At 52.6% G+C, this 57671-nt stretch carries 56 protein-coding genes (2 of these 56 cut by a window edge); all 56 read left to right on the top strand.

All coding sequences use genetic code 11. The annotated features are described in order from the left end of the window. Nucleotides 1-177, top strand: the 3' portion of a protein-coding gene (locus D3P08_RS15430; RefSeq protein WP_119600590.1) for a MinD/ParA family protein. It extends 693 nt beyond the left edge of the window; the window shows 177 of its 870 coding nt (coding positions 694-870); the start codon falls outside the window, past its left edge; the stop codon is at nt 175-177. A 26-nt stretch (nt 178-203) separates the two neighbouring features. After that, complete coding sequence (locus D3P08_RS15425; protein WP_119600589.1) at nt 204-1553, top strand: chemotaxis-specific protein-glutamate methyltransferase CheB; 1350 nt, start codon at nt 204-206, stop codon at nt 1551-1553. Nucleotides 1554-1599: 46 nt separating this feature from the next. Continuing rightward, nucleotides 1600-3660, top strand: a complete 2061-nt coding sequence (locus D3P08_RS15420) for a chemotaxis protein CheA (RefSeq protein ID WP_119600588.1) — start codon at nt 1600-1602, stop codon at nt 3658-3660. A gap of 13 nt (nt 3661-3673) precedes the next feature. Continuing rightward, entirely contained in the window at nt 3674-4135 is a 462-nt protein-coding gene (locus D3P08_RS15415) for a chemotaxis protein CheW (protein WP_119600587.1), read from the top strand. 3 nt (nt 4136-4138) lie between these two features. After that, nucleotides 4139-4759, top strand: a complete 621-nt coding sequence (locus tag D3P08_RS15410) for a chemotaxis protein CheC (RefSeq protein WP_119600586.1) — start codon at nt 4139-4141, stop codon at nt 4757-4759. Beyond that, nucleotides 4756-5247, top strand: a complete 492-nt coding sequence (locus D3P08_RS15405; RefSeq protein ID WP_119600585.1) for a chemotaxis protein CheD — start codon at nt 4756-4758, stop codon at nt 5245-5247. The genes D3P08_RS15410 and D3P08_RS15405 overlap by 4 nt, the downstream gene beginning before the upstream one ends. 1 nt (nt 5248) lies before the next feature. Then, the gene (locus tag D3P08_RS15400; protein WP_119600584.1) at nt 5249-5692 is read left to right on the top strand and encodes a hypothetical protein; all 444 of its coding nucleotides are present in this window, start codon (nt 5249-5251) and stop codon (nt 5690-5692) included. Between the two features lie 4 nt (nt 5693-5696). Continuing rightward, complete coding sequence (locus D3P08_RS15395) at nt 5697-6482, top strand: FliA/WhiG family RNA polymerase sigma factor (protein WP_119600583.1); 786 nt, start codon at nt 5697-5699, stop codon at nt 6480-6482. A 15-nt stretch (nt 6483-6497) separates the two neighbouring features. After that, complete coding sequence (locus tag D3P08_RS15390; RefSeq protein WP_119600582.1) at nt 6498-7904, top strand: DUF342 domain-containing protein; 1407 nt, start codon at nt 6498-6500, stop codon at nt 7902-7904. Nucleotides 7905-7934: 30 nt separating this feature from the next. Then, complete coding sequence (locus tag D3P08_RS15385; RefSeq protein ID WP_119600581.1) at nt 7935-8264, top strand: hypothetical protein; 330 nt, start codon at nt 7935-7937, stop codon at nt 8262-8264. A 43-nt stretch (nt 8265-8307) separates the two neighbouring features. Next, nucleotides 8308-8901, top strand: coding sequence for a DUF6115 domain-containing protein (locus D3P08_RS15380; RefSeq protein ID WP_119600580.1), 594 nt, complete (start codon nt 8308-8310; stop codon nt 8899-8901). Beyond that, nucleotides 8894-9493 carry a hypothetical protein gene (locus tag D3P08_RS15375; RefSeq protein WP_119600579.1) on the top strand — a complete coding sequence of 200 codons (600 nt, stop codon included), beginning with the start codon at nt 8894-8896 and terminating at the stop codon, nt 9491-9493. The genes D3P08_RS15380 and D3P08_RS15375 overlap by 8 nt, the downstream gene beginning before the upstream one ends. A 192-nt stretch (nt 9494-9685) precedes the next feature. Beyond that, a complete protein-coding gene (gene rpsB / locus D3P08_RS15370; protein WP_119600578.1) occupies nt 9686-10384 on the top strand; it encodes a 30S ribosomal protein S2 in 699 nt (232 codons plus the stop codon). A gap of 115 nt (nt 10385-10499) precedes the next feature. Beyond that, nucleotides 10500-11150 (top strand): translation elongation factor Ts, encoded by a 651-nt coding sequence (tsf, locus tag D3P08_RS15365; RefSeq protein ID WP_119600577.1) that lies wholly within the window; start codon nt 10500-10502, stop codon nt 11148-11150. Nucleotides 11151-11282: 132 nt separating this feature from the next. Further along, nucleotides 11283-12011, top strand: a complete 729-nt coding sequence (gene pyrH, locus D3P08_RS15360) for a UMP kinase (protein WP_119600670.1) — start codon at nt 11283-11285, stop codon at nt 12009-12011. Further along, the gene (gene frr, locus D3P08_RS15355; protein WP_119600576.1) at nt 12011-12565 is read left to right on the top strand and encodes a ribosome recycling factor; all 555 of its coding nucleotides are present in this window, start codon (nt 12011-12013) and stop codon (nt 12563-12565) included. Before pyrH ends, frr begins: the two co-directional genes overlap by 1 nt. 191 nt (nt 12566-12756) lie before the next feature. Continuing rightward, nucleotides 12757-13521 (top strand): isoprenyl transferase, encoded by a 765-nt coding sequence (locus D3P08_RS15350; RefSeq protein WP_119600575.1) that lies wholly within the window; start codon nt 12757-12759, stop codon nt 13519-13521. 26 nt (nt 13522-13547) lie between these two features. Beyond that, nucleotides 13548-14342 (top strand): phosphatidate cytidylyltransferase, encoded by a 795-nt coding sequence (locus D3P08_RS15345; RefSeq protein WP_119600574.1) that lies wholly within the window; start codon nt 13548-13550, stop codon nt 14340-14342. Between the two features lie 86 nt (nt 14343-14428). After that, nucleotides 14429-15568 carry a 1-deoxy-D-xylulose-5-phosphate reductoisomerase gene (locus tag D3P08_RS15340; RefSeq protein ID WP_119600573.1) on the top strand — a complete coding sequence of 380 codons (1140 nt, stop codon included), beginning with the start codon at nt 14429-14431 and terminating at the stop codon, nt 15566-15568. A gap of 88 nt (nt 15569-15656) precedes the next feature. Next, the gene (gene rseP / locus D3P08_RS15335; RefSeq protein ID WP_119600572.1) at nt 15657-16931 is read left to right on the top strand and encodes an RIP metalloprotease RseP; all 1275 of its coding nucleotides are present in this window, start codon (nt 15657-15659) and stop codon (nt 16929-16931) included. Between the two features lie 12 nt (nt 16932-16943). Then, the gene (proS, locus tag D3P08_RS15330) at nt 16944-18392 is read left to right on the top strand and encodes a proline--tRNA ligase (protein WP_119600571.1); all 1449 of its coding nucleotides are present in this window, start codon (nt 16944-16946) and stop codon (nt 18390-18392) included. A 47-nt stretch (nt 18393-18439) separates the two neighbouring features. Further along, nucleotides 18440-22756, top strand: coding sequence for a PolC-type DNA polymerase III (locus tag D3P08_RS15325; protein ID WP_119600570.1), 4317 nt, complete (start codon nt 18440-18442; stop codon nt 22754-22756). A gap of 295 nt (nt 22757-23051) precedes the next feature. Beyond that, entirely contained in the window at nt 23052-23513 is a 462-nt protein-coding gene (rimP, locus tag D3P08_RS15320; RefSeq protein ID WP_119600569.1) for a ribosome maturation factor RimP, read from the top strand. A gap of 37 nt (nt 23514-23550) precedes the next feature. Next, nucleotides 23551-24648 carry a transcription termination factor NusA gene (nusA, locus tag D3P08_RS15315; protein WP_119600568.1) on the top strand — a complete coding sequence of 366 codons (1098 nt, stop codon included), beginning with the start codon at nt 23551-23553 and terminating at the stop codon, nt 24646-24648. A 41-nt stretch (nt 24649-24689) separates the two neighbouring features. Then, nucleotides 24690-25010 carry an RNase P modulator RnpM gene (gene rnpM / locus D3P08_RS15310; RefSeq protein ID WP_119600567.1) on the top strand — a complete coding sequence of 107 codons (321 nt, stop codon included), beginning with the start codon at nt 24690-24692 and terminating at the stop codon, nt 25008-25010. Then, complete coding sequence (locus tag D3P08_RS15305) at nt 24997-25350, top strand: L7Ae/L30e/S12e/Gadd45 family ribosomal protein (RefSeq protein ID WP_119600669.1); 354 nt, start codon at nt 24997-24999, stop codon at nt 25348-25350. Before rnpM ends, D3P08_RS15305 begins: the two co-directional genes overlap by 14 nt. Next, nucleotides 25319-28039 (top strand): translation initiation factor IF-2, encoded by a 2721-nt coding sequence (gene infB, locus D3P08_RS15300; protein ID WP_119600566.1) that lies wholly within the window; start codon nt 25319-25321, stop codon nt 28037-28039. The genes D3P08_RS15305 and infB overlap by 32 nt, the downstream gene beginning before the upstream one ends. A 6-nt stretch (nt 28040-28045) precedes the next feature. Further along, complete coding sequence (rbfA, locus tag D3P08_RS15295; RefSeq protein WP_119600565.1) at nt 28046-28402, top strand: 30S ribosome-binding factor RbfA; 357 nt, start codon at nt 28046-28048, stop codon at nt 28400-28402. Continuing rightward, a complete protein-coding gene (locus D3P08_RS15290; RefSeq protein ID WP_119600564.1) occupies nt 28399-29388 on the top strand; it encodes a DHH family phosphoesterase in 990 nt (329 codons plus the stop codon). Before rbfA ends, D3P08_RS15290 begins: the two co-directional genes overlap by 4 nt. Nucleotides 29389-29390: 2 nt before the next feature. Next, a complete protein-coding gene (gene truB, locus D3P08_RS15285; RefSeq protein WP_119600563.1) occupies nt 29391-30311 on the top strand; it encodes a tRNA pseudouridine(55) synthase TruB in 921 nt (306 codons plus the stop codon). 66 nt (nt 30312-30377) lie between these two features. Then, the gene (locus D3P08_RS15280) at nt 30378-31328 is read left to right on the top strand and encodes a bifunctional riboflavin kinase/FAD synthetase (protein WP_119600562.1); all 951 of its coding nucleotides are present in this window, start codon (nt 30378-30380) and stop codon (nt 31326-31328) included. A 164-nt stretch (nt 31329-31492) separates the two neighbouring features. Further along, on the top strand, nt 31493-31762 hold the full coding sequence (rpsO, locus tag D3P08_RS15275) for a 30S ribosomal protein S15 (RefSeq protein ID WP_119600561.1): 270 nt from the start codon (nt 31493-31495) through the stop codon (nt 31760-31762). A 99-nt stretch (nt 31763-31861) separates the two neighbouring features. After that, nucleotides 31862-33964, top strand: coding sequence for a polyribonucleotide nucleotidyltransferase (gene pnp, locus D3P08_RS15270; RefSeq protein WP_119600560.1), 2103 nt, complete (start codon nt 31862-31864; stop codon nt 33962-33964). Nucleotides 33965-34135: 171 nt separating this feature from the next. Beyond that, a complete protein-coding gene (locus D3P08_RS15265) occupies nt 34136-35140 on the top strand; it encodes a polysaccharide deacetylase family protein (protein WP_119600559.1) in 1005 nt (334 codons plus the stop codon). Nucleotides 35141-35210: 70 nt separating this feature from the next. Next, nucleotides 35211-36476 (top strand): M16 family metallopeptidase, encoded by a 1266-nt coding sequence (locus D3P08_RS15260; protein ID WP_119600558.1) that lies wholly within the window; start codon nt 35211-35213, stop codon nt 36474-36476. Next, nucleotides 36457-36903, top strand: coding sequence for a dUTP diphosphatase (gene dut / locus D3P08_RS15255; protein ID WP_119600557.1), 447 nt, complete (start codon nt 36457-36459; stop codon nt 36901-36903). Before D3P08_RS15260 ends, dut begins: the two co-directional genes overlap by 20 nt. Nucleotides 36904-37061: 158 nt before the next feature. Next, the gene (dpsA, locus tag D3P08_RS15250; protein ID WP_119600556.1) at nt 37062-37961 is read left to right on the top strand and encodes a dipicolinate synthase subunit DpsA; all 900 of its coding nucleotides are present in this window, start codon (nt 37062-37064) and stop codon (nt 37959-37961) included. After that, nucleotides 37958-38545 (top strand): dipicolinate synthase subunit B, encoded by a 588-nt coding sequence (locus tag D3P08_RS15245; protein ID WP_119600555.1) that lies wholly within the window; start codon nt 37958-37960, stop codon nt 38543-38545. The genes dpsA and D3P08_RS15245 overlap by 4 nt, the downstream gene beginning before the upstream one ends. Before the next feature lie 119 nt (nt 38546-38664). Next, nucleotides 38665-39879: an aspartate kinase gene (gene dapG, locus D3P08_RS15240; RefSeq protein ID WP_119600554.1), complete on the top strand. Its 1215-nt coding sequence runs from the start codon at nt 38665-38667 to the stop codon at nt 39877-39879. Between the two features lie 69 nt (nt 39880-39948). Beyond that, on the top strand, nt 39949-40830 hold the full coding sequence (gene dapA / locus D3P08_RS15235; protein ID WP_119600553.1) for a 4-hydroxy-tetrahydrodipicolinate synthase: 882 nt from the start codon (nt 39949-39951) through the stop codon (nt 40828-40830). A 372-nt stretch (nt 40831-41202) separates the two neighbouring features. Continuing rightward, complete coding sequence (locus tag D3P08_RS15230; protein ID WP_119600552.1) at nt 41203-42882, top strand: ribonuclease J; 1680 nt, start codon at nt 41203-41205, stop codon at nt 42880-42882. A 185-nt stretch (nt 42883-43067) separates the two neighbouring features. Continuing rightward, entirely contained in the window at nt 43068-43826 is a 759-nt protein-coding gene (locus D3P08_RS15225; protein ID WP_119600551.1) for a ClpP family protease, read from the top strand. After that, nucleotides 43823-44047: a YlzJ-like family protein gene (locus tag D3P08_RS15220; RefSeq protein ID WP_119600550.1), complete on the top strand. Its 225-nt coding sequence runs from the start codon at nt 43823-43825 to the stop codon at nt 44045-44047. The genes D3P08_RS15225 and D3P08_RS15220 overlap by 4 nt, the downstream gene beginning before the upstream one ends. 107 nt (nt 44048-44154) lie before the next feature. Continuing rightward, nucleotides 44155-46803, top strand: a complete 2649-nt coding sequence (locus D3P08_RS15215) for a DNA translocase FtsK (protein ID WP_476703858.1) — start codon at nt 44155-44157, stop codon at nt 46801-46803. 103 nt (nt 46804-46906) lie between these two features. Beyond that, nucleotides 46907-47680: a spore cortex-lytic enzyme gene (gene sleB, locus D3P08_RS15210; RefSeq protein ID WP_119600549.1), complete on the top strand. Its 774-nt coding sequence runs from the start codon at nt 46907-46909 to the stop codon at nt 47678-47680. A gap of 127 nt (nt 47681-47807) precedes the next feature. After that, on the top strand, nt 47808-49082 hold the full coding sequence (gene yfmF / locus D3P08_RS15205; RefSeq protein ID WP_119600548.1) for an EF-P 5-aminopentanol modification-associated protein YfmF: 1275 nt from the start codon (nt 47808-47810) through the stop codon (nt 49080-49082). Between the two features lie 2 nt (nt 49083-49084). After that, the gene (gene yfmH / locus D3P08_RS15200) at nt 49085-50377 is read left to right on the top strand and encodes an EF-P 5-aminopentanol modification-associated protein YfmH (protein ID WP_119600547.1); all 1293 of its coding nucleotides are present in this window, start codon (nt 49085-49087) and stop codon (nt 50375-50377) included. Further along, nucleotides 50374-51120 (top strand): elongation factor P 5-aminopentanone reductase, encoded by a 747-nt coding sequence (ymfI, locus tag D3P08_RS15195; protein ID WP_119600546.1) that lies wholly within the window; start codon nt 50374-50376, stop codon nt 51118-51120. Before yfmH ends, ymfI begins: the two co-directional genes overlap by 4 nt. Nucleotides 51121-51224: 104 nt before the next feature. Then, a complete protein-coding gene (locus tag D3P08_RS15190) occupies nt 51225-51476 on the top strand; it encodes a DUF3243 domain-containing protein (protein WP_119600545.1) in 252 nt (83 codons plus the stop codon). A 173-nt stretch (nt 51477-51649) separates the two neighbouring features. Next, complete coding sequence (locus D3P08_RS15185; protein WP_119600544.1) at nt 51650-52417, top strand: DUF3388 domain-containing protein; 768 nt, start codon at nt 51650-51652, stop codon at nt 52415-52417. Between the two features lie 23 nt (nt 52418-52440). Continuing rightward, nucleotides 52441-53352, top strand: coding sequence for a helix-turn-helix domain-containing protein (locus D3P08_RS15180; RefSeq protein WP_119600543.1), 912 nt, complete (start codon nt 52441-52443; stop codon nt 53350-53352). 35 nt (nt 53353-53387) lie between these two features. Then, a complete protein-coding gene (locus D3P08_RS15175) occupies nt 53388-53879 on the top strand; it encodes a YajQ family cyclic di-GMP-binding protein (RefSeq protein WP_119600542.1) in 492 nt (163 codons plus the stop codon). Between the two features lie 39 nt (nt 53880-53918). Continuing rightward, the gene (rimO, locus tag D3P08_RS15170; RefSeq protein WP_119600541.1) at nt 53919-55247 is read left to right on the top strand and encodes a 30S ribosomal protein S12 methylthiotransferase RimO; all 1329 of its coding nucleotides are present in this window, start codon (nt 53919-53921) and stop codon (nt 55245-55247) included. Then, complete coding sequence (gene pgsA, locus D3P08_RS15165; RefSeq protein WP_119600540.1) at nt 55244-55819, top strand: CDP-diacylglycerol--glycerol-3-phosphate 3-phosphatidyltransferase; 576 nt, start codon at nt 55244-55246, stop codon at nt 55817-55819. Before rimO ends, pgsA begins: the two co-directional genes overlap by 4 nt. A gap of 90 nt (nt 55820-55909) precedes the next feature. Continuing rightward, complete coding sequence (locus D3P08_RS15160; RefSeq protein WP_119600539.1) at nt 55910-57157, top strand: competence/damage-inducible protein A; 1248 nt, start codon at nt 55910-55912, stop codon at nt 57155-57157. 228 nt (nt 57158-57385) lie between these two features. Then, nucleotides 57386-57671, top strand: the start of a protein-coding gene (gene recA / locus D3P08_RS15155) for a recombinase RecA (RefSeq protein ID WP_119600538.1). Its footprint extends 773 nt past the window's final position; only the first 286 of its 1059 coding nucleotides appear in the window; its start codon is at nt 57386-57388; its stop codon lies off the right edge, out of view.

The following is a 57671-nucleotide window of genomic DNA, read 5'->3' as shown; positions in this document are numbered from 1 at the left end:
CCCCATGTATCCAAAGCGGTGAAGCGGCAAGTCCCGTTCATCATTGCATTTCCGGACAGCGAAGCGGCTGTCGCGCTGACTCGGATCGCCAAACAATTTTTGGAGATTCCGCAGGCAGATGGCGAGAGCGGCGGTGTCAAAGGATTTTTAACCAAATTATTCAGACTGACAAGATAATCCTTTGGAATTGAGGTGGGATTAGGTTGGCGCCATATCGAGTACTTGTTGTGGACGACTCCGCATTTATGCGGAAAATAATAAGCGATCTTATCCTTCAAGATGAGCAATTTGTTATAGCTGCTACGGCTGTCAACGGGATCGAGGCGGTTTCGGCCGCGGCAGAGCATAAGCCGGATGTCATCACAATGGATCTGGAGATGCCGAAGATGAATGGGATCGAGGCGCTTCAGCTCATCATGAAAGCGACACCGACCCCCATTATTATGTTGTCGGGGATAAGTGAGGACAACACCCGCGATACGATCAAAGCGCTGCAATACGGCGCATTTGATTTTATCCGAAAGCCAACGAGTCCGGCTTCCGGCGATATTGTGACCGTTGGCGAGCAGTTAATCGAGAAGCTGCGTGCCGCGGTGCAGGCGCGGCGCGGCGTCAAAGCTGAGGCAGCCGCTTCCGTTCAAACAAGGGAGCCGGTCGAATATCGACCGAAGACGCCATCAAAGAATGAGCTGCCGGAGACTCAAAATGGCAAAATACTTAAACCAAGGGGAACTACATCTCCTGCGACAGCACCGGATAAACCGTCTGGGGAGCTGAAAACCAAAGCGAAAGCTCCGCTGGCTGCAAAGACGGCCGTCCCTAACACGAAACCTGTAAAGCAGGATAAGGCCGGCCTTTTGGACAAAAAAACCGAAATCAAACCGAAGGCGGCGAATCAGCAAAAGCCGCCTGAGGTTAAACAGGGTACAGTCAAGCCGCCGGCAGCCGGGGGCAAAAAGGCGGGAAGCGCGGCATCGTTTAAGCACCTCGTCGCCATCGGGACATCTACGGGAGGACCACGAGCGCTGCACGAAGTCGTATGCTCGCTGCCCGGGGATTTTCCGGCACCCGTACTTATCGTTCAGCACATGCCTCCTAAGTTTACGAAATCGCTAGCTCAACGGCTCGACAGCTTCAGCGCTTTAACAGTGGTGGAGGCGGAGCAGGGCATGCGCGTTTCGACGGGATTTGTGTACATTGCGCCTGGCGGATACCACATGGAGTTGGCAAGGGATAACGCGGGTTACGCGATCCAGCTGACAGAAGCGCCGCAGCGGAACGGTCATCGCCCTTCGGTCGATGTCATGTTCGAATCCTTGCTTCCGTTCAAGGAGCTGGAAAGACATGCGGTAATTATGACGGGAATGGGCAGTGACGGCGCAAAAGGAATGAAGTCTCTCGCCGAGCATGGTGCGGCATCGACCATCGCTGAAGCGGAAGAAACCTGTGTTGTTTACGGCATGCCACGCTCCGCTGTTGAGTGCGGCGCCGCCAAAACCGTTTTACCGCTGCAGGGCATCGCTTCCAAGCTGGTGAGCGCAGTGTTCATATAGGCAGGAATCGAAAGTAAAGGATCATACTACAGGAGGTGCCGGAACAATGGATATGAACGCGTATTTGTCCATGTTTATCGACGAATCAAACGATCATTTGCAATCATTAAATGAAAATTTACTCCAATTGGAAAACGACCCTGAGGATTTAACCATTGTGCAAGCGATCTTCCGCTCGGCTCACACGCTGAAAGGAATGTCCGCGACAATGGGCTTTGAGGACTTGGCCCATTTAACGCATGAAATGGAGAACGTGCTTGATCTGGTGCGCAACAGCAAACTGAAGATGGACAGCTTTATTTTCGATACGCTGTTCAAAGGCCTTGATGCCCTCGAGGCCATGGTACAGGATATCATAGGCGGCGGCACCGGCAAGGCTGACGTAACGTCGATCGTCGCATCGCTTCAGACGATTCTGAAAAGCGACTATAAAAACGGGGAAGGGGCAGCGCCGGCAGGCGCGGCGAAGCAGTCGGCAGCAACCTCAAGTTCGTCGTCTGCGCTGCTTGACGAATTCCAGTCCTCCATCCTGAAACAATCGATGGACAGCGGTCATGAGCCTTATTTTGTCCAGGTCACGGTCGATGAGAACTGCGTGCTGAAAGCGGCCCGCGCTTATATGGTTTTTAATCTTTTGGAGCAAAACGGCGAAATCGTGAAATCCGATCCTTCGGTTCAAGATTTGGAGCAGGAAAAGTTTGACCGTTCCTTCTCCGTGTTTACAATTTCGACAATGCCTGCGGAGACGCTGCGCGAGCAAATCTCCGGCATTTCTGAAATCGCCTCCGTACAAGTTACGCCTCTTGATCCGGAATCGCTAGCTTCGCTTACGGCCGCGCCGGCTGCCGCAGCGGTCGAAGCGCCGCCAAAGCCATCGGAAGCGGCTTCGGCAGCAAAAGAAAGCGGGGATGCGGGGCAGACAAAAAAACCTGCAGCTGCAGGACAAGGCGCTGCGGCATCGCGAACGATTCGTGTCGATATCGACCGTCTCGATATGTTGATGAATCTGTTCAGCGAGCTGTTGATCGACCGCGTTCGGCTTGAACAGCTTGCCAGCGAAGTAAAACGCACCGATTTGACGGAAACGGTAGAGCATATGGCGAGAGTCAGCTCGGATCTGCAAAACATCGTTCTGAAGCTGCGGATGGTGCCTGTTGATACCGTATTTAACCGTTTCCCTCGTATGGTTAGGGATCTCGCGAAATCGCTGGACAAAAAAATCGATCTTGTCATTTCAGGCGCGGACACGGAGCTAGACCGCACCGTCATTGATGAGATTGGCGATCCGCTTGTCCATCTGCTTCGCAACTCCGTCGACCATGGCGTCGAGTCCATTGAAAAACGGGTTGCGGCGGGAAAACCGGAGACGGGAACGATTCATCTGCGCGCCTTCCACAGCGGCAACCATGTCTTCATTGAAGTGGAGGATAACGGAGCCGGCATTAACCAAGAGAAAGTTACAAGCATAGCGATCAAAAACGGCGTAATTACGGAGGAAGAGAGCAAGAAGCTGACCCCCGACGAAATTAATATGCTGATCTTTGCTCCGGGCTTCAGTACAGCGGATAAAATCTCCGATATTTCGGGACGCGGCGTTGGCCTCGACGTTGTAAAAAATAAAATTACTTCATTAGGCGGTAACGTAGTTGTAACATCTGAATTTGGAAAAGGTACTAAGTTTTCGGTTCAGCTGCCGCTTACGCTGTCGATTATTTCGGCGATGCTCATCAAGCTGGGCTCCGAGAAATACGCGATTCCGCTTACTTCGATTGTGGAGACGGGCATCCTGCAGCGAAGCAGCATCCTGAACGTTCACGGTACGCACATGACGAAGTTCCGTGATTCGATCATTCCTGTCGTCTCCTTGAGTCAGGTGCTGGAATCCCCGGATTACAACGATGCGGCCGAGTCGGAGACCGAAATGATCGTCATCCGCAAAGGGGACAAGCTGGCTGCCGTATTAGTGGACGAGTTTATCGGCCAAAGCGAGATCGTTCTAAAAACATTAGGCAAATATTTGACCAACATCCATGCGGTTTCCGGCGCTACGATTCTGGGCGACGGTCAGGTTGCGTTAATTATTGATCCGAACGCACTTATCAAATAAGGGGGTTTTTTCGATGGGAGAAGAGTTAAAGGTTATCGTATTTGCGCTTGGCGCGGAGGAATATGGGATTGAAGTCGATAAAGTCCGCACAATCGAAAGAATGCTGCCGATAACCCGCGTTCCAAAGACTGCAGCCTTTATCAAAGGCGTCATTAATTTGCGCGGCGTAGTCGTGCCGGTAATTGATCTTAGAGGCCGTTTCAACCTGGAGCAGACGGAGCCGACCGAGCAGTCCCGCATTATCGTTGTTGCCGTTGGCGACTTGGAGGTCGGTTTTATCGTCGATTCGGCGAATGACGTTATTGATATCGACACCGACAATATCGATACTCCTCCTGAAATTGTGGGCGGCGTTAAAGCTAAGTATTTGCGAGGCATCGCTAAGCTCGGGGAAGGACGCCTGCTCATAATGCTGAATCTGTCGGAAGTGCTGAACAAAAACGAAATTATTCAGCTTGAGCAGATCGAGGTATAACGAGTGAGTCTATTCGATTCGTTTAAAGCGTTTGAGCTGGATGTGCTGAAGGAAGTAGGCAACATAGGGGCTGGCAATGCGGCAACCGCGTTGTCGAAGCTGCTGGATAAGCCGGTCGACATGGGTGTCCCGAAGGTAAGCCTGCTTCCTTTCGAAGAGGTAGCCGAAAGAGTCGGCGGCTCGGAGCAAATTGTACTGGCCGTTTTCCTTCGGGTAGAAGGCGAAGCGCCCGGCAACATGTTCTTTATTCTGGGAGAAGAAGCCGCCAAGCGCATGCTCAATCAGCTGATGTCGATGAATCATGTGGAAGATGAAGGATACTCCGAGCTGGAGCTTTCCGCTTTATGCGAGATCGGCAACATTTTGGCAGGCTCTTATCTATCGTCGCTTGCGGATTTCACTCAGCTTTCTATGGTGCCGTCTGTTCCGTCCATCGCGCTTGACATGGCTGGCGCGATTCTAAGCTACGGCCTGATGCAGTACGGAGAGATGGGCGATTCCGCCATGCTGATCGAGACGACATTTATTGAAGATTATCAATCGCTGGAGGGCCACTTCTTCCTTATTCCCGATCCAGATTCATTTAACAAAATATTTAAGGCACTGGGAGTCGATTTGGGATGAACGGGCAACTATTAGTGAAGGTGGGCATGGCGGACCTCAATATCGCTGCCGATGGCGCTGTATTGAAGACGACGGGGCTTGGCTCCTGTGTTGGACTAACGCTTTTTGACCCGATATGCAAAGTAGCAGGGATGGCTCACGTCATGCTGCCCTCCTCCAGTATTGCCCGCGAATCGCAAATGAATATCGCGAAATACGCGGATACCGCCATACCCGAGCTTCTGGAACGCATGAAGGCGGCGGGGGCGCGTGTGGAACGGATGGAGGCCAAAATGGCCGGAGGAGCTCAAATGTTTGCGCTTGGTGGATCCGACACACTCCGGATTGGCCCCCGCAATGTTGAGTCTTGCACCGAAATGCTCAATCAGTTTGGCATTCCCATCAAGGCACAGGATACGGGAGGAAATTACGGGAGAACGATTGAGTTTGACAGCGAAAAGGGTATTTTAGTTATTAGAAGCGTGCAGTATGGAGTAAAGGAGATTTAACATGCTGGGAACATGGCGATGGAATGTGGCGTTTGGCATTTTGGGATTGGCGCTTACCGCGCTTTTCTCTTTCGGCAACAATCCGTTGTCCGTTGTTATGCTCAGAGGGTTTTACGCTTTTGCATCGTTTTTTATACTGGCTTACGCCGCTCGCGCCGTCTTGGCGATGATTCTCCGCCCGCCGGCCATTCCTCTTCCGCCGGGAGCTGAGGAGGGGGAGACGGAGAAGGGCAGTCAGCTCGATGTTACAACGCCGGATGAGGCGGGCGAGCTGAACGATTTGCTGAAGGCGCAGCTGCAAGGCGGTAACGAGAGCAATCCCGCGGACGGGCAGAAGGAAGCGGCAGCCGAGTTTAAGCCGCTCTCGCCGCCACAATTCGTATCTTCCACAAACAAACAACCAGAAGAATTGGCGAAAGCCATACGTCACCTGACAGGAGAGTGAGTCGATGACAGAGCTACGAACGCCTCATTTGACTAACATCCAGATGTGGCAATCTTGGAAAGAGCATGGCGACCTCGAGGCCAAAAAAACGCTGATTGAAAATTACTTGCCGCTCGTTGATTACGTCACCAACCGAATGGCGATCGGCCTTCCGAAAAACGTGATGAAGGACGATCTCGCAAGCAACGGGGTAATGGGATTAATCGATGCGATAGAGAAATTCGATTACATGCGCGGGCTGCAATTCGAGACGTATGCTTCTTGGCGCATCCGCGGAGCGATTATCGACGGCCTCAGGCAGGGCGATTGGGTTCCGCGGTCCGTCCGCGAGAAAGCGAAACGGGTGGAGGATGCCTACCAGCATCTGGAGCAAAAGTACATGCGTTCGGTCACGGACGCTGAGGTCAGTGAATATTTGCAAATAAGCGAAAAAGAATTCACGAATATGCTTCAAGATATTTCGATTGCCACAATTTGTTCGCTGGAAGATCCGATTCGCGAGGAAGAATCGGAAACCCGCATGTCTCTTTTAGTTGACGATAAGGCCAAAAACCCGGATCATAAGGTCCATGAGTTTTATTTGAAAGAACAGCTAGCCAAAGGTATTGAACGCTTGACAGAGAAGGAAAGAACCGTCGTTTCTCTGTTTTATTACGAGGAATTGTCCCTTAGCGAGATTGCGGAAGTGATGTCGCTGTCACCTTCGAGAATTTCCCAGCTTCACTCAAAAGCCATTCTGCGGTTGAGAGGAGCTTTGGCTAAACATAAAGAACAACTCATGCAGCATTAGAGAGGGGGGAGTAAGGTGGACAACCTACAACTAGACTCTTGCTTGCGTATTCAAACTTCAGCTGATAAGCTGTCTGCCTTTCTTACATTTAGTCGAGTTACAGACGATTTTAAATGTTCGGCTTCCGATTTGGAGCATTTTATTCGCAGCAAGGGTGTTGTCCACGGACTCCGAATCGATGTGCTGGAACAGATCTGCAAAAATCCGCTTGCTTTTATGAATGAACAGAACTTGATCGCGGAAGGCGATAACCCGAAGCCCGGCAAGGACGGAACTGTCCGATATTTGTTCGACCCGGACGATAATGAGCATAAGCCGGCCGAGGGACAAGACGGCAAGGTGGACCTGAAGGAAGTGAACAAGCTCAAGAACATTAAGCGCGGACAATTAATCGCGGAGCTTATTGAGCCGCTTCCGGGACCGGCCGGAACAACCGTAACCGGTGAGACGATCCCCCCTAAGCTCGGTAAGCGCGCCCGGTTCAAGGTTGGAAAAAACGTTGTGTTGAACGGCGAGCAAAACGCGATGTACGCGGCGATCGACGGGATGATCACGTTAACCGAAAAAGGGAAAATTAACGTATTCCCTGTTTATGAGGTAAACGGCGATGTGGATTACAGCGTCGGAAATATTGACTTTGTAGGCACAGTCGTCATCCGCGGCAATGTGTTGAGCGGCTTTCGCGTGCGGGCTTCCGGCGACATCCGGGTCGTCGGCGGCGTAGAAGGGGCGGAGCTCGAATCGGAGGGCTCGATCGAAATTTCGAGCGGCATTATGGCGGGAAATAAGGGCTTCGTAAAAGCGGGACGCAACGTAAAAAGCTCGTTCATTCAAGATGGGATCGTGTATGCCGGCGAGGATGTTATCGTCTCGCAGAGTATTATGCATTCCACCGTCAAAGCGGGCAAAAATGTCATTTGTTCCGGCGCAAAGGGCTTAATCGTCGGCGGAACGATTCAAGCCGGCGAGCACGTTACCGTACGCACGTTAGGCAACGCGATGTCCACCGCGACGGCAGTCGAGGTCGGCGTCAATCCGGAGCTGCGAGAAGAGCTCCAGACGCTAAGAACGACGATTAGGCAGTCCCGAGAAAGTCTGGAAAAAACGGAGAAAGCGTTGACACTGCTTGATCAGCTGGCTGCCGCAGGCCAGTTGTCCGATGAGCGGCTCGAGATGCGGGCCAAGCTAAGCGCGACGAAACGGCAAGCCGTAGCCTTGATCGACGAATCGAAAGCCCGCATGATGGAGATCGAAAAATTATTGGAAGATACGGACCGCTCCAAAGTTAATGTCAGCGGAACCGTATTCGGCGGCACAAAAGTGGTTATCGGCCGATACACGAAATTTATGAAGGACAGCGCGCAGCGCATCTCCTTCCGTCTGATGGATGGCGACATTGCCCTTATACCTTTTCATCCTTAAGTGGACAACGACCGGAAGGAGCGTGCCCGCGTGACTTTAAAACCATTGGATCTGCAGATCAGTGTGCCTCGGACGCAGGAATTTGGCGGGATGCATCAGCAAGCCGTGCAAAGGCCTGCGGCGGAACAAACGCTGTTGGCCAACCAATCGTCGAAGCAGACAGAGGAAATGCGGCACCAGAATGCAGCGCTGGAACAATCCTCCAGGCTGGGTGTGCGCGCGAATCAGGATCAGCGCGGAGGACAACCTTATAAAGGAAAGGACAGAAAACGGCATCCTGATTCAACCGAGCTCGCCGACACGGGGCCGGAACAGCCGGCTCACCCTTATAAGGGCCATCATTTTGATATGAAATTATAATCAGCTTACATAAGGATTACATGCACAAAGCGAGGTGTTACAGGTGGAACCATGGCTGAACGTCGTACTTGTCGGAGCGGTTGTTATTGCAGCCGCGCTCATCATGCCAAAGAAGAAGCCGGAGAGTGAGCATTCCTCGCAATCGGTACGCAATATGGAGACTGCTTTGGATGAATTCATGGAAAACATGGAGAAGGACAACGAGCAGCTTCTGCAATTGGTATCCGAAACACAGCAGCACGCCAAGCTGGAGGCGCAGCTGAAGGATCAGCGCATCTCTTTGCTGGAGGAGCGTTGCGGCCAGCTGGAGAGGCTGCTGCAGGAGGCGATCGTCAGACCGGCTGTCGCGGCGTCCCATCCCGCGCATGCTCCTGCGAAAGACGCGGTTTCGGATGCTGGAGCGCGTGCAGGTTCAACGAGCGAAGAGGGTTTGGCGGTATCAGCGGAGCCGGATAAGCTTGGGGATTCCGAAAAAACGCAGAACCCGGACTCCATTCACGCTAGATACGCGGAGTTGTTCCAGCTGTACGGAGAAGGGAAGTCTGTCGAAGCGATTGCAAAACGTCTCGGCATGAATAAAGGCGAGGTGCAGCTCATTATCGGATTGTCCAAGCAGGAGGAGGCCGCTCATGCTTAACAGAAGACCGTTCCTTCTTGGACTCGGCATCGGCATTATGATTGGCGCAATCTTGCTGCAATTGTTTTATTTGGGACAGAATAGCCAGGAGAACCTGAAAGAAATCGGCCGGCAGCTGGAGAGCCCGGACAATGGACAGCAGGACGGGGCGGCTCCCCCTGAACAGTCTGGCAGCCCTGAAGCGGAGCAACAGCTTCAGCCTACGCCGGACAGCGCAGCGGAGCCCGCGGAGTCCGAGCAAGCGCCGGCCGCGAGTCCGACTGCAGCACATACAACGAATCCAGTAGAAGAAGATGCCGCCAATCCGTCTGCGCAGACGGGAGAAGCGGCATCAGGCGCGCTTAAGCTCATTCGGATCGAGCCTGGAATGAAGCTCGCTCAAATCGCGGCTTTATTGACGGAGAATCGTATCATAAGCGCAGGCGATGCCGGTGCATTCGTTCGGGGCATGCAGGCTGGCAATTTGAAAGCGCGCGCGGGGTATTTTGCGATGTCCGAGGGCGCCGGGGTGGATGCTGTCATCACGGCCGTTACCAGCAAGCCGCTGTCGAAGGAAGAAGCGGAAAAGCGGGTTTCTGAACAGCAGCAGTAGAAGCTTGAACTATCCGTTTTAAATATTCGAATGTTTTCTTGCACCGCGTGCCCAACTATGATATATTAAATGACGGTGTTAAAAACACACGCTGATTAATTCCGTTAACGGTGCTTTCGCCCGGCGAAAGTTTTAACGGAAAGTGCGATTGGCGGAGGGACACACAAAAACCATTACAGGAGGTGTTGAAGAATGGCGGTTATTTCCATGAAGCAGCTTCTCGAAGCTGGGGTACACTTCGGTCACCAGACTCGTCGTTGGAACCCAAAGATGGATCGTTATATCTTCACAGAAAGAAACGGAATTTACATTATCGACTTGCAGAAAACGGTTAAGAAAGTTGACGAAGCGTACAACTTTGTTAAATCGGTAGCGGCAGACGGCGGCACAGTGCTGTTCGTCGGCACGAAGAAGCAAGCTCAAGACTCGGTGAAAGAAGAAGCTGAACGTTGCGGCAACTTCTACATCAACCAGCGTTGGCTGGGCGGCACGCTGACGAACTTCCAAACGATTCAAAAGCGTATCGACCGTTTGAAGCAGCTTGAGAAATGGGAAGAGGACGGCACTTTCGAAGTTCTTCCGAAGAAAGAAGTTATCATTCTTCGCAAAGAGAAAGAACGTCTTGAGAAATTCCTCGGCGGCATCAAAGGCATGAAGAGCCTGCCAAGCGCGCTGTTCGTAATCGACCCTCGCAAAGAGCGTATCGCGGTTGCCGAAGCTCGCAAATTGGGTATCCCAATTGTAGGTATCGTTGACACGAACTGCGATCCGGACGAAATCGATTATGTTATTCCTGGTAACGACGACGCGATCCGCGCAGTTAAGCTCTTGACAGCTAAGATGGCTGATGCGATCGTTGAAGCGAACCAAGGCGAGCAAACGACTGCTTAAGCTTGTAAGCTCACATAATGAAGATGCAAACAACAAAGGGTGGTCAGATGGTGCAAACCTCTCACTACCCTTTTTTTGAACAAAATTCAGATGTAAACTTTTAGGAGGGTTTCACATGGCAGTTAGCGCAGCAGCGGTTAAAGAACTACGTGAGAGAACGGGAGCAGGCATGCTCGATTGCAAAAAAGCGCTGGACGAAACAGGCGGCGACATCGATAAAGCGATTGCTTTGCTTCGCGAGAAAGGTTTGGCGGCAGCTGCTAACAAAGCGGGCCGTATCGCAACTGAAGGCGTTGTTGAATCCTACATACACGCAGGCGGACGCATCGGCGTTCTGGTCGAAGTAAACTGCGAAACAGACTTCGTTGCGAAGACGGATCAATTCCGCGAGTTCGCAAGAGACATCGCAATGCAAATCGCAGCTGCGAATCCGAAATTCGTTCGTCGTGAAGAAGTGCCTGCTGACGAGCTGGAGAAGGAAAAAGAAATCCTGAAAAACCAAGCTCTGAACGAAGGCAAACCGGAAAAAATCGTGGAGAAAATGGTGGAAGGCCGTATCTCCAAATACTATGAGGAGTATTGCTTGATGGAGCAATCCTTCATTAAAGATCCGGACAAAACAATCTCCGAGCTGCTGAACGAAAAAATCAGCAAAATCGGCGAAAATATTTCGATCCGCCGCTTCGTTCGTTATGAGCTGGGCGAAGGACTTGAGAAAAAAGTCGATAACTTCGTAGAAGAAGTTATGGCTCAAGCGAAACTGTAATCCGAACGCACAGGCGGGGCGGGGCGTCCGCCCCGCCTTCCTTTTTATCTAGCGGAGCAAGATAACCTTGCCCTTGGCAGGAATGAATAAAGAGCGGCCTCGCTGGCGAGGTTTAAGATGGGGGTATTTACGTTGGAACATCCTGTATTTAAACGCATTGTCTTGAAAGTAAGCGGAGAATCCCTGGCCGGGCAAGAGGGCTACGGCATTGAAGCTTCGGTCATCTCGTCCATCGCCAATCAGGTGAAGGAAGTGATCGAGCTTGGCGTTGAGGTTGCAATCGTTGTAGGCGGAGGCAATATTTGGAGAGGCATTGCCGGTACAGCGAAAGGCATTGACCGCGCTACGGCCGATTACATGGGCATGCTGGCAACGGTTATGAATTCGCTTGCGCTTCAAGATGCGCTGGAGCAAATTGATGTGCCAACTCGTGTGCAAACTTCGATTGCCATGCAGCAAATCGCGGAGCCGTATATTAGACGCCGGGCTATCCGCCACCTGGAGAAAGGCCGCGTCGTAATATTCGCAGCGGGAACGGGCAATCCGTTCTTCTCAACCGATACAACTGCAGCGCTTCGCGCCGCAGAAATCGAAGCGGAAGTCATTCTAATGGCGAAGAACAAAGTTGACGGCGTATATTCCGCAGATCCATTTAAAGATGAGAATGCTGAAAAATTCGAGGAGCTGACATACCTCGATATGCTTAACCTCAATCTCGGCGTCATGGATTCTACGGCATCGTCGCTTTGCATGGATAACAACATTCCGCTCATCGTGTTCTCGATTACAGAGAATGGAAATATTAAACGAGTCGTGCTTGGCGAAAAAATTGGCACGATTGTGAAAGGGAGTGCAAAATAATGCCGCAAACCATTAAAAAGAACGCGGAAGAACGGATGGAGAAGGCGCTTGGCGCGCTTAGACGCGATTTGGCGACCCTGCGCGCAGGGAAGGCGAGTCCCGCTCTGTTTGACCGGGTCCAAGTTGAATATTATGGCGCAATGACACCGCTTAATCAGCTGGCGAACATCAACACGCCGGATTCCCGTACGCTGATGATTCAGCCATGGGACAAATCGGCCATTGGCGCGATCGAAAAGGCCATTTTGAAATCCGATTTGGGTCTAACGCCGTCTAACGACGGTTCAGCTATTCGCATCTCCGTTCCGCCGCTAACGGAGGAACGCCGCGCCGAGCTGGTGAAGACGTCCAAAAAGTTCGGCGAAGACGCGAAGGTTGCGATCCGGAATATTAGACGCGACGCGAATGACGATATTAAAAAGCTGGAGAAATCGGACATCTCCGAGGACGAGTCCCGCCGTCACCAGGAGGACATCCAGAAGACCACGGATAAGTACATTGCAGAGGTTGAGAAAATTCTCACAGCCAAAGAAAAAGAAATAATGGAAGTTTAATTGACGAAGAGCCCCTCCGACAGGTGGGGTTACGTTTTTAACCACATGAATTTTAGGGGAACAAATTCTTATAGGCGATAAAACCTGCCTATGAAGCGCGGTCTTTCAATCTCGAATGGCTTCGATAGAGGTTTTCTCACCAGGTTATATCATCATAAGAGGTTTTTCTCAATCGGTTGGGAGGAAGCTAGATGATCAAGCGACTTTGGGCCAAACTGGGCATATCATCCACACCGAAGGCTAGTTCGCTCCCGGCTGACAATGTGCCGCAGCATGTGGCGATCATTATGGACGGGAATGGCCGATGGGCGAAGAAACGTGGATTGCCCCGAATGGCGGGCCATCACTCCGGGATGAAGACGGTGAAGCGTATAACCATTGCCGCAGATCGGCTTGGCGTCAAGTATTTAACGCTCTATGCGTTTTCGACTGAAAACTGGAAGAGACCAAAGGCGGAAGTGGATTTTCTAATGAAGCTTCCGCAGCAGTTTTTGGATATCGAACTGGATGAGCTTGTTGCCAATAACGTTCAAGTTCGCATGATGGGATCGAGAGAGAACCTTCCTTCTCATACCCTAAGCGCTCTTGAAGAGGCCATTAGCAAGACAGCCGGCAATACGGGACTTGTACTTAATTTTGCGCTTAATTACGGCAGCAGGATGGAAATGCTTGATGCGGTGCGCGGCATTGCAAAAGACGTGCGGGCAGGCAAGTTGGATATTGATGCGATTACCGATCAAGTGATGTCTGATCGATTGCTGTCCGGCGGCATGCCCGATCCGGATTTACTTATCCGAACAAGCGGTGAACTCAGGCTCAGCAATTTTATGCTTTGGCAGTTAGCTTACAGCGAGCTTTGGTTTACGGACGTGTATTGGCCGGAGTTTACCGAAAAGCATTTTTATGAAGCGATAGGTCAGTACCAGCAACGGGCTCGGCGATACGGCGGATTATAGCTTCAACTGACGGAGTGTGACTTGTTTTGAAACAACGATTGATTACAGGAATTATCGCAGGCGCGCTGTTTATATCCTTAACGTTTGTCGGCGGAGCCTTCTACACGGGGCTGCTCATTCTGCTTGCATTGATCGGAATGACCGAATTTTCTCGCATGAACGGCGTATCGCCGCTCCATCCATCGGCTTTGCTGGGCTATGCGGGGGTATTGTATTTCACTTTACCGTGGGAGGACTGGGGCGTATCGATGCCTGCTCCTCTTACGATTCTTTGGATGCTGGCGTTTCTACTGCTGGCGATTACCGTTATTACGAAAAATAGAACGACAATTGACGGCGCGGCGCTTATGCTTCTCGGCGCACTCTATGTCGGTTACGGTTTTTCGGCGATGATCGAGGTCCGCGCGATCGAAGAGCATGGCTTGTTTTGGACGTTTTTGTCTTTCGGCTGCATCTGGGCGTCGGATATCGGCGCTTATTTCGCAGGACGAGCTGTCGGCAAAACTAAGCTTTGGCCGTCTATTAGTCCAAATAAGACAGTTGAGGGCGCAATCGGCGGCGTGCTGTTATCGCTGATCGTTGGCGTTCTATTTGCGCTGTTCGTCCCGGAAGCGATCACAATCGGGAAAGTGCTTGTCATCGGATTAATTGCGGCTGTCGCCGGACAATTCGGCGATTTGATTCAATCCGCGTATAAGCGCGTTCGGAATATTAAAGACACGGGAGCGCTGCTGCCCGGTCACGGCGGGGCGCTCGATCGCTGCGACAGCTGGCTGATCGTATTCCCTCTGCTGATTCTGACCGAGCTCATACCCGTATAGCAGCAGTCAAAAAGTCCGTTTGGTCTAAAGCTGCCCGGAAGCATTTCCGGATTTACACGTACATATAGGCGCCTGGGGGGACTTTTTTGAAAAAAATATCACTATTAGGCTCTACCGGTTCAATCGGTACGCAAACGCTGGATATTGTCCGTCATCAGCCGGACCGTTTCCAGATTGTCGCAATGTCCGCGGGCAGCAACGTGGAGCTTCTCGTCGAGCAAGCTAAGGAATTTAAGCCGCAGCTTGTCAGTGTGGCCACGAAGCAATTGGCGGATCAGGCTCGTCCACTCTTGCCGGCCGGCACGAAAGTGACCTATGGCGAAGAAGGGCTGGTCGAGGTCGCGGCCGGAACGGACGCGGACATCGTTGTCACCGCCATTCTCGGAAGCAGAGGCTTGCCGGCGACGCTCGCGGCCATTGATGCCGGGAAGACGATCGGTCTGGCGAACAAAGAGACGCTTGTTACGGCTGGACATATTGTGATGCAGCGGGCAAAAGAACGGGGTGTCGCGATTCTGCCGATTGACAGCGAGCATTCCGCCATCTTTCAATGCTTAAACGGTGAGCGGCGCGGCGATGTGTTAGGGATAACGCTGACTGCTTCAGGCGGCTCGTTCCGCGATCGGACACGCTCCGAGCTTGAAGGCGTTACGGTTGCGGAAGCGCTGAACCATCCGAACTGGTCGATGGGAGCCAAAATAACGATCGATTCTGCAACCATGGTGAACAAAGGGTTGGAGGTCATCGAAGCGAGATGGCTGTTTGATTTGAGCTATGACCAAATCAGCGTGCTGATTCATCCGGAAAGTATCATTCACTCGTATGTCGAGTTCATCGACCACAGCATCATCGCGCAGCTCGGCATGCCTGATATGCGGGTGCCGATTCAATATGCGCTTACTTATCCGGAGCGTTGGACGACGCCTACCGGGCGGTTAAGCTTAGCCGAAATCGGCAAGCTTCATTTCAGACCGATGGATTACGACCGCTATCCTTGTCTTCGGCTTGCGTTCGATTGCGGAAGACTTGGAGAATCGGCTCCTGCGGTATTTAATGCCGCTAATGAAGTGGCGGTTGCGAGATTTTTGAAGGGTGAAATCACGTTCCTTGACATCGAAAGGGTGCTGGAAACGGTCGTTGAGCGGCATGATGTCTGCGAGATCCGCGATCTGCAGACGATCAACGAGGTTGATCAGTGGGCGCGCAGCTTAGCGGAGACGGTATAACCACGCCAAAAAGTGGTTCTCTTGTATCGGGCGGGAGAATAATGATAATCTATGTACAGGCCGTAACGAACAGGAGGCAACGTGATATATGGGTATGATTGGGGTCGTTCTGTCGACCGTACTCGTGTTTTTTGTCATTGTGACGATACATGAATGGGGACATTACTTTTTCGCTAAGCGCGCAGGCATTCTCGTTCGCGAGTTTGCGATCGGCTTCGGTCCGAAGCTGTTTTCCGTCAAAAAAGGCGAAACGAGATATACGCTAAGACTCGTTCCAGCGGGCGGGTTTGTTCGCATGGCGGGTGAGGATCCCGAAATAGTGGAGGTTCAAACCGGGCAGACGGTTGCCGTACGCGTGAAGGACGATGCCGTGACGCGGATTTATTTGGACCGTCTCGATGAACGGACGGGTACGATTCGCGGCGAAGTGGAAGACGTGGATTTGGAGCGCAAGCTTTCGATCTCTCTGCTTGTCGAAGGGGAGTCGGAGCGGTATTCCGTTCATCCGCAGGCTTTAGTTATATCCAAGGGCAGGGATACGCAAATCGCGCCGATTGACAGACATTTCGGCAGCAAGCCGGTCCGCAAACGGGCAATGGCTATATTTGCCGGCCCGATGATGAATTTTATACTGGCATTCGTGCTTTACGCCGTGTATGCTCAGATGGTGGGCATGCCGGTTGACAATCCGGATAGACTGATTGTCAGCACGATTGAAAAGAATATGCCCGCAGCCGGCGTTGACCTCAAAAAAGGCGATGTCGTGGATAGCATCAACGGCGTCAAAATCGGCGCGGATTTGGATAAGATGATTGATATTATCGGGAAATCGCCGGGCAAGCCGATCGAAATGACGGTGATCCGGGACAATCAGCCGCGCACCATTGAGATTACGCCAAGAGCGAATGAAGAAGGTGTCGGCAAGGTTGGCATCAGCGCTTCGCCGCCAATGCGGCCAGCGACGTTCTGGGAGACCATCTCAAGAGCGGGCGAGCTGATGAAAGTGTCGACCGAGTTTATATTTGAAAGCTTCAAGCTGCTGATTACGGGGCAGTTCAGCTTCGATGACTTGGGCGGTCCGGTGCGGACAGCGAATGTAACGGCCGAAATCGCGCAAAAGGGCATCGTGCAGCTTACATCCTGGACGGCGCTGCTCAGTCTGTACTTAGGTATATTCAACTTGCTGCCGGTTCCGGCGCTGGATGGCAGCCGGCTTGTCTTCTTAGGTCTCGAGGCCGTCAGAAGAAAGCCGATCGATCCGAACAAAGAAAGCATGGTCCACTTTATCGGCTTTGCAATGCTGATGCTGCTGATGGTGGCTGTAACCTATAATGATATTTTACGATTAGTTCGAGGGGAGTAGTAACGAAAGCTCATGTCTAAGGATAAAGGATTTGTTACTGAAATTACGCCGCAAAGCGAAGATTTCTCGAGATGGTATATCGATGTCATCAAAAAGGCGGAGCTCATGGATTATTCGCCAGTCCGGGGCTGTATCGTGTTCCGCCCGGAAGGATATGAGCTATGGGAAAATATTCAGCGTGATTTGGACCGCCGTTTTAAAGAAACCGGCCATCGCAATGCCTATTTCCCTCTGTTCATCCCGGAGAGCTTCTTCCAGAAGGAGAAGGAGCACGTCGAAGGGTTTAATCCGGAGCTTCCTTGGGTAACGGAGGCGGCAGGCGAGAAGCTCGAGGAGCGTCTGGCCATCCGTCCGACCTCCGAAACTATGATCGGCCATATGTATGCAAAGTGGATTCAGTCGTACCGCGATCTGCCGGTGCTTATTAACCAATGGGCGAACGTCGTTCGTTGGGAGAAGCGTACGCTGCCGTTCCTCCGCACAAGCGAGTTTCTGTGGCAGGAAGGCCATACCGCTCACGAAACGGAAGAGGAAGCGCGCCAAGAAACGATGCAAATGCTTGATGTATACACCAGCTTCGTCGAGGAATTCCTTGCGATTCCTGTCATAAAAGGCGAGAAGACGCCGTCCGAGCGGTTCGCCGGCGCTGTGAACACGTATTCCATCGAAGCGATGATGAAGGACGGCAAAGCCGTTCAAGCGGGCACTTCGCACTACCTCGGCAATAAGTTTGCCGTTGCGTTCGATATCAAATATTTGGACCGCGAGAATACGTTGCAGTACGCGCACACCACCTCGTGGGGCGTCAGCACGCGTCTCATCGGAGCGCTAATTATGGTTCACGGCGATGACCGCGGACTTGCTTTGCCTCCAAAGGTTGCGCCGACTCAAGTGATCATGATTCCGATTGGCCCGCCTAAAACAAGAGAACAGGTTGTCGGCAGAGTGGACGAGCTGTATGCGGAGCTTAAAAAAGCCGGCGTGCGCGTGCGCGTTGACGACCGTTCCGATGTCAGCCCGGGCTGGAAGTTTAACGAGTACGAGATGCGGGGCGTGCCGCTTCGCCTGGAGCTCGGCCCACGCGATATGGAGAATGGCGTCGTCGTGCTTGTCTCCCGGATTACCGGAGAGAAGCGCGTCGTCCAGCAGGACAACCTGGTTGCGGAAGTCGAAGCGATGCTTGCGGAGACGCAACAGGAAATGTACAACCGCGCGAAGGCGTTCCGGGAGCAAAATTCCCGCAGCGTAGAGACGCTGGATGAAATGAAAGCTTTCCTCGAGGAGCAGCGCGGTTTCGTTGAAGCGGGCTGGTGCGGATCTGAGGCGTGCGAGAAGCAAGTGAAGGAAGAAACGGGCGCAACAAGCCGCAATATTCCGTTCGAGCCGTCCTCGCACAAATCGTCGTGTCTGGTGTGCGGCGACGCTGCGAAGCATACCGTCGTATTTGCACGCGCTTATTAAGTTATAAAGGTTAAAAGCCGATTACGCTTAGACAGGAGTTGAAAGTGATGAGCCTAACCGGTGATAAGCGACAGCGCTTTGAGCTGCTTTTGCAGCAAGCGGGGCTGCCGCAGGAACTTATTCATACTTATTTTCAAGATGGCTATATCGATCAAGTGATTGTGAGCAGCAGTAATCGGGAATGGACGTTTTGCATCCGCAAAACGTCCATGGTTCCTTTACAAGCCTATAACGGTCTGTGCCAAGCGGTTCGCCAGAAGTTTGAGCATATTGCGGACGTAAACTTTGTCTTTCAGTACGATCCGGTCGTCGAGACCGAAAATATTGTTTTGCAATATTGGCCGCTCTTCACGGAATGGGCGCAGCGCGAAATCGCATCGGTAAACGGCTGGCTGATGAAGGCTGCCATTGAAGCGCAAGGCGACGCTGTAACGCTGTCTCTGCTTGATTCGACGGGACTGGAGCTTGCCCGGAAGAAGAAGGTCGACGAAGCGGTCGCTTCCTTCTTCCAGAGGCACTTCGCCCGTGACTGCAAAGTGAAGATGGTTGTCGGTGAACCAAGGCAAGACATCTATGAGCAGTTCCTGCAGAAGAAAGAGCAGGAGGAGCGGGACGCCATCCAGCAGATGATGGCGGATGCGATGGTGGAATCGTCCGCCGCTGAGGATAACGGCGACGAGGTTGTGCGACTGGCCGTCGGATACGATATCCGCGAGGATGCTGTGCCGCTCATGAATATACAGGACGAAGAGAAAAAGATTACGGTGCAAGGAGCCGTATTCGGTCTCGACGTGAAAGAGCTGCGCAACGGCAGCACCTTGTTTACCTTTAATGTAACGGACTTCACGGATTCGATCGCGATGAAGATGTTCGCAAAGACGAAGGATGACGTAAAGGTGCTGTCTCAGCTGGCCAACGGCAAATGGGTGAAGGCGCGCGGCCGGATCGAGTACGACCGGTTCATGCAGGAGCCCGAGCTTGTCATGATGCCGAATGATCTCCACGAAGTAAACGCGCCGCCGGAACGAATGGACAAGGCGGAGGAGAAACGCGTCGAATTCCATCTTCATTCAACGATGAGTACGATGGATGCCGTCACGCCGATTGGCGAATACGTGAGGATGGCAGCCAAATGGGGACATAAAGCGATTGCCGTTACGGATCACAGCAACGTGCAGTGCTATCCCGACGCGGTCAAAGCGGCGAAGAAGCACGGCATGAAGGTGCTCTTCGGTCTTGAGGCGAACGTCGTCAATGATGCCGTCCCTATGGTTTTGAATTCCCGGCCAGAGCCGCTCGCTGATGCCACATATGTTGTATTCGATATCGAGACGACCGGACTTTCGGTCGTAAACAATAAAATCATCGAGCTCGCGGGCGTGAAGATGAGGAACGGGAAAGAAGTGGACCGGTTTTCGACCTTCATTAACCCGCACGAGAAGATTCCCTATCATATCCAGCAGCTCACCAACATTAACGATGATATGGTGAAGGATGCGCCGGAGCTTGAACCGATGCTTCGCGCTTTCGTGGAGTTTATCGGAGATGATGTTTTAGTCGCGCATAATGCGAGATTCGATATCGGCTTCATTCAGGCGAACTGTAAAGCGATCGGCTTGCCGGAAGTGACGAACCCGGTCCTCGACACGCTGGAGCTGGCGAGATTCCTTCATCCAACGATGAAAAATCATAGACTCAACACGCTCGCCGATAAATATAAGATCAGCCTGGAGAACCATCACCGCGCCATCGACGACTCCATAGCGCTCGGCGGCGTACTATTCGGCCTGATCGGCGACGCGGCTGAACGCAATATTAAGGATTTGAATCAGTTGAACGATTATGTCGGGCTCGATCTTTCTAACGCTAGACCGTTCCACTGCAATATCTACGCGCTTAACGCTGTCGGAAAGAAAAACCTGTTCAAATTGATCTCATTATCTCATACCGAATATTTCAAACGGGTGGCAACGATTCCGAAGAGCAAGCTAGTAGAGATGCGGGAAGGACTGCTGGTCATTTCCGGCTGCGAGAAAGGCGAATTTTTCGAGACGGTGCTGAATAAGTCCTTGGAAGAAGCGAAGGAAGTCGCGGAGTTTTATGACGTGCTGGAAATTCAGCCCATTGATTTCTATATGCATTTAGTGGACAAAGGCCTTGTCGGCAGCCGCGCTGAGATTGAAGACGCAATGCGCCGCATTTGCCAAATCGGGGACGAGCTTGGCAAGCCGGTAATCGCGACGGGCAACGTCCATTATTTGAATCCGCGTGACAAGCTGTACCGCGATATTACAATTCACGGCATTACAGGCTTCAGTCCCCTCAAAGGCCAGCGCAAGCCGGATGCGCATCTGCGCACGACCGAGGAGATGCTGCAGGAATTTGCGTTCCTTGGCGAAGCCAGAGCGCGTCAGGTTGTCGTAACGAACACATCCGAGCTCGCGGATCGCTTTGAACAATACGATATGTTTCCGAAGGAGCTGTTCACGCCGAACATCGAAGGCGCGGACGAAGAAATTCGGAATACTTGTTACGCGACGGCGCGGTCGATGTACGGCGAAGATTTGCCGCAAGTGGTTATCGACCGGTTGGAGAAAGAGCTTGTGCCGATTATTAAATACAAGTTCTCCGCCAACTATCTGATCTCTGAAAAGCTTGTAAAAAAATCGAACCAAGACGGTTATCTAGTCGGCTCCAGGGGATCCGTCGGCTCGTCAGTCGTCGCGACCTTCCTCGGCATTTCCGAGGTAAATCCGCTGCCTGCCCATTACTTGTGCTTGAACAAGGAATGCAAGCACAGCGAGTGGTTCCTCGACGGCAGCGTGCCGAGCGGCTTCGATTTGCCGCCGAAGGATTGTCCGAATTGCGGCAAGCCGATGAAAGGCGAAGGACAGGACATCCCGTTCGAGACGTTCCTTGGGTTCAAGGGAGACAAGGTTCCCGATATCGATTTGAACTTTTCCGGCGAATATCAGCCGATAGCGCATAACTACACGAAGGTGCTGTTCGGTCCGGAGAACGTGTTCCGCGCCGGGACAATCGGTACGGTCGCGGAGAAGACGGCATACGGCTTCGCCAAAAAATATGAGGAAGAGCATCAAAAGAAATGGCGCGGCGCCGAGCTCGCAAGACTCGCTAGCGGCTGTACGGGCGTCAAGCGCAGTACGGGCCAGCATCCGGGCGGCATTGTCGTTGTCCCGGATTACATCGACGTTGAGGACGTAACGCCTGTGCAATATCCGGCAGACGATACGTCAGCCGAATGGAAGACGACTCACTTCGATTATCACGCGTTCGACGAGAACCTGCTTAAGCTCGATATTCTGGGTCACGACGACCCGACGATGATGCGGATGCTTCAGGATTTGACGGGCGTCGATCCGACGACCATCCCGATGAACGATCCGAAGGTTATGAGCCTGTTCAACTCCACGGCCGCGCTTGGCGTGACGCCGGAGCAGATCCGCTCCTCCGTCGCCACGTACGGCGTACCGGAGATGGGCACGAAGTTCGTTCGGCAGATGCTGCAGGAGACGCAGCCGTCTTCCTTCGCCGACTTGCTGCAAATTTCGGGGCTGTCGCACGGTACCGGCGTATGGCTCGGCAACGCGCAGGAGCTTATCAAGAACGGCACCTGCAACATCAAAACCGTTATCGGCTGTCGTGACGATATTATGCTGTATCTGATCTACAAAGCCGGAATGGATGCCGGTCTTGCCTTTAAAATTACGGAGAGCGTACGTAAAGGTAAAGGTCTTACGCCGGAGTGGATCGAAGAGATGAAGCGCTGCAAGGTGCCTCAATGGTATATCGATTCCTGCCTGCGGATTGAGTACATGTTCCCGAAGGCGCATGCCGCGGCATACGTTATTTCCGCCGTGCGCACGGCCTTCTTCAAGCTTTATTATCCGATCGAGTTTTACGCGACTTACTTCTCCGTCCGAGCGGACGACTTCGACCTGGAGCTGTTGTGCCAAGGCTATGACGCGATTCTTCGCAAGCTCTTGGAAATTGAGGCCAAAGGGTTCAACGCGACGCCGAAGGAGAAGAACATGGTCTCCCAGCTGGAGATGTCGCTCGAGATGACGGCAAGAGGCTTCTCCTTCAAGCCGATCGATCTGTACCGGTCCGACGCGACCCGATTCCTGGTTGACGGCGATTCGCTAATCCCGCCGTTTGCAGCCATCGCGGGTATCGGCGATAACGCTGCGCGCAATATTGCGGCGGCAAGAGAAGAAGGGGAATTCCTGTCCATCGAGGATTTCCAACAGAAGTCGAAAGCGACCAAAACGATTATCGAGGTGCTCGGCGGAATGGGCTGCTTCCGGGGATTGCCGGAATCAAACCAGCTGTCGTTGTTCTAAAACGTTAGCTGATATCATTTCTTGTCACGTACCGTGCAAGAACATGATGGGCTGGAAATCATTTCTTGTCACATGCCGTGCAAGAACATGATGGGCTGGAAATCATTTCTTGTCACGTACCGTGCAAGGACATGATCAACTAGAAATCATTTCTTGTCACGTATATGCGATTATGTTATAATTTTTCTGGCAATGATGAGGATAGATTCTTGATGCAGAAGAGTGGGGAAACCCACTCTTTACGTTTTGTATCCGGCAAATACCCATTGCAACCCATACAGGAGGTCAACCCAATTTGAGCACATCCACTATCAAATCCGCCGTTGAGGCTATGGTGCAGCCCTATCTCAATGAAAATGGCTTTGAGCTGGTCGACATTGAATATATCAAGGAAGGCAGTAACTGGTTTCTTCGCATTTTTGTAGATAAAGAAGGCGGCATCGACATCGACGAATGCGGCAAAATCAGCGAATATGTCAGCGAGCAGCTGGATAAGAACGACCCGATCTCCGGGGCTTACTTCCTGGAAGTGTCATCACCGGGGGCAGAGCGTCCGCTTAAAAAACCGGACGATGTACGCAAGGCGGTAGGGAAGTATGTATTTATTACTACATACGAACCGGTCGACGGAGCGAAGGAGTTCGAAGGAACGCTCTTGTCGTTCGACGGCGATACCGTCGCTATCAAGGTCGGCAAGAAGGAACACCGCATTCCGTACGACAAAGTGGCAAGCGCGCGCTTGGCTATTCAATTTTAATTTTGGTTCTATTTATGAAAGGGGGAACATCGTTCCAATGAGTATGGATTTTATTGAAGCTTTGCAGGAAATTGAACGAGATAAAGGAATCGCCAAGGATGTGCTGCTAGAGGCGATCGAAGCTGCGCTTATTTCCAGTTATAAACGCAATTTCAACACGGCGCAGAACGTAAGGGTAGACATTAACCGTCATACCGGCGTCATCAAGGTTTACGCCCGCAAGACGGTTGTCGATGAGGTGCTGGATCCGAGGCTGGAAATTTCGGTGGAAGCGGCTCGCGAGATTAACCCGCATTATCATCTTGACGATGTCGCGGAGATCGAAGTTACGCCTCGCGACTTCGGACGCATTGCGGCGCAGACGGCCAAGCAGGTCGTTACGCAGCGTATTCGCGAAGCGGAGCGGGGACTGATCTATAACGCGTTTATCGATAAGGAAGAGGATATCGTTAACGGCATTGTGCAGCGCCAAGACATGCGCAACCTGTTCGTCGACTTGGGCAAGGTCGAAGCGGTTCTTCCGCTGACGGAGCTGATGCCGACGGACAAGTTCAAGCATGGCGACCGCGTCAAATCGTTTATTACGAAGGTTGAGAACACGACCAAAGGTCCTCAAATTATTTTATCCCGTACGCATCCAGGACTTCTAAAACGGTTATTCGAGCTTGAAGTGCCCGAAATTTATGACGGTGTCGTTGAGATTCGTTCGGTCGCGCGCGAAGCGGGCTTCCGTTCGAAGATTGCGGTTCACTCCCGCAATGAGGAAGTGGATCCGGTCGGATCCTGCGTCGGCCAGAAGGGCCTTCGCGTCCAGACGATTGTCAATGAGCTGAAGGGCGAAAAGATCGATATCGTGCGCTGGTCCGAAAATGTCGAGGAGTACGTGGCGAACGCTTTGAGTCCGTCGAAGGTGCTGGAGGTTATCGTCTTCGAGCAAGAGAAAATGGCGCGTGTCATCGTTCCCGATTATCAGCTGTCGCTTGCGATCGGCATTAAGGGGCAGAATGCCCGTCTTGCCGCGAAGCTTACCGGCTGGAAAATCGATATTAAAAGCGAGACGCAGGCGGAGCAGGAATACGGACGTCCGAAATCGACGACAGGCACCATGCATCAGGATTCCGTATCCATCGATTAGTCTGCGCGCGGGAACAGGCAGCGGCTGAGGAGGGATTTGCGGTGAGACCGAGAAAAATACCGCTTCGCAAGTGCGTGGCTTGTCAAGAAATGATGCCGAAGAAAGAATTGATTCGGGTCGTTCGTACGCCGGACGGCGAGGTCGGCATCGATCTGACCGGCAAAAAAGCGGGGCGTGGCGCCTATTTATGCGGCAAAGTGAACTGCTTTAAGCTTGCGAAGAAGTCAAAAGCGTTGGATCGGGCGCTGAAGCAGCCCGTCGGCGACCATATATACGATCAGTTGGAGCAGGAATTTATCGCGGTGGAGGAGCAATTCATCGCAGCCAAGGAGCTGACGCCGGATGATGATGAAGCCGAATAAAGCTCTTTCTTCCCTGGGTATGGCCATGCGCGCCGGCAAGCTGATAACCGGCGATGAAACGGTGCTGAAGGCCGTAAGAGCAGGGAAAGCCCATCTGGTTATTATTGCCGGCGACGCATCCGACAATACGAAGAAGAAATTTCGAGACAAGTGCGGCACCTACGGAATACAACTCGCCGAAGCATTCGATCGGGAACAGCTGGGAAAGGCGATAGGGAAACCCGAACGCGTTGTGCTGGCGGTCACCGATATGCATTTCGGAAAAATGATTGGAAGTCATCTGAGCCAAAATACGGAGGTGGATCCTATTGAGCAACAAACAGGACAGCAAGGACAATAAAGATAAGCTTCGCGTCTATGAATACGCGAAGTCGCTGAATATGAGCAGTAAAGAAATTATTACGATTCTTAAAAGGCTGAACTTGCCTGTTAATAACCACATGAGCGTCATGGAGAACGAAATGGTGACGAAGGTGGAGGGCTTCTTCCGGGACATTAAAGCGAATGCGGCGGCCAAACGCGCGCAAGAGAGCGGAGGAGCCGCGGTACAGACGGCAACGGCTCAAACGAATCGTCCAAAGGCGGCGCCAAGCGTGCAAGAAACGACTAAACCAACAACTCAAGATAGACAGGGGACAATGAATTCTATTAATACGAAAACTCAACAACCAACCGAACAACGTGAGCAAAGACAGCAAAATAACCAAAACAGCCGTCCATCCGGTCAAGGTCAAGGCCAAGGCGGTCAAGGCCGTCCATCCGGTCAAGGCCAAGGCCAAGGCGGAAGGCAAGGCGGTCAAGGTCAAGGCGGCCAAGGCCGTCCATCCGGCGGTCAGGGCTACCAAGGTAACCGTCCGTCCGGTCAAGGGCAAGGCAATCGTCCATCCGGCGGTCAAGGACAGGGTTACCAAGGCAACCGTCCAGCCGGTCAAGGTCAAGGCCAAGGCGGCGGCAATCGTCAAGGCGGAGCGCCTTCGGGCGGCGGCAACCGCAGCTTCGGTCAAGGCGGAGCGGGCGCTTCTGCCGGCAACCGTCCGGCGCCGGCTTCGGCTCCAGCCGGACAAAGCCGCGGCTTCGACGCGGGAGCTGGCAGAGGTCAGCAGCCGCGCGGCGGCTCTGAGGATCGCAGCGGCGGTAAAAACGGCCGGTTTAACAACGGCGGCCAAAAACGGTTCGAGGATGGCCGTCCGGGTTTTAAAGGCGGCAACAACAATCGCGGGGGCAAAGGACGCGGAGGCAAAGGGCAGCAGCAGCCGCCTCGCGAAAAAATCGACAACACGCCGAAGAAAATTATCGTTCGCGGCACATTGACGGTAGGCGACCTTGCGAAGCTGCTTCATAAAGACGCTTCAGAAGTTATTAAGAAGCTTCTGTTCCTCGGCGTTATGGCGACGATCAACCAAGAGATCGATATGGACGCGATTATGTTGATTGCAGGCGAATACGGCGTTGAAGTGGAAGTGAAAATCCCGGTTGAAGAAGACGCGTTTGAAACCTTTGAGGAGACGGACGAAGCCGAGGATTTGATGGTCCGGCCGCCGGTCGTTACCATTATGGGTCACGTCGACCACGGCAAGACGACGCTGCTTGACGCGATTCGCAAGACGAATGTAACCGGCGGAGAAGCCGGCGGCATTACGCAGCATATCGGCGCTTACCAAGTCGAAATTAACGGCAAAAAGATTACATTCCTTGATACGCCGGGCCACGAAGCGTTTACGATGATGCGTGCCCGCGGCGCTCAAGTGACGGATATTACCATTATCGTGGTCGCGGCGGATGACGGCATCATGCCTCAAACCGTTGAAGCGATCAATCACGCGAAAGCCGCCGGCGTTCCGATCATCGTTGCGGTGAACAAGATCGATAAGCCGGAAGCGAACGCCGATAAAATTAAACAAGAAATGACGGAATACGAGCTCGTGCCGGAAGAATGGGGCGGCGATACGATCTTCGTGGAAGTGTCCGCGAAGCAGCGCATCAACCTCGAAGGCTTGCTGGAAATGATTCTGCTCGTTGCCGAAGTGAACGAGTTTAAAGCGAATCCGAACAAACGCGCGAGAGGTACCGTCATCGAGGCCGAGCTGGACAAAGGCAAGGGACCTGTTGCCCGCATTCTGGTACAGCACGGTACGCTTAAGATCGGCGACGCTTTTGTAGCGGGCAACTGCTTCGGTCGCGTGCGCGCGATGGTGAACGACCGCGGCCGCCGTCTCAAAGAAGCTGGACCTTCCACGCCGATCGAGATTACGGGTCTGACTGAAGTGCCGCAAGCCGGCGATCCGTTCCTGGTGTTCGAAGACGAGCGCAAGGCGCGCGCAATCGCAGAACGCCGCGCGATTAAGCAGCGTCAATCCGATATGGGCGCCAATACGCGCGTTACGCTGGACGATCTCTTCAACCACATTAAAGAAGGCGAGATCAAGGATCTGAACGTGATCATCAAAGCCGACGTACAAGGCTCCGCCGAAGCGCTCAAAGGCTCGCTTGCAAAAATCGATGTCGAAGGCGTGCGCGTGAAAATTATTCATACCGGCGTAGGCGCGATTACGGAATCGGATGTTATTCTGGCTTCCGCATCCAACGCCATCGTAATCGGCTTCAACGTCCGTCCGGACCCGCAGGCCGAGGCGACAATCGCGCAGGAGAAGGTTGACGTGCGTATGCACCGCGTCATTTACAATGTCATCGACGAGATCGAGCAAGCGATGAAAGGCATGCTGGATCCGGTCTATAAAGAGGTTGTAATCGGTCACGCCGAAGTGCGCAACGTGTTTAAAGTAACGAAGGTGGGCGCGATCGCGGGTTCTATGGTCGTCGACGGCAAGATTACCCGTTCCGCAGAAGCAAGAGTTATCCGCGGCGGCATCGTTGTATACACCGGCAAAATCGATTCCTTGAAGCGGTTCAAGGATGACGCCAAGGAAGTGGCGTCCGGTTATGAGTGCGGTATAACGCTTGAACGCTTTAGCGATATTAAAGAGGGAGATATGATTGAAGCGTTCATCATGGAAACGGTAGAGAGGTGATCATGCATGGCTAAAATACGCGTCGGCCGGGTCAGCGAGCAAATCAAAAAAGAGCTGAGCCAAATTATCCAGATGGAGCTGAAGGATCCTCGAATCGGCTTCATCACGGTTACGGGCGTAGAGACGACCAGCGATTTATCCCAGGCTCGCATCTACTTGAGCGTGCTTGGCAGCGACGAGCAGAAGGAAGAGACGCTAAAGGCGCTGGGGAGAGCTACCGGTTTCCTTCGTTCCGAGCTCGGCAAACGGATGAAGCTTCGCCATACGCCGGAGCTGCTGTTCAAATTCGACAGCAGCATCGAGTACGGAAGCCGAATCGAGTCCTTGCTGACTGAACTCAATAACGGGAATGAAGCAAGATGATAAGCAAAGATCAGTATGTTTCCCAATTGGATGAAGCATTGGCTTTTATTAAAGCCAATGCTTCCTTCCTTGTCGTCTCCCATGTTCAGCCCGACGGCGATGCGATCAGCTCGACCGTGGTGGTCGACTGGCTGCTGGAACGTATGGGCAAAAAAGCTGTGCTCGTGAATGAAAGCGAGCTCCCGTCCCGCTTAAATTATTTGCGTCATTTTGACCAAATCCTATCTTTGAAGAAGCAGAAGCTTGAGGCGTCTTTCGATGCGGTTATCGCGGTTGATTGCGCCGATAACCGGCGAATGGGAGAGGTCTCTTCCTTTTTTCCTGAAGGCTGCGCTATTCTGAATATCGATCATCATCCGACCAATAACAGATTCGGCTCAGTCAACGTCATTCAGCCGCATGCGGCGGCAACGGCCGAGATCCTGTTCGATTTGATTGAACGGGCGGGAATGACGCCTGATCTCGATTGCGCAACCGCCATTTATACCGGGCTGATGACGGATACGGGCGGTTTCCGATATTCCAATACAAGCCCGCGTGTCATGGAAATTGCGGCGAAGCTGCTGGAGACCGGCGTTTCCGGAAGCAAGCTGGCCGACCATCTGCTGGAGAAAATGACGATGGCCAAGCTGAAGCTTCTGCAAATGTCGTTGGCAAGACTGACGTTTAGCGAAGATTTGAGAATCGGCTGGGTCTATATCGGGAAAAATGATCTGACCGATTGCGGCGCCGTTCCCGAGGATCTGGAAGGCATCGTGAACTATGCGCTGAATGTCGATGGCGTCGAGGTCGGCATTTTGTTCAAAGAGACAAACGACGGGGCAGTCAAAGCGAGCTTAAGGTCCGCAGGCAAGGCGGACGTTGCGGCGATTGCGCAAACCTTCGGCGGCGGCGGACATGTGCGGGCTTCAGGCTGCAGGCTTGACGGACCGATCGAAGAAGCGATTCGCGTATTGGTTGATGCGGTAAGAAAGGCGTTGGTATAAGCATGGACGGCATTTTGGCGGTATGGAAGCCGGAGGGCTGGACTTCGCACGACGTGGTGGCTAAGGTTAGACGGCTGCTCAAGATGAAACGGATCGGACATACCGGCACGCTTGACCCTATGGTAACCGGCGTGCTCCCTTTATGTTTGGGCCGCTCAACGCGCGTCGTGGAATACATACAAGAAAGACCGAAGGCGTACGAGGCGGTGCTGAAGCTTGGGATCGCCACGGATACCGAGGATATGACCGGCGAGGTTATCGCTCGTCAGCCAGTGCAGAACGTTACGAAGGAGCAGGTTGAACAGGTGTTAAACCGCTTCATCGGCGACATTGAGCAGGTGCCTCCCATGTTCTCGGCTGTTAAGGTAGGCGGCAAGCGTCTATATGAGCTTGCGCGGGAAGGCAAAACGGTGGAACGCAAAGCTAGAACGGTGACAATCCACGAAATTAAGCTGCTCCATGCCGAGCTCGACAGCGAGGAGCCGGAAATTACTTTTTCCGTCGTATGTTCCAAGGGAACCTACATCCGCACATTATGCGTCGATATCGGCAAAGCGCTGGGTCTTCCGGCGGCTATGGCCAAGCTTACGCGCACGATGTCCGGCGGGATTACGGCAGAAGGGTGTTTAACCTTGGCTCAAATTGAGGAACTGTTGAACGCAGGCGAGCTTGAAAAGCATCTCATTCCCGCCGATCAAGCCATCGCGCATATGCCGAAAGCAACGGTTGCGCCGTCTGCCGTCAGATTGGCTCGGCGCGGGCAGAAAGTGCCGCTGTCCAAGCTTTCGAACGAGTGGAAGGACGGCGAGCTTGTCCGGTTGTACGAGCCTGCTGAGCATGGCCAATTTCTGGGCATTTATCAGGTTGATTCCGAGTCGGCTCAGATTAAGCCGGTTAAAGTGTTTACAAGCAACGAACCTTAAGGCTGTGTACATTGCAATTAAGCAGGCAAGCCGGGTAAAGTTTACGTAGAAATGCAGGTGTCAGTTGTGGAAGTCATCCCATTATCTTATCCCTTAAACAACCCAGAAGCGCTTACGGGCGGGAAAAAGCTGTCGATCGCCATCGGTTTTTTTGACGGTGTGCACCGCGGCCATCAAAATGTGATCAAAGCGGCGACCGCCCATGCCAAGCAATCGGACATGCGGTCCGCTGTGCTTACCTTCTCGCCGCATCCGAAGGAGGTGCTCGGGCAGGGCGATCCGCATTACCGCTGCCTGACGCCGATTTCGAGCAAGACGCAGCTGATCGAAGAGCTTGGCGTCGACGTCGTATTCGTCATGAAGTTTGATCTTTCGTTCGCGTCGCTTTCTCCAGGCCAGTTTGTCTCCGAAGTGCTTCGTCCGCTTGGCGTCGCGCATGCCGCCGTCGGCTTCGACTTCACATTCGGCAGCAAGGGGAGCGGCACGGCCGAAATGCTTCGGGAGCTCGGCGGGGCGGATATTTCCGTCCATATCGAGGAGCCGCTTTATGAAGACGGCATGAAAGTGAGCAGCACGTTCACGAAAGAGTCGCTGGAAAGCGGCGATCTCGCGATGGCGAACAAGCTGCTCGGCCGCCCGTATGAAGTGACGGGAACGGTCGTGCACGGGGACGGCAGAGGCCGGACAATCGGTTTCCCCACAGCCAATCTGGACCTCGATGATCCGTACGTAACGCCGCGTCTCGGCGTATATGCGATAACGGCCTGGATCGACGGGGAAAGCTTTGGCGGCGTGCTCAACCACGGCAAGAAACCGACGTTTAATAATACGGAGGTTGTGCCGGTCATGGAAGCTCATTTGTTCGATTTCGACCGCGATATATACGGCAAAGAGATACGAGTGCAGTTCCAATCCTTTATCCGGCCTGAGCAGAAGTTCGGCTCCGTTACGGAATTAATCGCTCAAATTGCGGCGGATTCCGACCAAGCGAGAAAATGGCTTGCCGAGCGGAAGTAATTTCCTCGACAAGCGCTAATCCAATATGGTATACTAGAGACCGTTGCGAACAGCTTGCCCTCGTATGAGGGTTAGGTGGCTCGTATACTGAACCTTAGCTTGGTTGTCCGCTCTCACCGGCGGCGGCGAGGCTAACGGCGATTATGAATAAGGAGGTGAAAAGGATGGCAATTACGCAAGAACGCAAACAAGAGCTGATCGAGACTCACAAAACTCACGCGAGTGACACGGGGTCCCCTGAAGTTCAAATCGCTATCCTTACGGAGAACATCGTTAACCTGACTCAGCATCTTCGCGAGCACAAGAAGGATCATCATTCCCGCCGCGGTCTGCTTAAGATGGTAGGTCAACGCCGTAAGTTGCTAGCTTACCTGAAGAACAAAGACGTAAAACGTTACAGCGCATTGATCGAAAAACTCGGCCTTCGCCGTTAAAACATGCGTGAGCAGAAAGCAACCTGATTATCCCGTCCGCCAGTTCGTCTGGAGCAGGGGTTCGGGTTGCTTTTTGTAATAGGAAAAAGGAGGGACTATATGCTTCAACGTATTGAAACGACGTTAGGCGGCCGACCGCTCGTGCTTGAGACCGGGCGACTGGCTAAGCAAGCGAATGCGGCAGTCACGGTCCGCTACGGCGAGACTGTTATCTTATGTACGGTTACCGCATCGACGGAGCCTAAGGATTTGGATTTCTTCCCGCTAACCGTCAACTATGAGGAACGGCTGTATGCGGTAGGCAAAATTCCCGGCGGCTTCATCAAACGCGAGGGTAGACCAAGCGAAAAGGCTATTTTGTCCAGCCGCTTGACGGACCGTCCGATTCGCCCGTTGTTCCCGGAAGGCTTCCGTAACGACGTGCAAATCGCCAATATCGTCATGAGCGTCGATCAGGATTGCTCGCCGGAAATTGCGGCGATGATCGGCACTTCGGCGGCGCTGACCATCTCCGACGTCCCGTTCAATGGACCGATCGGCGGTGTCGTTGTCGGCCGCATTAACGGACAGTTCGTGATTAATCCGACAGTGGCGCAGGAGCAGGAAACCGATATTTATGTCGTTGTTGCGGGCACGAAGGACGCGATCATGATGGTGGAGGCGGAAGCGAACGAGGTTCCGGAATCCGTCATGCTGGAAGCGATCATGTTCGGACATGACGCCATCAAATCCATCGTTCAAAGCATCGAAGAGCTGCAAGCTCTTGCCGGCAAAGAGAAGATGGAAGTCAAGCTACATACCGTAAATGCTACCGTAAATGCGGAAGTTCGCGAATACGCTTCTGCTCGTCTGGTCGAAGCCGTGAAAATTCCGGAGAAGCATGCGCGTCAGGACGCGATCGACGCTGTGAACAGCGATACGGTTGCTCATTTCGAGGCGAAATACGCGGATACGCCGGAGCTTCTGGCCGACGTCAAGGAAGTATTGTACGATATTGTGAAGGAAGAGGTTCGCCGCCTCATTACGCACGACAAAGTGCGTCCAGACGGCCGTAAGCTGGATGAAATTCGTCCAATCGAATGCGACGTTGCGCTCCTGCCTCGCACACATGGCTCCGGCCTGTTCACGCGCGGTCAGACGCAAGCGCTCAGCATTTGTACGCTAGGCGCGATGGGAGACGTGCAAATTCTTGACGGCATCTCGCCGGAAGAGACCAAACGATTCATGCACCATTATAACTTCCCGCCGTTCAGCGTCGGCGAGGCTCGTCCTCTTCGTCCGCCGGGCCGCAGGGAGATCGGCCACGGAGCGCTCGGCGAACGCGCCTTGTCGAAGGTTATTCCTTCCGAAGCGGAGTTCCCGTATACGATTCGTCTCGTTTCCGAAGTGCTTGAGTCCAACGGCTCCACATCGCAAGCCAGCATTTGCGCGAGCACGCTCGCGATGATGGATGCGGGCGTTCCGATCAAAGCTCCGGTTGCGGGTATTGCCATGGGCCTGATCAAGGACGGCGATCATTTCTCCATCCTGTCGGATATTCAAGGCATGGAAGACCATCTCGGCGATATGGACTTTAAGGTTGCCGGAACGGCTCAAGGCGTAACCGCCATTCAGATGGATATCAAAATCGACGGCATCGACCGCAGCATTTTGGAGCAAGCGCTGGAGCAAGCCCGCGAAGGACGCATGCATATTTTGGGCAAAATGCTTGAAGTGATGTCCGCGCCTCGGACAAGCCTTTCGAAATATGCGCCGAAAATTCTTACCTTGCGCATTAACCCGGACAAAATCCGCGACGTTATTGGCGCAGGCGGCAAAATCATTAACAAAATCATCGAAGAAACCGGCGTGAAAATCGATATCGAGCAAGACGGCAGCGTCTTTATCGCTTCTTCCAATGAAGAGATGAACCAAAAAGCGAAGGCCATTATCGAAGGCATCGTGAAAGAAGTGGTCGTCGGCGAGATTTATCTCGGAACGGTGAAGCGGATCGAGAAGTTCGGCGTATTCGTCGAAATTTTACCGAACAAGGACGGTTTGGTTCACATCTCGCAATTGTCTACGGAACGCGTAGCGAAATGCGAGGATGTTGTCAAAATCGGCGATCAGATCACGGTGAAAGTAACCGAAATCGATCAGCAAGGCCGTGTTAATCTGTCGCGCAAAGCGGTTCTTACAGCAGAAGCCCCTGCTCAATCTTAAGTGTTGAGCGGGACGCTTCACTCCCATAGCCAGCCGTAAAGAGTCAGAGCTTATCTGTCTCTTTTTTATTTGGGCCGAGCATATTCTTGTCCATGCGCACATACACATGTCCATGAGCGCATGCGGAGCCAGACGGCTCTCGCGCGACTGATGCGGTTGGGAGTGGGAACGATGAATTTGCGAAAAGCGGCTGCCATATCGGCTAGTGTATTGATGCTGCTTGTTTTAGTCAAAATGAACGGAAATATCGCTTCCTTTATCAACACTGTGAAATCGGGGGACGCAGTCGAAGCGTTAGGGAGAACCTCCTACACAGAAGAAGAAAAGCGGGAGCTCTATGAGGCGATCGTTGCGGAGGCGGAGACGAAACGAATTGCGCCCGTAGACGCGCGTATTGACCGGGTATGGCATGCGATTCCCGGCTATAACGGCCTTGCCGTCGACATCGAAAAAACGTACGAAGCCGCGCTCAAGGCGCCGAGGTCCGGCGCCATTCCGTTTCAGTACCAAGAGATCGAGCCGAAAATATCGCTAAAGCATCTTGGGCCTCAGCCGATCTATAGAGGCAATCCGAATAAACCGATGGTATCGCTGATGATCAATGTGGCATGGGGCAACGAATATATCGATCCGATCCTCGCAACGCTTGAGGAGAAGGGGGTTAAGGCAACCTTCTTCCTCGACGGCAGCTGGCTCAAAAAAAATGTGGACGTTGCCAAAAAGATTCAGGCGGCGGGGCATGAAATGTCCAATCACGCGTACTCGCATCCCGATATGAAAAACTTAAGCAGAACGGACCAATATAATCAGATTGCGAAGACGCAGCAGCTGCTCAAGGAATTGTTGGGTGTAGATAACAAATGGTTTGCGCCTCCATCCGGGTCGTACAACGCGGCAACCGTGCAAATCGCCAGCGAGCAAGGGCTGGGCACGGTTCTTTGGACGCTGGATACGGTAGACTGGAGAAAACCTCCCGCCGATTCGGTCATCCGCAAGATGCAGGCGAAGCTGGAGCCCGGCTCGCTTATTCTGATGCATCCGACGGAAACGACCAAAGGCGCCTTGGCCGGCATTATCGATGCCGCCATCGCGAAGGGCTTCGTCATCGGGACGGTAAGCGAGACGCTTTCGAGCAACCGCGTCGCGGCAGTTGTTGAGGGAGCCCATTTATTTTGATATAGTGAAATCATTGCTTGCGAGCTTACGAAGCGGTTTTGCAAAACGCAAAACTTGGAGGAGGATCTCATTGAACAAATATACGCTTAGCAACGGATTGCGCGTAGTCGTTGAATACATACCTACCGTTCGCTCCGTCTCATTCGGCATTTGGGTCAAAACAGGCTCCCGTAACGAGACGATCGAAAATAACGGGATATCGCATTTTATCGAACATATGCTGTTCAAAGGCACGGAGAGAAGGACCGCAAAAGATATTGCGGATGTGTTCGACGGCATCGGCGGCAACGTAAACGCCTTTACGGCCAAGGAATATACGTGCTATTTCGCCAAGGTGCTGGATGAGCATCTGCCGATCGCGGTAGACGCCTTGTCGGATATGTTCTTCCATTCCCAGTTCGACGAGACGGAGCTGGCGAAGGAGAAAAACGTCATCTTAGAGGAAATCGCCATGTATGAAGATACGCCGGATGATAAGGTTCATGACGAGGCGTCCCGCGCTTCCTTCGGCGATCATCCGCTCGCGTATTCCATACTCGGCTTAAAGGACCGTTTGGAAGCGATGGGCCCGGACACGCTGAAGGGCTACATGAAAGAACGCTACACGATCGAAAATACGGTTGTCAGCGTGGCCGGCAATGTCGAGGAAGGCAAGCTGCTTGAGCTGCTCGAGAAGCATTTTGGCGCTTTTTCGAACCATGCGGAACCGTTCGTGCCCGAGGCTCCGGTCTTCCGCGGCGATTACGTGTTTTACAAAAAGAAAACCGAACAAAACCATATCTGCATGACGTTCCCTGGCTGCTCCAATAAGGATGCCAAGCTGTACGCGATGGTGCTGCTCAACAATGCTTTGGGCGGCGGCATGAGCTCCAGGCTGTTCCAAGAGATCCGGGAGAAGCGCGGTCTTGCTTATTCCGTCTACTCCTATCATACCGGCTATGCCGACTCTGGCTTGTTTACCGTGTACGCCGGAACGGCTCCGAAGCAAACGAAGGACGTGCTGAATCTAACGCTTGAGCAGATCCATGAGCTTTCCGTCAAAGGCTTAGCGGAAGATGAGCTGCACCGCGGCAAAGAGCAGCTGAAGGGCTCCTTGATCTTAAGCCTGGAAAGCACCAGCAGCCGCATGAACCGCATCGGCAAAAACGAGCTGATGCTCGGACATCACTACACGCTTGACGAGCTGCTTAAACGGATCGACAACGTCACGATGGACGATGTGCGTGAAGTGACGAAACGGATACTGTCGGTTCCGTTTGCGGTTGCGATGGTCGGTTCGACGGACAAAGATGCGGCAAATTTAAGGAGAGATCAGTATGTACCAGGTTCTGTTTAAACGTCTGGAAGGCAATGAAGATATCGCGGTTCCGCGCAAAATGTCCGAATGGGCCGCAGGCTTTGACCTGCAAGCGGCTGTCGCTGAACCGCTCACTCTTAAGCCGGGGGAGCGCGCGCTTGTTCCTACGGGCTTTGCAATGGCGATGCCGAAGGAGCTCGAAGCGCAAATCAGGCCGAGAAGCGGCCTCGCTTTCAAGCATGGCATTACATGCTTGAACTCGCCGGGAACAATCGACGCGGATTACCGCGGCGAAGTGAAGGTTCTGCTCATGAATCACGGAGCCGAGCCGTTTACCGTTACACGCGGCGAACGGATCGCGCAAATGGTGTTCCAGGAGGTTCCCGCCGTAACGATTGAGGAGGCTTCGGAGCTTCCGGATACGGTCCGCGGCGCGGGCGGCTTTGGTCATACGGGCGTGAAATAAGAACAGGCGGCGCAAATACCGCTTTCGTTCAAACGAATTAAGGCTTGCCAGATTCATCTGGCTGGCCTTTTTCATTTTTCGGGCTCGTTTTTTCACCCGTTTCTGGGCGCACGCATACGATGGTCTATATCTTATTGGCCAGAAGGGAGTGAAGCCCGATGTTAACTGGCGTTCAAGTGCTGCTGCTTGGCGGCGATGCGAGACAGCTGGAGGTTATCCGCAAGCTTAATGAGCTTGATGCATCCGTTACCGTGTGCGGATTCGACGGCTTGCATACTTCCTTGGACGGCGCCGTTCACGCCGAGTTCGATGAAACGCTGTTCGAGGGCGTCGACGCTCTGCTGCTTCCAGCGGTTGGGACGGACGACCAAGGGAATATCCATGCGGTCTTCAGCGACCGCGAGATGAAGCTGACGGGCGAGCACATCGCGAAGCTGCCGCAGCATTGCACTGTATATACGGGGATGGCAAAGCCTTATTTGCGCAAGCTCTGCGAAGAGAAGGGAATAAAATTGGTGGAATTGTTCGACCGCGACGATGTGGCCATCTACAATTCGATTCCGACGGCGGAAGGCGCGCTTATGATGGCGATCCAGAATACCGACATTACTATTCACGGCTCCGTATGTATGGTGCTCGGATTCGGGCGCACAGGATTTACGATGGCGAGAACGCTTCAAGGCTTAGGCGCGAAAGTCAAGGTGGGCGTCAGGCGGTCCGAGCATTTCGCGAGAGCGCTCGAGATGGGTTTTGAGCCCTTCTACACCACTAACTTGCTGCAGCATGTAGGCAATGTCGACTTGCTTTTCAATACAATTCCAACTATGGTTGTCACAGCTCAGATTATAGCGAATTTACCGTCGCGTTCCGTCATTATCGACCTCGCATCGAACCCGGGCGGCACGGATTTCCGTTTTGCGGAAAAAAGAGGCATAAAGGCCTTGCTTGCGCCCGGCCTGCCAGGTATCGTAGCTCCGAAAACAGCTGGACGCATCATAGCGGATTGTTTATCTCAGTTGATCATGGATGAAACGATGAAGCGGGGGAATGGAGTATGAATTGGAACGGGATTACGGTTGGTTACGCGTTGTCCGGCAGCCATTGCACGTTTGCCGAGGTGATGCCGGAAATTAAAAAGTTTGTGGATGCGGGCGCGAATGTGGTTCCGATCGTGTCGAATACGTTAGTGACGACGGATACACGCTTCGGCACGGCGAAGGAATGGCAGGAGCAGCTTACCGGCATTACGGGAAACGAGATTATTTCAACGATTGTTCAAGCGGAGCCGCTGGGACCTTCTAAGCTGTTAGATATCCTTGTCATCGCTCCTTGTACCGGCAATACGACCAGCAGACTTGCAAATGCGATTACCGACAGCGCCGTCCTTATGGCGGCCAAAGCGCAAATGCGCAACGGGCGGCCGATCGTGCTGGCTATTTCCACGAATGACGGATTGGGGCTAAATGCGGCGAACATTGCCAAACTTCTAGTCGCCAAACATATTTATTTTGTGCCGTTCGGTCAAGACAATCCGGTTCAGAAGCCCAATTCATTAGTGGCGAGAATGGATCTGGTGATGGAGACATGCGAAGCGGCGCTTCAAGGAAAGCAGCTCCAGCCTCTGCTGATCGAAAGGACATAACGAGACATTACCAAGGATGAACTGAAAGACGTCATGAAGCTGCCGACGGTTACTCGGAATCTACGATGACACGGTACCTTTGCAGCTCTCGTCTTCGGGGAATGATGGAGGCTCATGGAATGCGGATTTTGGTTCAAAAATTCGGAGGAACCTCGCTTTCAACCGAACAAGCAAGAGAACGCGTCATTCATCATATCGAGAGAGAACGAAACAGCGGATATGCCGTTGTGGTCGTCGTTTCGGCAATGGGCCGGAAGGGCGACCCGTATGCGACGGATACGCTGCTTTCCTTTGTACGCGACAACGGCGGCGCGCTTCCCGCTCGAGAGAAGGATCTGCTTATGGCTTGCGGAGAGATGATTTCCGCAGCCGCTATGTGCAGCCTTTTGCAATCCAGAGGGATACCCTCCGTTGCCCTAACCGGCGGGGGGGCCGGCATTATAACCGATGAGCAGTTCGGTTCAGCCCGAATCAAATCCATCCGGACGGACCGGCTGCTGCATGAGCTGCAGAACGGTAAAGTCGTTATTGTCACCGGCTTTCAGGGGGTAACATCGGACGGGGACATCACGACGCTTGGGCGGGGAGGAAGCGACACGTCCGCGACCGCGTTAGGAGCGGCGCTTCAAGCGGAAATCGTCGATATTTATACGGATGTAGACGGCATCTTGACGGCGGATCCCCGCATTGTAAGCGAAGCGAGACCGCTTGAGGTGGTAAGCTATGCGGAAGTCGGCAATATGGCGCGTCAAGGCGCCAAGGTTATTCATCCGAGGGCTGTAGAAATCGCGCAGCAGTCGCGGATTCCCGTGCGGGTTCGATCGACGTTCTCGGATGAGCCGGGGACGCTTGTAACGGATGCGTCCGCGGCAAGCGGCGGTCAAGCAGTAAAAGATAAGTTCGTAACGGGCATCGCTCATGTTACGGGCGTCACGCAAATTTCCGTCCAAGCCATTGAAGGACGTAACGACATGCAGCTGCAGGTGTTTCAGACCATGGCGAAGCATCACATCAGCGTCGATTTCATAAATGTAACGCCAAGCGGAGCGGTGTATACGGTATTCGACGAAGACGCGGATCATGCGCTTGCTTTGCTTAGCGAATGCGGCTTCTCGCCGGCGGCTGTGCGCAGCTGCGCAAAAATCTCGGTTATCGGCGGCGGGATGAACGGCCAGCCCGGCGTCATGGCTCGCATCGTAGAAGCCTTAACGGAGCAGGGCATTATGATCATGCAGTCCGCCGACTCCAATACGACGATTTGGGTGCTTGTACAGGAAGCCGATATGGCGAAAGCGCTGCGCGCGTTGCACGCCAAATTTGATCTTCATCGTTAAGTGTATAGAAGGAATTTTCCTTTCGTGATATAATGCATTAAAGAGTTTACGCTTAGGAGGAAGAGCCAAATGGATTTCGGCAGATTGATTACCGCAATGGTCACCCCATTTGATGCGGAAGGACAAATAGATTGGCAGACTACGGAGAGACTCATCGATTATTTGATAGATGAGCAGAAGAGTGACAGCTTGGTCGTGTCCGGCACGACGGGCGAATCGCCTACACTGACGGAGGACGAGAAGCTTGCGCTGTTTCAATTTGTCGTCAAGCATGCGGCGGGACGTTGCAAGGTCATTGCCGGGACGGGCAGCAATAACACGGCTCATTCCATTCATTTGACGAAAGCCGCGGAAGCTTGCGGCGTCGACGGGGTGCTCCTCGTCGCTCCTTATTATAATAAACCGACGCAGGAAGGCTTATATCAGCATTTCAAAGCGATCGCCGAGTCGACGAAGCTTCCGGTCATCCTATATAACGTGGAAGGACGGACAGGCGTTAATATTTCCGTCGATACGACGCTTCGCCTGGCGCAGATCGATAATGTAGTGGCGACAAAGGATTGCGCTTCTCTGGAGCAGCTGACTCAGATTATTAGCGCGGCTCCAGAAGGCTTTTACGTATACAGCGGTGACGACAGCGCGACATTGCCGGCGCTTGCTGTCGGCAGCTATGGGATTGTCAGCGTGGCAAGCCATATTGTCGGCGCGCAAATGCAGGAACTGATTCAAGCCTATGCAGACGGAAACGTACAGGAAGCCGCTCAACTAAACGGCAAGCTGTTCCCGGTATTCAAAGGCTTGTTCCACTGTCCGCATCCGGTCCCGAATCCGGTAGCGGTCAAATATGCGCTTAGCCTCAAAGGCCTTCCAGTAGGAGGCGTTCGTCTGCCGCTTGTCAATGTGAATGACGCAGAAGCGGAATTTTTGCGTAACTTAATCTCGAAGTATTGAACGCGTAAGAGCATTGATTAACGATTTGAATGACCTCGTAACGTACCGCGGTCTCATCCCTTGAAGGTTTTTAATTGAGATTTTTTTTCTCGTTTCAAGCAAGAGAATTGCTTGCCGGAAGCCGATGCCTACAGCATCGGTTTTCTTTTTTGGGGGAAACTTAATCACAATTCGTGACCGGTTTCGTTTTGTATTACTTGTATTCCATCTTTTTCTTCATGTATAATAAGCACAAGTGACTGGGTGCGGCAAAGTTATGAGTTTGAATAAATCGTCAGAGCGGCATCTGACGTTTATCTAGTTTTGCATAGATTATGAGTACGAAATGGTAAATTATTGAATCACAACAAATATTAGGAGGTATGGATACACTTGTCAAAGAAGAACAACCAGGATAAGCTGCTTATCTTTGCACTTGGCGGAGTAGGCGAAATCGGCAAAAATATGTATGTTATCCAGTACAATAACGACATTGTGGTCGTAGATTCAGGCTTAAAGTTTCCGGAAGAGGACATGCTCGGCATCGATATCGTCATTCCGGATATAACGTACTTAACGGAGAACCGTGATAAAGTTCGCGGCATTCTGATCACCCACGGACATGAGGATCATATCGGCGGACTGCCTTACGTTCTGAAGCATCTGAACGTTCCTGTATACGGAACGAAGCTGACGCTCGGACTGATTGAAGGCAAGCTGAAGGAAGCGGGCATGCTTGGCGAGACGAAGCGAATCTTGATCAGCGCGGATTCCGAAATCCAGATGGGCTCCATTCGCGCAAGCTTCTTCAAGACCAACCACAGTATTCCGGATTCGGTCGGCGTCTGCTTGGACACGCCGGAAGGCATCGTCGTTCATACGGGCGACTTCAAATTCGACCATACGCCGGTGAATGACCAGTTCGCCGATTTGCAGCGGATTGCCGAGATTGGAAGCCGCGGCGTGCTGGCTCTGTTATCGGACAGCACGAACGCCGAAAGACCGGGCTATACGCCGTCGGAGGCAAATGTAGGCGACGAGCTTGAGGACATTTTCCGGAAGTCGACACAGCGTGTCGTTGTCGCGACGTTCGCATCGAACGTACATCGCATTCAACAAATCATTAATGCCTCGATCGCAACTCGCCGCAAGATTGCTGTCGTAGGCCGAAGCATGGTCAATGTCGTAAGCATCGCTTCCGAGCTGGGATACTTGAACATTCCGGAAGGCATGCTGATCGAGCCTGAAGAGGTAAACAAGCTTGCCGCAGACCGTGTCGTCATTTTATGTACAGGCAGTCAAGGGGAACCAATGTCTGCGCTTACACGTATGGCTAGATCAACGCATCGCAAAGTCGATATATTGCCAGGGGATACGGTTATTATTGCCGCAACGCCGATTCCGGGCAACGAGCGTTACGTAGGCCGCACAGTGGATGAGCTGTTCCGTCTCGGTGCAAACGTTATTTACGGACCAGGCTCCGTATCCGGCGTGCACGTTTCCGGCCACGGCAGCCAGGAAGAGCTGAAGCTCATGCTTAATCTGATTAAGCCGAAATATTTTATCCCGATACACGGAGAATACCGGATGCTGCGCCAACATGCGAAGCTTGGCGAAGCGATTGGGATGGACCGCGAAAATATCTTCATTGTCGACAATGGAGATACGGTTGAATTTCAAGGCGGCGTCGCTCGCAAAGGCGCGAAAGTGCAAGCGGGCAACGTCCTGATCGATGGTTTGGGAGTCGGAGACGTAGGCAATATCGTTCTTCGCGACCGCAAGCTGTTATCTCAAGATGGAATCCTAGTTGTCGTCGTAACGCTTAGCAAGCAAGACGGCGCAATTATGTCGGGGCCGGATATTATCTCGCGCGGATTTGTGTATGTTCGCGAGTCCGAAGGCCTGCTTGATGAGGCGAACCGAATTGTTACATCAACACTGAATAAGCTGATGAGCGATAAAGTCAATGAATGGGCATCTCTGAAAACGAATGTGAAGGATGCGCTTGGCCGCTTTTTATATGAACAAACCCGTCGTCGTCCTATGATTTTGCCGATTATCATGGAAGTGTAAACGACCCTTAAGGCCCATCACGAAATCAAAACGCTTTTCTTTCCGCAATAGCGGATGGGAGGCGTTTTTTTTTACCTTTAGATAACGGAAATATTGTTCCGCGAAGGCCTGGAACCGAATAAAAAAACCATTCGTCCCCATACTATGATGAGCTATGAATCAAGCGCCAAAGGGGACATGAAACGATGACAGACCTTCTATATCCAAACATTAGGAACGAGCAGCCTGAACCGGGCGTTCCCGAGAAAAAGCTGAATCCCGCTGTTGAAAACATCCAGCAGCTGGGCACGGCACAAACGCCTACGGCCGCCGAGTCGAATATTTTTTGCATGACGATTATCGGCCAAGTGGAAGGCCATATGATCCTTCCTCCTCAGAACAAAACGACAAAATACGAGCATATTATCCCGCAGCTTGTTGCCGCCGAACAAAATCCAAAAATCGAAGGCGTGCTGATCGTCTTAAATACCGTAGGCGGAGATGTCGAAGCGGGGCTCGCGATTGCGGAGATGATCTCATCCTTGTCCAAGCCGACGGTTACGCTTGTGCTGGGAGGCGGTCATTCCATCGGCGTTCCGATTGCGGTGGCCGGGAATAAATCGTTTATCGCGGAGACCGCGACGATGACGATACACCCGATTCGTCTGAACGGTCTTGTCATCGGCGTGCCGCAAACCTTTGAATATTTGGAAAAAATGCAGGAGCGGGTCGTGCGATTTGTAACCTCCCATTCGAATGTAGCGGAGCAGACGTTTAAGCAGCTGATGTTTAAAACAGGGGAGTTGACCCGGGATATCGGCACAACCGTTATTGGAACGGATGCGGTTAAGCATGGTTTGATCGATGCGGTAGGCGGTTTAGGCGACGCGCTTAGAGAGCTTAACGCCATGATTGAGCTGCGCAGAGCATCCGATCTGACGCCAGGCGGGGGGATCACGCAATGACGCTGCATACGATCATTCCGATGGAGCTTGTGTTTCAAGGCTTTGACTCCGACCCGGAACCGACGCATGAAGTTAAGGTAAATGGGATCAAGATGGAGGTTGTTCCGCTTGCTCCCGGCATGGGGCGGATTGTGCGTCTGCTCGATTGCTCCCTGAACGATTACCTGAATCCGGAGTTGTCGCCGGGATGCATTATCCATTACGGATCTCTAAACGGTTAGGTCTTGCCGGTTTAAGTCTTTCGTCATAGCCCCTGTCCCAAAATTTATGGTATAATGGGAGACCAGAGGTGACGGAATTGGCAAAAAAGAGAAGGAAAAAGAAATCAATTGGCGCACAATTAAAATATGAAGTATACGGCATATTGCTGATTACGATATCCATCATTGCGCTCTCGGGGGAAGCTGCCGTAGGGCGCGCTTTGTCGAAGCTGTTCGGGCTTGTGCTCGGCAAGTTTTATTTTGTTTTGGCGCTTATCGGAATCTACGTAGGTTTGGTTGTCATGGTCAAACGGGCATGGCCGAAAACCTGGTCGAGCCGGAGGACGGGGTTAGTTATCCTCGTCCTCGCTTTTACGCTTAGCAGTTCAATATCGGAAATGAATATGCGATATGCTGGCGTAGACCGCGAAGCGCTTAGCAGCGGCGTCATCTTAAGCACCCTTGGCTCTGACTTAAGGGACCAGCTGATTACGGTAGCGCCGGAGGATGATGTGTCGATACGCGATAAATCGATTAGCGGCGGTTATGCCGGCGCCATCCAATACGCCATGTTGTTTATGCTGTTCGGCTATTACGGGGCGTTAATTATTAATATCGTCATGTACGCCATTGCTATCATGCTTGTCACGGGCAAATCGTATGTAGAGCTGATGAGTATTTTGCGTAAACGCACAGGCCGCTTGATCAAGCTGCTTCTCGCCAAACGAAGCGCGATGCGCAAGCGTAAGGCTGCAGCAGTTGCGCTTGCGAAGACCCATGATCAGCCGGACGATGACGGAACAATCGACGACGACGATTTGTCTTATCAGCCTGTTCCTCAGAGGAAAAAACGATCGTTATTTTTTTCTTGGCCTTCTCAGGATCGCGGAGAAGAAGAGCAAGTCCCGGAGCATGACGATGAATGGCAGCTCCCGCATGAGGACAAGCACGAACGCGGAGCGAAGCCTGAAGCCGTGCCTACATGGGTGAATGAAGAAAATGCGGGCTGGGAACCTGCCGGAGAAGCTTATCCGAAGCAGGAGAAGGCAATGGACGACACCCTGCCGCCTTGGGAGGCGGAAGAGCCGTCGGGTCATTCCGTATCCGGCATACATAATGAATCAATCGAAGCGGATCATCAAACCCCAGCTTGGAATGAAGATAAGCAAGAGGCATTCGGACAGCCGGCAGAGGAGCTTGCTTCAGAATCGATGGATGATATCCATGCTTTCGAACAAGAGCAGCCGCCGCAGCGCGACCCGCTGCTGGATTCCGATGCGCTTGTAACAGGGGCTGAGGCGGAGAGCGGCGCCGCGCAAAGATCTGCTTCGGAACAAACGCCATCAGAGAAGCCATATCTTCTGCCTCCGTTTACTTTGCTGCATAAGCCAAGCGGCTTATCCAAGGGATCGGACGCAACGGATATGTATGAATCAAGGCGGAAGCTGGAAGCAACGCTTGAAAGTTTTGGCGTAAAAGCGAAGGTGCTGGACGTCGTTCGCGGACCTGCGGTAACCCGTTACGAAGTGCAGCCCGCGACGGGAGTCAAGGTAAGCCGCATTGTCGGCTTGACGGATGACATCGCGCTGGCTCTGGCTGCGAAGGATGTAAGGATGGAGGCCCCTATCCCGGGCAAATCGGCGATCGGCATCGAAGTCCCGAATATGGAAGTGTCCGTCGTCACCATGCGCGAGGTGATGGAAACGCCTGCCTTCCAAAACTCGACCTCCAAGCTGTCTATTGCGTTTGGCCGGGATATTTCCGGCCAGACGATCGTCGGTAATTTGGCGCGCATGCCGCATTTGCTGGTAGCCGGCGCAACAGGCTCGGGCAAATCGGTCTGCATTAACGGTATTATTACAAGCATTCTGTACAAGGCCAAGCCGGATGAGGTCAAGTTTTTGATGATTGACCCGAAAATGGTCGAGTTGAACGTCTACAACGGCATTCCGCATTTGCTTGCGCCGGTCGTAACCGACCCGCGCCGCGCATCGCTCGCGCTGAAAAAAATCGTTGTCGAAATGGAGAAGCGTTATGAGCTGTTCTCTAAATCGTCAACGCGGAACATTGAAGGTTATAACACGTTGATGGCCGAAAATCCTGCCGCGATTTTGCCATATATCGTCGTTATTGTGGACGAGCTTGCGGATCTTATGATGGTAGCTGCGGGAGATGTGGAAGACTCGATCGCCAGACTCGCGCAAATGGCGCGCGCAGCGGGAATCCATTTAATTATCGCTACGCAGCGTCCGTCCGTCGACGTCATTACCGGGGTTATTAAAGCGAACATTCCTTCCCGCATCGCGTTCGGCGTCTCGTCGCAAGTCGATTCGAGAACGATCCTCGATATGGCGGGAGCAGAGAAGCTGTTAGGCCGGGGGGATATGCTGTTCCTGCCTGTCGGCATGTCGAAGCCGATCCGTGTGCAAGGCGCGTTCCTCTCCGATCAGGAGGTAGAAGCGCTGGTTGCGTTCGCGCGCGACCAAGGAGAAGCGGAATATAAAGAGGACTTGGTGCCTGAAATTAATGAAGATGAAGGCGACGACGATGAAATGATGCTGGACGAGCTGTTCGACCAGGCCGTACAAATCGTTGTGGAAGCTAAGCAAGCGTCCGTGTCGCTCCTTCAAAGAAGAATGCGGATCGGGTATACGAGAGCCGCAAGAATGATCGACCAGATGGAAGCGAGAGGCGTTGTCGGGCCGTACGAAGGAAGCAAGCCGCGTGAAGTGCTGATGTCCCTCGAGCAGCTGCAGGCAAGTCGCATCAGCTCCTAAGATTGGATTGGCCGGTGCATAGAAACTGGGGAACTTTCTCATACTAGTGTCAGGTAACGCTACCTGAAGCGAACTAACTTGCATGAGAAAGGCAGATCCCTACATGAGAACTCGTTTGATAGCGGTGACCTCGATCATCGTTCTGCTCGTATTCGGCGCGTATACATTCCGAAATGGTTACGACGGCCATACAGCGGAAACGTTCAGCAATGCGACATTAAAGGTTGGTTCAGTCGGTGATGACGTACGCGAGCTGCAAGGACGCCTAACCTATCTTGGTTATTATAACGGCAAGATAGACGGCGATTTCGGCCAGAAGACGAAAGGAGCCGTAACCTGGTTTCAATGGAAGTTCGGCTTGAAATCGGATGGCATTGTCGGCGCGGACACGAAGAAAAAGCTTGTGGATGCGACAAAAGGCTGGAAACCGGGAACGACGCAAGCGGGCGGCGGGACGGAGAAAGCCACTTCAACAGGAGGCGGCGGAGGCGGGGGCCTATCTCGTTCCAACCGATACGGTCTGACCGATAATGATATCCGCATCATGGCGAACGCCGTTTACGGAGAAGCGCGAGGCGAGCCGTACGAAGGTCAAGTTGCCGTTGCGGCCGTTATATTGAACCGGGTAAGGAACGAAAATTTCCCGAATACCGTCTACGGCGTTATCTTTCAGCCGCGGGCATTCACGGCGGTCGCTGACGGACAAATTTACTTAACGCCGAACGAAAACGCGAAGCGGGCGGTAGAGGACGCGATCAACGGCTGGGATCCTACCGGCGGCTGTCTATACTACTTTAATCCGAATACCGCCACTTCCGCATGGATCTGGACGCGTCCGCAGGTTAAGACGATCGGCAAACATATTTTTTGCATGTAACCCAGTCGTAACAATAAGCCAAACATAAGGGAAGCAGCCGCTTCTGCGCGAGCGCAGCGTGGTTGCTTCTTCCATTTCCGATAGGTTAAAATGGTAAAAACGACGTTGCCCGAAGGGAGCAAACCGTGTGACCTCATTTCAAAGAGGGCAGCTTGAGCGCATTCGCTTGCATGTGCTGCCGACGAAACGATTCAAAACGTTTGCGATTTCATTGTTTGCCGGCGTGCCTTTAAATGAAGAGAAGGTTACGCCTATCGCGCTTATTCCTTTTGTGCTGCGCAGGGGGACAGCCAAGACGCCTGAAACGATCGCATTTCGGGAGAAGCTGGATGATTTGTACGGCGCAGGCTTTGGTTTCGACGTATATAAACGAGGCGATTCGCAGATTGTGCAATTTCGCATGGACGTCATAAACGATCAGTTCGTTTCTTCGGACCAGTCGCTTCTTGCGGCATCCATTTCATTTTTAGGCGACGCGCTGACAGACCCATGCCTCGAAAACGGCGGGTTCCGTGCGAAGTATGTAGAGGCGGAGAAGGCGACGCTACGTAAACGGCTGGAAGCGATCGTGAACGATAAGATCCGCTATGCGGCGGAAAGATGTATCGAAGAGATGTGCGCGGATGAGCCTTACCGTCTGCATCCGCTTGGACGCCTCGCCGATATTGACGGCATTACGCCCGAATCGTTATACCGCCAATACGAGGAATGGCTGCAAAGCGCGGCGCTCGACCTGTATGTTGTAGGCGACACTTCGCTGGAGGAAGTGACGCAGCTGGTCGAAAAGGCGTTTAAGCTGAAGCCGGGCGCTCCTGCCAGCTATGTTCGTCCGAAGGTCGATGTTCCGGTCCGCGACGTCAAGGTCGTTGTCGACAAAATGGACGTCAGCCAAGGCAAGCTCAACATGGGGCTGCGGACAGGAATCAGCTACGACGATAAGCTGTATCCTGCTGTGTTAATGTATAACGGCATATTAGGCGGTTATCCGCATTCGAAGCTGTTCATTAATGTGCGCGAGAAGGAGAGCCTGGCTTATTACGCCGCTTCCCGACTCGACGGGCACAAAGGGATTTGCACGATTCAATCGGGCATTGAATTCGCCAATTACGAGAAGGCGGTCGCAATCATTAAAGAGCAGCTGGAAAGCATGAAGCAGGGGCAGTTGTCGGAGCTCGAAATGAATCAGACGAAAGCGATGATATCCGGGCATCTGAGAGAGCTGCAGGATTCCGCGTACGAGATGCTCTCCTATGACTTCAACAGCGTTCTGACAGGGAATGTCAGAACCTCCGCCGAGCTGCTGGAGCAAGTGCAGGCTGTCACGCCGGCGGAAATTACGGAGGTCGCCAAGCGCGTGCAGCTCGATACGATCTATTTCCTGCGTGACCGGAAGGAGGCTTAACCGTGGAAACGTTAAAATATCCGAAGGTGCAAGAAACGTTATACCGCGAAGTGCTGGATAACGGTCTTGAAGTGATCGTGCTTCCGAAGGAAGGCTTCCAGAAGACGTATGCGACCTTTTCAACGAAATACGGCTCCGTCGATAACGTTTTTGCCGTAGGCGACGAGGAAGCGAAGCGCGTTCCCGACGGCATCGCGCATTTCCTGGAGCACAAAATGTTCGAGGAGCCGGAAGGCGATATCTTTGCGGTTTTTGCCTCCCAAGGAGCAAGCGCAAACGCGTATACAACGTTCGACAGAACCGTTTATCTGTTCTCCGCAACCGAAAAGATCCGCGAAAACTTAACGACGTTAATCGACTTTGTGCAAAGGCCATATTTTACGGACGCCAACGTGGACAAAGAAAAGGGCATCATCGAGCAAGAAATCAATATGTACCGGGATAATGCGGATTGGCGCGTCTATTTCGGGCTGATCGACGCCTTGTACCATAAACATCCCGTTCATATTGATATTGCGGGGACGGTGGAATCGATCTACCAGATCGACAAAGAAACGCTCTATCGCTGCTACGAAACGTTTTACCATCCGTCCAATATGCTCTTGTTTGTTGTGGGCGGCGTAAACGCTGAAGAAATTATGCAGTTGGTCCGCGACAATCAGAAGGCGAAGACCTTTAAGCCGCAGGGCGAAATTAAACGGTTTTTCGATGAGGAGCCGACAAGCGTCAAAATTCCGCGCAAGGTGTCGCAGCTTCCCGTTTCTTTGCCGAAATGCATGCTGGGCTTTAAGGAGAAGCGGGTTGGTCTCGAAGGCGCGGAGCAGCTGAAGAACGAAGTGACAACTAAGCTGATGCTTGACGCGCTGGTCGGTCCGAGCTCTAAGCTGTACCAGTCGCTCTACGAGCGCAGCCTCATCTCCGACTCCTTCGGGCATGAATACAATTCAAGCAGGGATTACGCCTTCTCTGTTCTTGGCGGCGATACGCCCGATCCCGACGCATTGATCGAAGGACTGCGCGAGGGGATAACGGAAGCGATTACCAAAGGCATCGACCAGCAGACGTTCGAACGGTCCAAACGCAAAAAAATCGGCAGCTACCTGCGCATGCTGAACTCCCCCGAATCGATTGCGGGCGAATTTACCCGTTACCGGTTCCGCGACAGCGACATGTTTGATGTCTTGAACTTCTATGAGGCTTGCACGCTGGATGAAGTGAACGCAAGGCTCCGCGAGCATTTCGATTTCAATCAGCTTGCCGTATCCATTGTGGAGAAAACAAACGCAAGCGAATGAAGACGCTTCAAGAGACGACAGTATTAATTACCGGGGGGAGCCGCGGAATAGGCGCCGCAATTGCCAAACGTTTTGCCGCGGAAAGGGTTAATATTGTCATTCATTATTTAGAATCGCATGAGCACGCGAATGAAACGGCCAGGATGTGTATGGCTCTAGGCGCCAATGTCATGACGATTTCGGCGGATCTCCGCTCGAGCGATCAGCTCAAGCGGATGCGGGATAAACTGGACAGTCACGGCATCTACCCGGATATTCTGGTCAATAACGGAGGAATATCGCATTACGGAATGCTGGCCGACGTGACGGAGCAGGAATGGGATGACGTCATGGCGGTTAATTTGAAAGGCATGTTTTTATGCACGCAGCTGTTCATGCCTTATATGATCGGACAGAAGTACGGCCGGATCATTAACGTATCCTCCGTATGGGGGATGTCCGGCGCTTCATGCGAGGTGCTGTATTCGACGACCAAAGGCGGGATGAACGCATTCACGAAGGCGCTGGCCAAGGAGCTGGCGCCCTCCGGCGTGACCGTTAACGCCGTGGCGCCGGGCGTCGTCGATACGCTCATGATGAGCGGCTTTAATTCGGAGGAGAAAGCGGCGCTGGAGCAGGAAATACCGGCCGGCCGCTTCGGCTCCGCCGATGAAATCGCGTCGCTTGTGTACTTCTTGTCTTTGCCGGAGTCCTCATACATAACCGGACAAATTATAAGCCCGAACGGCGGTTGGCATACTTAAGCCTCGAGCATCATTTTTGTTTTAAGGTATAAACGTTCGTTAAAGTGCGCAAAATAACGACTGTTGATGATTCTTTTCAACACCAATTTAGGAGGCGAAGAGGCATGTCAACTGTCCTTACCAACTTCGAAACATGGAAGCATTTTTTGAAGGACCGCGTAGCGCAAGGCAAGAACATGGGGCTTACGGAAGAGACGATTACGAATCTGGCCTTTGAGATCGGTTCTTTCCTTGACGAGAAAGTGGATCCGAAAAATGAAGAAGAGCGTGTTTTGAAGCAGCTTTGGGACGTAGGGGACCAAGAAGACCGGAAGACAATCTCAAAGCTGATGGTCAAGCTTGTCGAAAAAGCGTAGCACTTATAACGAGCAGGGAAGCCTCCTTTCGCGGAGGCTTTTCTGCAATGTTTTGATCTTTGCAGGATTGTGACGAAATTTGTAGAATACAAGAAGATGGAAAACGAATGCAAACGCACACTTGATTTTTGCCCTTATCCTATTTATCATTCAAGTTTAGGACGGTGACAGCATTGGAAACGAAGCAATGGTACATGGAATACAAAATACATAAGAACCGCCCCGGACTGCTTGGTGATATCGCTTCATTGCTCGGCATGCTCGAAGTGAATATTATGACCATTAACGGCGTCGAGGATCGGACGCGCGGCATGCTGCTGCAAACCAACGATGACGAGAAGATAGAATTGCTCGGAAAGATGCTTCAGAAGGTTGATAACATTACCGTGAATAAGCTCCGTACGCCTACGATTGTCGATATTCTCGCAGTGCGCCACGGCCGATATATTGAAAGAGATTCCGATGATCGGAAGACGTTCCGTTTTGTTAGGGACGAGCTTGGACTTCTTGTCGATTTCCTAGGAGAAGTGTTTAAACGCGAAGGCAATCATGTTATTGGTTTGAGGGGGATGCCGCGCGTAGGAAAGACGGAATCGATTATCGCGGGAAGCGTCTGCTCGAATAAGCGCTGGACCTTCGTCTCATCGACGCTGCTGCGCCAAACTGTCCGCAGTCAGCTGTCGGAGGAAGAGATGGATCCCAACAACATTTTTATTATAGACGGAATCGTCAGTACCATACGCTCGAACGAGAGGCATCACTCGCTTCTGCAGGAGATTATGGCAATGCCTTCCACGAAGGTGATAGAACACCCCGATATCTTTATCAAAGAGTCTCATTACGACTACAGCCATTTCGATATTATCGTGGAGCTGCGGAATACGCCGGATGAAGAAATTACATATGAGTCGTTTACTGCCAACTATTCGGATGATTTCTAAACCTACGGGGAAGGAGGCTTATCATGTCTGATTTGGGCGCTTTGCTTCGCAAGGCAAGAGAAGAGAGGGGGTATTCCCTCGACGATATCCAGGAACTTACGAAAATTCGGAAACGGTATTTGGAAGCGATTGAATCTGGCGATCACAGCGTGCTGCCGGGGTCCTTCTATGTGCGCGCGTTCGTAAAAAACTACTCCGAGGCAGTCGGCCTTGATCCGGATGAAGTATTGCGGCTTTATCAGCATGAAGTGCCGGCGCCTGCGGTCGAGCAAACGTCGGAGCCGCTCCCCGTGCGCAAGCCGAGACGAATGAAATCGCAAGGCTCGGATCGGCTTGGGAAAATCGGGTTTAGCCTCGTCATGTGGTGCTTCCTTATTCTGATCGTTGTGCTAGTGTGGTATTTCTATTTCAACAAGGAATCCGGGACACCCGACAAAGCGGACGATACCAATATTACGGACAATGCGCAGACGCCGCCGCCTACGGAGGATACGCCTAGCCAAGCTCCGGCAACGGCTACGCCGACTCCTACCCCGACTCCTCCGCCGACAACGGTTACGTTCAGCAGCAAGGTTGGCCAGGCGGATAAGTACGATATAGGTCCAGCCGGAGCTCAGCATAAGGTTGAGCTGAAGGTTGTAGGCGGCCGGAACTGGGTGGAAGTACGCTCGGGGAACTCCCGCGGGGAAAAGCTGTATTACGCGAACGCTGAGGACGGTGCCGTTCAAACCTATGATCTGACCGGGCCTATTTACATTAACGTAGGACGGGCGGATTTTACGGAGATTACGATTAACGGCGTTCCCGTACCGGACGGCGACCGTTCAAGCTCCAAAAAGCTGCTACTGAATCCGCTGGCTGCCGGTGATGAAGGTACGGCTGCGTCAACTCCGCCGCCGTCGGCGACGGCTCCGGGTTCGATTACCAGCGAATAAGGAATGGAATGATTTGAAGTAAAGGAGAGAGGATTATGAGTTCAGAAAGCTCGTTCGATATCGTGTCGAAGGTGGATATGCAGGAGCTGTCTAATGCGATTACGCAGGCCGAACGTGAAATCGAGACGCGTTTTGACTTCAAAGGCAGCAAGAGCAGTATTGCTCTTGAGAAGGAAGAACTGGTCGTCGGATCCGACGACGAGTATAAGCTGAAAAGTGTCATTGACATTTTGCAATCCAAAATGATCAAGCGCGGAGTCCCCATCAAAAATATGGATTACGGCAAGATTGAAGGGGCATCGGGCGGGACTGTCAGACAGCGGATTAAGCTGAGGCAAGGCATTGAGCAGGATGTCGCCAAAAAGATCAACACGCTCATTCGTGATTCCAAGCTCAAAGTAAAAAGCCAAATTCAAGGCGATCAAATTCGAGTAACGGGGAAAAGCCGCGACGATCTGCAGGCGGTAATCGCCTTGCTTCGCGGAGCGGATCTGCCTGTGGAGCTGCAATTTACGAATTATCGGTAATGCCGGGAACACAGGATAGAAGGGATTTGAATTACATACATGACAGAACGAGTGAAGGTTGTTACGTTAGGCTGTGAGAAAAACCTAGTCGATTCCGAAATTATGTCGGGATTGATTCATGAACGCGGCTATCGATTGGTGGATGAGCCGGATGAAGCGACAGTCATCATTGTGAATACTTGCGGTTTTATCGATGCGGCCAAAGAAGAGTCGGTAAATACGATTTTGGAAATGGCGGATTTGAAGGAAACGGGACGACTGAAAGCGTTGATCGTTTCGGGCTGTCTAACGCAGCGGTATAAGCAGCAGCTCATGGAGGAGATGCCGGAAATCGACGGCGTCGTCGGAACAGGCGACTTCCATAACATTAATGACATTGTCGATGAAGCGCTGCGCGGGAAGAAGCCGATCCGTGTCGGCAATCCCGTCTTTAACTATGAGCAGCAGCTTCCTCGACTAGTGACGACCCCGCGCTATACGGCTTACGTAAAAATCGCGGAAGGCTGCGATAACGCATGTACGTTTTGCAGCATTCCGATGATGAGGGGCAGCTTCCGCAGCCGCTCGATCGAATCGATCGTCGCGGAGGTGCAAGGGCTTGCCGCTCAAGGCGTGAAGGAGATCAGCCTGATTGCGCAGGACTCCACAAATTATGGAACCGATCTGTATGACCGGTTTATGCTTCCTGAGCTGCTTAATCGCGTCAGCGAGGTGGAAGGCATCGCATGGGTGAGGCTGCATTACGCTTATCCGGGATTTTTTACGGATGAGCTCATTGAAACGATTGCAGCCAATCCGAAAATTTGCAAATACATCGATATGCCGCTGCAGCACAGCGAGGACAGCATCTTGAAACGGATGCGCAGACCGGGCCGCCAGCGCGATACGCGCGAGCTGGTCGCCAAAATCCGGGCTGCCATTCCTGATGTGGCGCTTCGCACAAGCTTAATCGTCGGCTTCCCGGGCGAGACGGAAGAGGATTTCGAGAATTTATGCGAGTTCGTCAAAGAAATGAAGTTCGACCGTTTAGGCGTATTCGCTTACTCCAGCGAAGAAGGCACGCCGGCCGTACGGCTGCCGAACCATGTCCCGGATGACGTAAAGGAGTGGCGAGTTAATACGCTGATGGAGATCCAACGTCAGGTGTCGCGAGACAACAGCAGTAAGTATATCGGCAAAGAAATTGACGTGCTGGTGGAGCGTTACGACGGCCGCAGCGATGTGTATATCGGCAGATCCATGTACGACGCGCCTGAAATCGACGGCGAAGTGTTTATTTCAAATTGCCGTACGGAGATCGGTTCGATCCAGAAGGTGCGCGTTACGCACGCATACGAATTCGATCTGTCCGGGGAGGGAATTTCGTGAATTTACCGAACAAAATTACGCTAGCAAGGATATTCCTAGTCCCTGTCATCATGTTTTTTCTGTTAATCAAAATGGATCTGGGCTCACTTAGCTTCTCGGATTTTGAAATTACCTATAATCAGATCATCGCTGCTGTAATTTTTATAATCGCGGCAAGCACAGACGGTCTGGACGGCTATATTGCCCGCAAGAACAAAATTGTAACGAATCTCGGCAAGCTTCTTGATCCGCTTGCGGATAAGCTGCTTGTTGCGGCTGTCCTCATCTCTCTCGTAGAAATGGACAAGCTGAACGCGCTTATCGCCATCATTATCATTAGCCGCGAGTTTGCGGTGACTGGCCTGCGTCAAATCGCGCTTCTCGAGGGGTCCGTTATGGCGGCGAGCGCTTGGGGCAAGTGGAAAACAGCGATCCAAATTACGATGATCATTGCACTTTTGCTTAACAATTTTCCGTTTGCGCTGATCGATTTCCCTTTTGATGTGATCGCAAGCTGGGTTGCCGCGGCGATTACGGTTTATTCCGGCATTGATTATTTCGTCAAGAATAAACATTTAATACCGGTTGAGTAATTTTGCTTGAAAAGGTTAGAAGCACTTTCCCGTGTGCGGGGGGGTGCTTTTGCTGTCATTTGTCAGGAGATGGAGAAAGGAGCAATTCACATGAAAGCTGAAATTATTGCGGTCGGAACCGAGCTGTTGTTAGGGCAGATTGTCAATACGAATGCGCAGGCCATCTCTCAGAAGCTGGCGGAATTGGGCATCGACGTCTACTTTCAAACGGTAGTCGGCGATAACGCGGCTCGGCTGCGCCAAGCAATCGAGATCGGCAGAAGCAGAGCCGACCTTCTATTATTTACAGGCGGGCTTGGGCCGACGCAGGATGATTTGACGAAGGATGTGCTCGCCGATTATTTGAACCGGAAGCTGATTCTTCATGAGCCTTCGATGAAGACGATTGAAGAGCTGTTCACGTCGCGGGGCATGGCGATGGTCGAGAGCAACCGGAGACAAGCGCTTATGATCGAAGGATCAGAGGCTCTTCATAATGCGACGGGGCTAGCGGTCGGGAACGCGCTTAAGGCGGATGGCACCTTGTACATGCTGCTTCCGGGTCCTCCGAAGGAGATGAAGCCGATGCTGGAAGGACCGGGCCAGGAGTGGCTGCGCTCCATGCTGGGCGATGAAAAGCCGCTTTTCTCCAGGCTTCTGAAGTTCGCCGGCATCGGGGAATCCAATCTGGAGGCGAAGCTGCTGGATCTGATAGACGGGCAGCATGATCCGACGATCGCGCCGTACGCCAAGGAAGGCGAGGTTTCGATTCGCGTATCCACCAAAGCGGCCAACGCGGAAGAGGCGAATGCAAAAATCGATGCGACCGTGGATCTCATCCGCGCTAGAGTCGGCGAGCATCTATACGCGCAGGAGGACATACCGATCGAGGAGCAGATCGTGAAGCTTCTAAGACGCTCAAGACGGCGTCTGGCATCCGCCGAAAGCATAAGCGGGGGGTTGTTCGCAGAGCTTGTGACGAACGTGCCAGGAAGCAGCGGCGAGTTCGCAGGAGGCGTTGTGACCTATACGAACGCGATGAAGAACAAGCTGCTCGGCATTCCGATGTCGCAGCTTGAAGGACCGGACGCGCCTGGGGCGATCAGCGAATCGACAGCGAAGCTGATGGCGGAGAATGTCCGCCTAATCGCGGATGCCGATTTCGGCGTATCGCTGACCGGGGTTGCGGGACCGGCGGAAGCGGAGGGCAAGCCGGTAGGTCTCGTCTATTTTGCAATCGCGGAGAAAGGAAAAGAGACGGTTGTTCATACGGCCACGCTAAGCGGTGGCCGCTCCATCATAAGACTGCGGGCGGTAAAAGCGGCGATGTACCGGTTGTGGCAGGCGCTTAAGGAATAGGAAAAAATACGTATTTGCTGTTGTCAAATGGTAGGCCCAGCGTTATAATAGAACCTAGTGATCGGAAGAACCGTGGCGAAGAGTACTTTGCTGCGGTTTTTTTACGTCTACGGGCCTAAGGAGGAATGGAACCAGGAAAAATAGCGAATGTGTGTTCGAAAAAAGTGTTGGCAACCTGCCGGAAATAAGGTATCATACAAATATAAATCGTAAAGGGATGTGAGTAGGTTGGCGGATCGTCGCGCAGCTTTGGATAATGCTCTTCGTCAAATCGAGAAGCAATTTGGCAAGGGCTCCATTATGAAATTAGGGGAATCAACACACATGCAAGTTGAGACCGTTCCGAGCGGCTCGCTTGCTCTAGATATCGCGCTTGGCATCGGCGGATTGCCAAGAGGCAGAGTAATCGAAGTGTATGGACCGGAATCCTCCGGTAAGACGACGGTCGCACTGCATGCGATCGCAGAAGTGCAGCGTATCGGCGGACAAGCTGCGTTTATCGATGCGGAGCATG

The sequence above is a fragment of the Paenibacillus nanensis genome, from assembly GCF_003583765.1.
Lineage (GTDB): Bacteria > Bacillota > Bacilli > Paenibacillales > Paenibacillaceae > Pristimantibacillus > Pristimantibacillus nanensis.
The sequence above is the reverse complement of the archived record's forward strand: the minus strand, read 5'-3'. Positions and strand labels throughout refer to the sequence as shown.

What these genes read in the sequence shown, in the direction of transcription:
- D3P08_RS15305 (WP_119600669.1), top strand. Translation starts at nt 24,997, where the DNA reads ATGAAGCCGAATAAAGCTCTTTCTTCCCTGGGTATGGCCATGCGCGCC.
- nusA (WP_119600568.1), top strand. Translation starts at nt 23,551, where the DNA reads ATGAGTATGGATTTTATTGAAGCTTTGCAGGAAATTGAACGAGATAAA.
- rbfA (WP_119600565.1), top strand. Translation starts at nt 28,046, where the DNA reads ATGGCTAAAATACGCGTCGGCCGGGTCAGCGAGCAAATCAAAAAAGAG.
- D3P08_RS15415 (WP_119600587.1), top strand. Translation starts at nt 3,674, where the DNA reads ATGGGAGAAGAGTTAAAGGTTATCGTATTTGCGCTTGGCGCGGAGGAA.
- sleB (WP_119600549.1), top strand. Translation starts at nt 46,907, where the DNA reads ATGAGAACTCGTTTGATAGCGGTGACCTCGATCATCGTTCTGCTCGTA.
- D3P08_RS15175 (WP_119600542.1), top strand. Translation starts at nt 53,388, where the DNA reads ATGAGTTCAGAAAGCTCGTTCGATATCGTGTCGAAGGTGGATATGCAG.
- D3P08_RS15180 (WP_119600543.1), top strand. Translation starts at nt 52,441, where the DNA reads ATGTCTGATTTGGGCGCTTTGCTTCGCAAGGCAAGAGAAGAGAGGGGG.
- D3P08_RS15325 (WP_119600570.1), top strand. Translation starts at nt 18,440, where the DNA reads ATGAGCCTAACCGGTGATAAGCGACAGCGCTTTGAGCTGCTTTTGCAG.
- dapA (WP_119600553.1), top strand. Translation starts at nt 39,949, where the DNA reads ATGGATTTCGGCAGATTGATTACCGCAATGGTCACCCCATTTGATGCG.
- D3P08_RS15400 (WP_119600584.1), top strand. Translation starts at nt 5,249, where the DNA reads ATGCTGGGAACATGGCGATGGAATGTGGCGTTTGGCATTTTGGGATTG.
- ymfI (WP_119600546.1), top strand. Translation starts at nt 50,374, where the DNA reads ATGAAGACGCTTCAAGAGACGACAGTATTAATTACCGGGGGGAGCCGC.
- D3P08_RS15375 (WP_119600579.1), top strand. Translation starts at nt 8,894, where the DNA reads ATGCTTAACAGAAGACCGTTCCTTCTTGGACTCGGCATCGGCATTATG.
- rpsB (WP_119600578.1), top strand. Translation starts at nt 9,686, where the DNA reads ATGGCGGTTATTTCCATGAAGCAGCTTCTCGAAGCTGGGGTACACTTC.
- truB (WP_119600563.1), top strand. Translation starts at nt 29,391, where the DNA reads ATGGACGGCATTTTGGCGGTATGGAAGCCGGAGGGCTGGACTTCGCAC.
- D3P08_RS15395 (WP_119600583.1), top strand. Translation starts at nt 5,697, where the DNA reads ATGACAGAGCTACGAACGCCTCATTTGACTAACATCCAGATGTGGCAA.
- dut (WP_119600557.1), top strand. Translation starts at nt 36,457, where the DNA reads ATGTACCAGGTTCTGTTTAAACGTCTGGAAGGCAATGAAGATATCGCG.
- frr (WP_119600576.1), top strand. Translation starts at nt 12,011, where the DNA reads ATGCCGCAAACCATTAAAAAGAACGCGGAAGAACGGATGGAGAAGGCG.
- D3P08_RS15245 (WP_119600555.1), top strand. Translation starts at nt 37,958, where the DNA reads ATGAATTGGAACGGGATTACGGTTGGTTACGCGTTGTCCGGCAGCCAT.
- D3P08_RS15265 (WP_119600559.1), top strand. Translation starts at nt 34,136, where the DNA reads ATGAATTTGCGAAAAGCGGCTGCCATATCGGCTAGTGTATTGATGCTG.
- D3P08_RS15420 (WP_119600588.1), top strand. Translation starts at nt 1,600, where the DNA reads ATGGATATGAACGCGTATTTGTCCATGTTTATCGACGAATCAAACGAT.
- proS (WP_119600571.1), top strand. Translation starts at nt 16,944, where the DNA reads ATGTCTAAGGATAAAGGATTTGTTACTGAAATTACGCCGCAAAGCGAA.
- rseP (WP_119600572.1), top strand. Translation starts at nt 15,657, where the DNA reads ATGGGTATGATTGGGGTCGTTCTGTCGACCGTACTCGTGTTTTTTGTC.
- dapG (WP_119600554.1), top strand. Translation starts at nt 38,665, where the DNA reads ATGCGGATTTTGGTTCAAAAATTCGGAGGAACCTCGCTTTCAACCGAA.
- pnp (WP_119600560.1), top strand. Translation starts at nt 31,862, where the DNA reads ATGCTTCAACGTATTGAAACGACGTTAGGCGGCCGACCGCTCGTGCTT.
- dpsA (WP_119600556.1), top strand. Translation starts at nt 37,062, where the DNA reads ATGTTAACTGGCGTTCAAGTGCTGCTGCTTGGCGGCGATGCGAGACAG.
- D3P08_RS15220 (WP_119600550.1), top strand. Translation starts at nt 43,823, where the DNA reads ATGACGCTGCATACGATCATTCCGATGGAGCTTGTGTTTCAAGGCTTT.
- D3P08_RS15225 (WP_119600551.1), top strand. Translation starts at nt 43,068, where the DNA reads ATGACAGACCTTCTATATCCAAACATTAGGAACGAGCAGCCTGAACCG.
- D3P08_RS15405 (WP_119600585.1), top strand. Translation starts at nt 4,756, where the DNA reads ATGAACGGGCAACTATTAGTGAAGGTGGGCATGGCGGACCTCAATATC.
- D3P08_RS15350 (WP_119600575.1), top strand. Translation starts at nt 12,757, where the DNA reads ATGATCAAGCGACTTTGGGCCAAACTGGGCATATCATCCACACCGAAG.
- D3P08_RS15190 (WP_119600545.1), top strand. Translation starts at nt 51,225, where the DNA reads ATGTCAACTGTCCTTACCAACTTCGAAACATGGAAGCATTTTTTGAAG.
- D3P08_RS15290 (WP_119600564.1), top strand. Translation starts at nt 28,399, where the DNA reads ATGATAAGCAAAGATCAGTATGTTTCCCAATTGGATGAAGCATTGGCT.
- D3P08_RS15160 (WP_119600539.1), top strand. Translation starts at nt 55,910, where the DNA reads ATGAAAGCTGAAATTATTGCGGTCGGAACCGAGCTGTTGTTAGGGCAG.
- tsf (WP_119600577.1), top strand. Translation starts at nt 10,500, where the DNA reads ATGGCAGTTAGCGCAGCAGCGGTTAAAGAACTACGTGAGAGAACGGGA.
- rpsO (WP_119600561.1), top strand. Translation starts at nt 31,493, where the DNA reads ATGGCAATTACGCAAGAACGCAAACAAGAGCTGATCGAGACTCACAAA.
- rimO (WP_119600541.1), top strand. Translation starts at nt 53,919, where the DNA reads ATGACAGAACGAGTGAAGGTTGTTACGTTAGGCTGTGAGAAAAACCTA.